The sequence below is a fragment of the Actinotalea alkalitolerans genome (assembly GCF_023369855.1).
GTDB lineage: Bacteria > Actinomycetota > Actinomycetes > Actinomycetales > Cellulomonadaceae > Actinotalea.
The window spans coordinates 1-57098 of sequence record NZ_JAMBPP010000016.1 but is presented as its reverse complement, the minus strand read 5'-3'; the positions used below and the strand labels follow the sequence as shown (position 1 = coordinate 57098).

The following is a 57098-nucleotide window of genomic DNA, read 5'->3' as shown; positions in this document are numbered from 1 at the left end:
AGCCGTCGTCGCTGAGACGGCACACCGATCGGCCGCCCGCGGCGACGTGCTCCGGCTCAGGGACGGGCGTGCTTGTCCAGGAAGGCGTAGACCTCGGACTCGTCGACCCCGGGGAAGGTGCCGCTCGGCAGCGGGGCCAGGATGTGCGCGTGCAGTGCCGCGCTGGGCCACGCGTGCGGGGCCCAGCGCGTCTCGAGGGTCTCGTCGGGGCGGCGGCAGCACGAGGGGGCGGGGCACTGGGAGGTCGTGCGGGTGGTCGTCTCGCGCCCGCGGAACCACTTGGCGGCGGAGAAGGGCACCCCGACGCTGATCGAGAACGCACCCCCTGAGCCGCTGCCCGTCTGGGTCGTGCACCAGTAGGTGCCGGTCGGGGTGTCGGTGTACTGGTGGTACTCGGTGGTGCGGTCGCGGCGCGAGAAGGCCATCCGGGCGGCCCACTGCCGGCAGACGAGCTGGCCCTCGATCGCTCCGGTGCCGTCGGTGGCGAAACCCACCCCGTCGTTCTCGTACCCCTTGTAGAGGGCCCCGTCGTCACCTGCCCGCAGGAAGTGCAGCCGGATGCCCAGGTGCGAGGTCAGCAGGTTCGTCATGCGCTGCGCCGCGGCCTCGTGGGTCACCCCGAAGGCGTCGCGGAAGTCCTCCACCGCGAGGTCCTTGGTCCGCTTGGCCTCGGTCAGGAACCTCACGGCGGCGGCCCGGGGCATCAGGCAGGCAGCGGCGAAGTAGTTGATCTCGATGCGCTGGCGCAGGAAGTCCGCGTAGCTGCGTGGACGCTCGTGCCCGAGCACGCGGTGCGCGATCGCCTGGAGCGCGAGGGATCGTAGGCCGTGCCCGCCCGGGATGGAGGCCGGCGGCAGGTAGATCCGGCCGTTGGCCAGGTCGGTCACGGTGCGTGTCGAGTGCGGCAGGTCGTCGACGTGGATGAGGGTGAACCCCAGGTGCTCGGCCATCCGGGCGACCCCGCGGTGGGTCAGCGCCCCGGAGGTGTACCCGGCGGTGCGCAGCGCGTCCTCGGCGGCGTCCTCGATCTCGGGGAGGTAGTTGTCGCGCTCCCGCATCCAGCGGCGCAGCGCGGTGTTGACCCGGCGTGCCTCCTCCGGCGTGGCGATCGCCGCGTCGGCCCGCCGGGCGAGCTCCCGGTGCAGGCCGACGAGGGCCTCGAGTGCCTCGAGGGAGAGCCCCTTGCCGGGCCGGACGGCGGGCAGTGCGATCGAGGCGTACAGGGCGGACCGTTGCGCCTGGTCCAGGGCGATCTCCAGCGCAGCCCGGTGGGAGGGTGGCTCGGGAGCGAGCAGGTCCGGCAGGCGTACCGAGAGTGCCCCGGCGATGGACTGCAGCAGGGTGAGCCGAGGCTCGCGGTGCCCGTTCTCGACCAGGGACAGCTGGCTCGCCGTGCTCCCGACCGCGGCACCGAGCTGCTCGAGGGTCATCGACCGTGCGGTGCGGAAGTGGCGGATCCGTCGTCCGAGGGTGAGCAGGTCCGACCCCGTGGCGGGTGCGTCGGGTGCGTCCTCGGCGAGGTCGATCACGGCGCGCGCGGCGGACGGGCTCGTCCCGGCGGAGGGCGTCATGCGTCGACGGTAGCGAGGATGTGACGGGCCGTAAACAACTGGCGTTCTTGCGCGCGTGAGCGGTTGAACGTGTGGTCGGAGCGGCGCAGGCTGGAAACAGCAGCGCCGATGGTCGCTCCGAGACCGCGGCACCAGCGAGGGGCGACCCATGACCGCCGTGCACGAGTCCCGGACCCATGTGAGCGACCACCTGTCGGACGAGGTCCCGGGCCGACCAGTGCCGCACCACGAGAGGTCGGGTGTCGCGACGGCGCCGACCGACCACCCGGCGCTGCGCACCTGGGTGGCCGCCATCGCCGAGCTGACCCGCCCCGACGACGTCGTGTGGTGCGACGGGACCCCGCAGGAGTACGACCGGCTGACCACGCTGCTGGTCGACCAGGGCACGTTCCTGCGGCTGGACCCGGTCAAGCGACCCCGCAGCTTCCTGGCCCGCTCGACCCCCGACGACGTCGCCCGGGTCGAGAGCCGGACGTTCATCTGCTCGACCCACGAGCACGACGCGGGCCCGACCAACAACTGGCGGGCTCCGGGAGCGATGCGGGCCGAGCTCGAGGAGGTCTTCGCCGGCTCGATGCGCGGCCGCACGATGTACGTCGTGCCCTTCTCGATGGGCCCGGTCGGCTCACCCCTGGCGCAGTACGGTGTCGAGATCACCGACTCGCCCTACGTCGTGGTCAGCATGCACGTCATGACGAGGGTCGGCACCGCCGTGCTCGACCAGCTCGGCACCGACGGTGAGTTCGTCCCGGCCGTGCACTCGGTGGGCATGCCCCTGGTCGACCGCCACGGTCACCGACGCCCCGACGTGCCGTGGCCCTGCAGCGCGACGAAGTACATCAGCCACTTCCCCGAGACCCGCGAGATCTGGTCCTACGGCTCGGGGTACGGCGGGAACGCGCTGCTGGGCAAGAAGTGCTTCGCCCTGCGCATCGCCTCGGTGATCGGCCGGGACGAGGGGTGGCTCGCCGAGCACATGCTGCTGCTGAGGCTCACCTCGCCGCAGGGACGGCGCTTCCACGTCGCGGCGGCCTTCCCCTCGGCCTGCGGCAAGACCAACCTCGCGATGCTCGACCCCACGGTGCCGGGCTGGACGGCCGAGACGCTGGGTGACGACATCGTGTGGATGCGACCGGGAGAGGGCGAGGACCCGCGTCTGCGCGCGATCAACCCCGAGGCGGGGTTCTTCGGCGTGGCCCCGGGGACCGGTGAGTCCACCAACCCCACCGCGGTCCGGATGGTCGCGAGCGACACCATCTTCACCAACGTCGCCCTGACCGACGACGGCGACGTCTGGTGGGAGGGCCTGACCGACACACCGCCCGCCCACCTCACCGACTGGCAGGGCAGGTCGTGGACCCCGGACAGCGGCCGACCGGCTGCGCACCCCAACTCACGGTTCACCGTCGCGGCCGAGCGTTGCCCGACCATCGCCGACACCTGGCAGGACCCCGGCGGTGTCCCGCTGGACGCGATCCTCTTCGGGGGGCGCAGGGCGACCAACGTGCCGCTCGTCGCCCAGGCCCGTTCCTGGGCGCACGGGGTCTTCCTCGGTGCGACCATCTCCTCCGAGCAGACAGCCGCTGCCGAGGGCACCGTCGGGCAGCTGCGCAGGGATCCCTTCGCGATGCTGCCGTTCTGCGGGTACGCGATGAACGACCACTGGGCGCACTGGCTGCGGATCGGTGAGCGTCTCGGCGACGCCGCCCCCGCGATCTTCTGCGTCAACTGGTTCCGCAAGGGCGCGGACGGTCGCTACCTGTGGCCGGGGTTCGGGGAGAACTCGCGTGTGCTCGACTGGGCGCTGCGTCGTGTCGAGGGCACCGCGCAGGCCGTCGAGACGCCCGTCGGGCTGGTCCCGGCCCCGGGAGCCCTCGACCTCGACGGCCTGGACCTGCCGGCCGCGGACCTCACCGAGCTCCTGAGGGTCGACACGGCGGCCTGGACGGCCGAGTGCGACCTGACCGAGGAGTGGTTCGGCGTCTTCGGCGACGGTCTGCCCGCCGAGATGTCCGAGCAGCTCGCCGGGCTGAGGCAGCGGCTCGCCTCGGCCCGGTCGGACGGCACGGCCTGACCCGCGGGCACGGACCCTCAGGGCCGGTCGGTCCCGCGGGTCGACCCCTGCGCTCCGGAGCCCTGGCGTGCACGGTGCGCCATGACCATCGGCATCACGAACCAGAGCAACACCAGGAACGTCAGCACCGAGCCTGACGCGACGAGCGCAGTGGTCCGGCCCACCACGACGTCGAAGACCAGCAGCACCACGCCCGAGACGACCATCGAGAAGAACACCAGCGCGAGCCGCATCAGGGCGTCCGCCCCGCTCACCAGCGTCGACTTCGCGTGCTGGCGGAAGAGCCACCGGTGCAGGCTCACCGGCGCGACCATCAGGCCGGTCGTGACAGCAGCCATGACCACCAGGATCAGGTAGATCTGGCGCTGGTCGGCGGTGAGGTCGGCGAAACGCGACTGGAAGGGGACCGTCAGCAGGAACCCGGTGAGGATCTGGATCCCGGTCTGGGTGACCCGCAGCTCCTGCAGGATCTCGGTCCAGTTGCGGTCCAGGCGCTCGAGCGGTGTCTCATGGCGCCCGTCAGCGCTCCCGGGTGGGACATCCGGCGGCGGGGGTGCGTCCGGCGGTGCGCCGTGACGGGGCGTGCTGCGTTCCACGGGGACATGGTGCGCCCCCGTCCGCGGCTGCGCGAACGGGGGCGGTGCGGTGCCGTCTCGCCTGCACAGGGCGTGGCATGACACCAGCGACCCGAGGGCCGGTCACTGCTCTCGCCGTGACTGAAGGGTGTGACACGAGGTTAGCCCGCCACGCCGCGTCGCGCAGCCGGATGGCGACGGAATTCGTTGTCCGGTATGTCACACCCGCGACCGGCTGGCGGTCGGGACGTGCTCGACCCCGTCCCGACGAGCGTGGCCGCGGCGGCACCGCGAGGATGGGGAGATGAGCACCCCGCACCGGTCCTCGACGGCCGGCACCAGGACGTCCGACGCCTCCGCCACCACGGCCGACCTCGTCCGTCAGGTCGTGGTGCTCGTGGGGGCTGCCCTCGCGGTCGTCGGGGCCTTCATCGGGTCCGGAGCCGCCGGCGGGCCGTCCCAGCCCGAGGTCGGTGACGGGGCGCTGGCGGCCGACGCGACACCTGTCGCGCCCGGCAGCCCCGCCTTCTCCATCTGGTCCGTGATCTACACGGGACTGGTCGCCTACGCGATCTGGCAGGCGCTGCCGGCTCGGCGCGCCGACCCGCGGCAGCGCAGCATCGGCTGGTGGGTGCTGGCGTCGATGGTGCTCAACGCGGCCTGGATCGGTGTGGTGCAGGCCGACCTCCTCCCGCTCAGCGTCGCGGTGATCGTCGCGCTCGTGGCCGTCCTGTCGCTGGTCCTGGTGCGGCTGCTCGCGCACCCGCCCCGCGGGCGGGTCGAGGCCGTCGTGGTGGACGGGACCCTCGGCCTGTACCTGGGGTGGGTGTGCGTGGCCACCGTCGCGAACGTGGCCGCGGTCCTCGCCGCTGCGGGCGTCACCGACCTCGGCCTGGGTCCCGACGCCTGGTCGGTCGTCGCCCTCGCTCTCGCCGCGGTCGTCGGCGTCGCGCTCGCGGTGTACAGCGGTGGCCGGCTCGCCATCGGCGCCGCGATCGTGTGGGGCCTGACCTGGGTCGCGGTCGCGCGGACCACGGGCGACCTGCTGTCCACCCCGGCCGCGGTCGCTGCAGGGGTCGGTGCGGCTGTCGTCGCGGTCGTGACCGTGACAGTCCGGCTCAGAGGTAGTTCGTCGGGTCGAACTCGTCGAGCGAGATGATCCGCAGGCGCGGCAACCGGACGTTGAAGGCCTGGACGTCGGACTCGAGGTCGAAGAGCTCCAGACCTCCCTCGACCAGGTGCTGCAGAGCGCTGCTGGTGAACTCCTTGAACGAGAGCATCCCGACGTTGCGGTCGGTCCCGAGCAGCGCTGCCAGCTGGGGTGCGAAGTCGCCGTCGTGGCTCGCGAGCAGCACGTCCCCGGCGCGATCGGCGAGCGCGTCCAGGGTGCGCTGGATGCCGATGTCCACGACCTTCTCGTAGGACTCCCCGGACAGCGGGATCGGCTGGAAGCCGATCGCCACGAGGGCCTGGACGAACGACATCGGCATGGTGCCGCTCGAGGCGTTGAGGAAGAAGAGCCCCTTGACCTGCTCGGCACCCCACACGGTCCGCGCGAAGTCGAGCACGCGCTCCCACCGCGGCCGCTGGTCAGGGGTGGGCCGGGCACCGAGGATCGACCCGCCCAGGGTCGCGTCGATGTTCTCTCCGTCGACGAGCAGGTACGTGGTGCGTGGCTGCACGGTCAGGGCTGTCGCGTCGGTGCTCACCCGCTGAGCCTAGGGGAGAGGGCTGTGGGAACCCCTCCCACGCCCCGAAGATCAGCCTTATGGTGGTCCGGGCTCGACGCAGCGGACGGCGGCGGCGCACCTGTGCTCATGGACGGGCGTGCCCTCCTGTGGACGGACCACGCGCCCGCCAGCCGAGCGCGCGAGGATTCTGGTCGACCGACGACGACACATCGTGGCACCGGGAAGGAGGGGGCATGGTCGGGCTGGACCGTGAGCGCTGGACCGCCGTGTCACTGACCGGTGGGCACGGCGCGATGCGACGCCTCGCGGTCGGGGTGAACCTCTGCGTCGGCGTGGTGGCAGCGGCTGCCCCTTACCTCAACCCTCGACCGCCCGGTGAGCAGCCCCTGTACGCCGGCACTGCCGCGGTGGTCGTCGCGGCGGCCCTGCTCCTGCTCACCGGTGAGCGGTGGCCCGCGTGGCTGGTCCTCCTGGTCGCCGTCGCGGTGCCGAACGGTGCGGTCCTCGTGCTGCTGTCCCAGACCTCCGAGGCGGGTCTGATCCCGGTCCTCCTGGTCGGCTCGAGCCTGACCGCCGCGTGCTACGGCACCCGCATGGTCGCGACGGGGAACGGCGTGGCCGTCGCCGTCGGTCTCGCCGCCGCGGCCACGGCGTCCCCCGACCCCCGCCTGGGGTGGGCGGTGTGGGTGGTGACGGTCGTGGTCTGCGCGCTGAGCAGCGCGAGCCTGCGGACGACCGTCGAGCGCAGCGACCGGATCATCCGCGGCCTGGGTGAGCGGGCCCGCCGAGACACCGTGACAGGGCTGCTCAACCGACGCGCCTTCGACGACGAGCTCGATCGGCTCTGGGCCGATCCGGAGGCGACGCCGCTCGCGGTGCTCTTCTGCGACCTCGACCACTTCAAGGCCGTCAACGACACCTACGGGCACGCGGCGGGGGACGACGTCCTCCGGGCCTTCGCGGAGGTCCTCCTCGCGCACGTGGGCCCGCGGGACGTCGTGGCGCGCACCGGGGGCGAGGAGTTCGGCGTGCTGCTGCCCGGGCGCGACGGCCCGACCGCGCAGGAGTGGGCGCAGCACGTCGTGACCCACCTCGGCCGGAGCGACGTGGCGTACGCCGACGGGACCCTGCGGTGCACCGTGAGCGCGGGGGCCGCGGTCCGCTCGTCGCGGCACCAGGTCCCCTCGGACCTGTGCCGTGACGCGGACCGCGCCCTCTACGCCGCCAAGGACTCCGGCCGGGACCGGGCGGTGCTGTCCGGTCACTGACCGCCCCGGTCGGGTGGCCGCAGGTGGTCAGGGGTAGAGACCCCGGGTGCGGTGGGCTCCGGCGACCCGCTGGACACTGAGCAGCAGCGCGCCGTCGCGCAGCGAGACCTTCTCGCGACGTGAGATCTCGGCCACCGCGGAGTACGCGTGCAGCATGCGCTCCTCGAGCCGCTGCTCGATCTCGACCTCGGTCCACCAGTACGCCTGCTGCGCCTGGACCCACTCGAAGTAGGAGACGATCACGCCGCCTGCGTTCGCCAGGATGTCGGGGACGACCACGGTGCCGCGCTCCGCGAGGGCAGCATCGGCCTTGGCCGTGGTCGGCCCGTTCGCCGCCTCGACCACCCAGCGGGCCTTGACGTCCGCCGCGTTCTGCGAGCTGATCACCCCTTCGACCGCGGCCGGGACCAGGACGTCGACGTCCAGGGTCAGCAGAGCCGCGTTGTCGATCGGGTCGCCCCCGTCGAAGTCGACCACCGACCCGGTGTCGCGGACGTGGTCCATCAGCCGCGGGACGTCGAGCCCGCCGCTGCGGTGCACACCCCCGTACTCGTCGCTGACCGCCTCGACCCTCGCGCCACCCTCGGCGAAGAAGACCGCGGCGTTCGACCCCACCTTGCCGAAGCCCTGGATGGCCACGCGCACGTCGGAGAGCTCGAGCCCGGCCTCGCCGATCGCGGCGCGTGAGGCGTGGACCACACCGCGCGAGGTGGCGGTCGCCCGGCCGAGCGATCCACCGACCTCGAGGGGCTTGCCCGTGACGACGCCGGGGATCGTGTAGCCCTTGTTGACCGAGTAGGTGTCCATGACCCACGCCATGGTCTGGGCGTCGGTGCCGATGTCGGGGGCCATGATGTCGCGCTCGGGGCCGATCATCGGCATGATCTCGCTGGTGTAGCGCCGGGTGACGCGCTCGAGCTCGCCCTGGGAGTAGAGGCGCGGATCGATCGCCACCCCGCCCTTCGCCCCTCCGTAGGGGAGCTCGACCACCGCGCACTTCCAGGTCATCCACATCGCCAGGGCACGGACCTCGTCGACGTCGACGCTCGGGTGGAAGCGGAGCCCGCCCTTGCCCGGGCCGCGGGACACGTTGTGCTGGACCCGGAACCCGTGGAACAGCTCGGTCCGGCCGTCGTCGCGCCGCAACGGGATCGCCACGTTGATCTCGCGCCGTGGGGTGGCCAGCATCGCGTGCATCCCGGCGTCGTAGCCCAGGCGCTCGATCGCGCCGGCGAGCTGGGTCTGCGCGGTCGCGAGCGGTCCCGCGTGCGTGGGCTGGGCCAGGTCGGCCGGGACGTTGTCCGGCAGCATCCGGCTCAGCGCGGAGCGCGAGGGGTCGTCGGTGGTGGTCTCAGGCATTGCGGGTCACGCCTCCTGGTCTGGTGCAGGCAGGGACCCGGCGGGTGCGCCATCGGTCCCAGGGCCACTCTCCCACCTCGGCGCGGCTGACGCCCGCAGCGGTCAGCCGGTGTACTCGAAGTGCCAGTACTCGGGGTTCGAGCCGTCCTGGCGCGCCCAGCCCGGGGCGATCCAGCCATAGGCCGGGCCGTTGGTGACGAGCCACTCGTAGCGCGGCGATCCGAAGGAGTAGGCCTGCCACTCCCAGACGTCGAAGGCGGTGCCCCATCCGTGGTTCGAGGTACCCGGCTCGGCGGCCACCGATCCGTAGTGCCGGCGCATCGCGACCTGGTCCTCGTAGGACCGGTAGGACATGTCGACGGCGATGTTCTCGCCGAACTGCGCCCGGAAGGCCTCGTTCATCCGCGTCAGTGCCGCTGCCGCGTCCGAGCGCAGCCACTGCGCGTTGCCCTGGGAGTCGACGCACCACGACAGGCGGCTCATCGAGGCAGCGGGGAGGCGTCCGTTGGAGCCGTCGCCCTGGTCCGAGGGCGTCGAGGTGTAGAACGTCACGCCGCTGCTGCTGGCAGGCTCGGCGGAGTCCGGGCCACCGCAGTCGGGGCCTGCGCCGCCCCCGCCCGTCGCCGGTGCGGCCGCACCGGCCGCGCGCGCGGCTCGCTGCTCCTCGGCCTGCTGGGCGAGCAGTGCCTCGTGGGCGGCGCGCTCCTCCTGGGCTGCGAGCCACTCGCCCTGCGCCTGGGTGACCAGGGCCGTGGCCTGGGACATCGCGTCCGAGGCCAGGTCGACCTCGCCGGGGTCGAGCGTGTCCTGGGGGTCGGCGAGCACCGCACGCAGCGCGTCGATGGTCTGCGCCAGGGCCAGGCGGACGTGGTCGTCGGCCACCTGGCCGGCAGAGCCGGCCAGCACGGCCTCGGCGTCCCCGAGCTGCTGCTGCGCGCTGTCGACCGCTGAGGCGCGGGTCTGCTCGAGCTCCTCCTGCGCGAGCCGTTCCTCCTGCGCGAGCCGAGCGGCCTGGGCCGCGGCCTCGGCCCGCGCAGCGGCCTTCTGGTCGGCCTCCTCGGCAGCGGCCAGCTGCTCGCGCTGGGTCTCGGCCTGGGCGGCGCGGACCTGGACCGCGGTCAGGCCGCCGGCGAGCAGCGCGAGGAAGGTCAGTACGCCGACCAGGCTCTGGCGGCGCGAGGGTCGTCCGCGCGGCCGGGTGCCCTCCCCGGTCCTGTCGCGTGGGTTCGTCGTCTCGTCCACCTCAGCAGTCTGCGGACACGGTGCCGCCCGTGTCTAACCCGGGCCGGCCACGTCAGGAGCCGAGGGCGTCGATCCGGGCGAGCTCGTCCTGGCTGAGCGAGAACCCCAGCACGTCGAGGTTGGACTCGATCCGGGCCGGCGTCACCGACTTGGGGATCACCACCACGCGGTGCTCCAGGTGCCAGCGCAGCACGACCTGCTGCGCGGTGACCCCGTGGGTGTCGGCGATCGTGGCGAGCAGCTCGGATCCCATGTCGGTCCGCTTGAACGGGCTGTAGCCCTCGAGGGCCACCCCGCGCTCGGCGTGCGCGGCGACCAGCTCGGCGTCGAAGTCCGCCGGGCTCCACGGGATCTGGTTGATCGCGGGTGCCTCACCCGTCGCCCGGACCAGCTCGTCGATCTGGTCCACGGAGTAGTTGCTCACACCGATGGCCCGTACGAGCCCCTCGTCGCGCAGCTCGCGGAAGGCCTGCCAGGTGCCCGGGGTCGCCTGCTTGTTCGGGGGCCAGTGCACGAGCCAGAGGTCCACGTGCCCCAGCCCCAGCAGCCGCAGGCTCTGCTCGAGGGTCTCGCGCTCCCGGCCCGCGGCGTCGGGCGGCAGCTTGGTCGTCACGAAGACCTCGTCGCGTGCCACGCCCGAGTCGGCGATGCCGCGGCCGACCTGGTCCTCGTTGCCGTACCCCGTCGCGGTGTCCACATGGCGGTAGCCCACCTCGAGGGCGTGGCGGACGGCGCGGTAGGCCTCGTCGCCCTCCGACTGCCAGGTACCCAGGCCGAGCAGCGGGACGGGTACGGCACCGGCGGGCGTCGCGAGGTCGAGGGTGGGGATCGGTGGTGTGGTCATCGCGCCAGTGTGCCCCGCGCTGCGCCGACCTTCATCCGCTGGGCGGGACGGCCCGCCCGAGGCCACCGTGAGGCGTGACGGGACCTGTGGCCCAGGCAGCGGGGCCGGGAGCGGGTCACGCTGGGGATCAGGGCTTCGCACCGGCCAGGGTGCACGGGGCCAGTGCAGGGAGGTGGCCACCATGAAGGTCCTCGTCGCTGTGGCCTCGCGCCACGGATCGACCCGGGAGATCGGTGAGGCGATCGGTGAGGTCATCGCCGGCGCCGGCTTCGTGGTCGACGTCCATGACCCCGACGACGTCGAGAGCCTCGAGGGCTACGACGCGGTGGTGCTCGGCTCCTCGGTGTACGTGGGCCGGTGGGCGGCCTCGGCCCGAGCGATGGTCGACCGGCTCGCGGCGGGGCTCAGCAGCCGTCCGGTGTGGCTGTTCTCCTCCGGGCCGGTGGGGGTGCCGGCCGTGCCCGCGGGCGACCCCGAGGAGGTCGGCCCTCTCATGACCCGGCTCGGTGCCCGCGGCCACCGCACCTTCGCCGGAGCGCTGGACCGTGGCGGGCTCGGCATGGCCGAGCGCGCGGTCGTCGCACTGGTCAAGGCCGAGCACGGGGACTTCCGACGCTGGGAGGACATCCAGGACTGGGCCCAGCAGATCGTCGAGGAGCTGTCGGCCGAGATCGAGCGGCGCAGACGCAGCGCGGTCCGCTGAGACCTGGTGTCACGCTTCCCCTGCTAGGTGGGGCACCTGTCAGCGGAGCACCAGTGCCACGGCCACGGTCAGGCGGCCGGGGAGATCGAGCACGTGCGGTCACCACGGCAACCTGCCACCGGCCTCACGCGGAGGCGCGGATGACGATCTCGGCACCGAAGATGCGGGGTTCGAGCGAGGTCGCCGTCCCGGTGATCTGCGCGAGCAGCAGCTCGCCGGCCACCCTGCTCATCTCGACCACCGGGTTGTTCATCGTGGTCAGCTGGGGTGAGGTCGACGCGGCGACCCCCAGGTTGTCGAAGCCGACGATCTTGAGGTCGTCGGGAACGGCCCTGCCGTGGGAGGCGAGAACGCCCAGCGCTCCCGCGGCCATGAGGTCGGAGGCCACGAAGAGCCCGTCGATCTCAGGATGGGCCTGGAGCAACCGCTCCGTGGCGGCGGCACCTCCGGCCGTGGTGAAGTCGCCCCGCACCATCGCGTCGTCGGGCAGGCCCGCGTCCTGGAGCGCCTGGCGCCACCCGGCGAGCCGGTCCACACCTGCCGCCATGTCGAGCAGGCCGGTGATCGTCCCGATGTGACGGCACCCCGCGGCGATGAGGTGCTCGGTCGCCCGGCGGCCACCGAGGTAGTTGTTGACATCGACGTACTGCACCGGCCGTGGCGCGGTCCAGGGGCGGCCGACGAAGACGCAGGGAAGGCGCGACTCAGCCAGCACCGAGTCCAACGTGTCGTCCCGGTGGTGGGAGACGATCACCGCACCGTCCACGTGACGGTTGCGCAGGTACCGGTTGGTGCGCTGGGCCTCTTCACCGCGTCGGGCGATGAGCAGCACCAGCTGGATCTCGGTGGCGGCGAAGGCGTCGCTCAGCCCCTGCAGGGTCCCGGCGAAGTAGGGGTCGGTGAGCACGCGCTCGTCTGGCTCGGGGACCACGAGGGCGACCGAGTCGGTGCGCCGGGTGACCAGGGTGCGGGCCGCCCGGTTGGGCGTGTACCCGAGCTCGGCGACGGCGACGTCGACCGCGGCCTGCGCCTCGGGACTGACCTTGAGGCCGCCGTTGATCGCCCGGGAGGCGGTCGAGCGGGACACCCCGGCTCGCTCGGCGACCTCTTCGAGGGTGGGGGCGTGGGGAAGGGGGCCGACGGCCGCCGCCATGGCGGTCGTCCGGACATCTGCCGTCATCGGCGGTTCCTTCCTCGGGACCCCGTCGGGGTCGGCACCTCAATCATCGTGCTCAGGGGGTCGCCTCCGGAAGCGGAGCCAGACACCCTGGATGTGAGAGCGATTCCACACCGGCGTCATCCTCACGTCCCGACGGGGGAGTGTCAACACCCTGCCCTGCGCGGGCAGCGGGAGTCGGCCGAGCCGCTCGCACGCCCGGCGTCAGTCCGTCAACCAGTCGGCGGCAGTGCGCTCCTCGGCCTCGATGGCGGCCCGGACCGCGCCCGCTGTCGCCTCCTCGATCGCCGCACCGAAGATCGGCACGGAGGCCTTGAGCTGGCCGTCGTACCGCTGGGTGCTGGTGCCGTCGCCGTTGCCGGCCAGCCGGAGGGTCCCGGTCATCCGGACCGGCGCGCCGGTGATCTCGACCACGACCGTCCCCCGGCGGACATCGCCCTCGGCGGCCTCCCACGCCTCGACCTGGCGGACCTCGAGGCTGCTGCCCACCACCGAACGGAACTGGGCAGGGATGCTCGTGGTCGGCATCTGGCGCCGCGTGGTGACGGTGAACGCGCCCTCGCTGGTTCCCACCACGTCCACGTGCTGGCTGGTGGCGCCCGAGGCGCGAACCTTGGCGGCGACGAAGTCCTCGTCGGCGAGCATCTGGGCGACCCTGTCGGGCCCGGCCTGGAAGTTGGCCTGTGCTGAGACGTGCACGTGGGTCTCCGTGGGTGGTGAGCGGGGCGTCCGTTACCCACCGAGGCTAACAACCCTTGCGTCGCGGTGGGTGCCGGTCCGCACCGGCTGCAGGATGGACGCTCGGCAGGACCTCGTGCTCGGCCGCCTAGGCTGGCGCGGTGTCCACCCTCAGTGACCTCGTCTCCCGGCACGCCGACCTCGGGCCTGCCGACATCGAGTGGCTGCACCTGCTGGTCGGCGACTGGCAGCTGATCTCCGACCTGGCCTTCGCGGACCTCGTGCTCTGGCTGCCGACCCGGTCGGGCGACTACGTGGCGGCGGCCCAGGCGCGGCCCAGCACCGGCGCCACCGTGCACTACGACGACATCGTGGGCAGCAGCGCGCCTGAGGGTCAGCGCCCCCAGCTCGAGCGGGCGCTGACCGAGGTACGGATCCAGCGCTCGCGCGAGCCTCGCTGGTTCGGCACGTACGCCGTGCGTGAGGAGGCGGTGCCGGTGGTGCACGCGGGCCGCGCGATCGCCGTGGTCGCCCGGCAGACGAACCTCGGCGGTGCGCGGACGCCCAGCCGGCTCGAGCTCAACTACGTCGAGGCGGCCGACGACCTCATCGCGATGATCTCGCGCGGTGAGTACCCGGCCGCGAACTCCCCGACAGGGCCCCGTCGGGGTGCACCGCGTGTCGGTGACGGCCTGATCCGGCTGAACTCCGAGGGGGAGGTCCTCTACGCGAGCCCGAACGCGCTGAGCTGCTTCCACCGGTTCGGGGTGCTGGGGTCGCTGGTCGGGCGCTCGCTGGCCGAGGTGACGACCGAGCTGCTCGAGGACCACGCACCGATGGACGAGTCCCTGCCGCTCGTGGTCATGGGACGCGCGCCGTGGCGCACCGACGTCGAGAGCCGTGGGGTGTGCCTGTCGCTGCGTGCGGTGCCGCTGACCGAGGCGGGCCAACGCATCGGTGCCGTGCTCCTGTGCCGCGACGTGTCGGAGCTGCGCCGTCGGGAGCGCGAGCTCATCACCAAGGACGCGACGATCCGCGAGATCCACCACCGGGTCAAGAACAACCTGCAGACGGTCGCCGCTCTCCTGCGCCTCCAGGCCCGCCGGATGAAGACCCCCGAGGGTCGCGAGGCCCTCGAGGAGGCGATGCGGCGGGTCACCACCATCTCGCTGGTGCACGAGACGCTCTCGCAGACACTGGACGAGACCGTCGACTTCGACGCCCTCGCCGACCGCAGCCTGCGCCTGACCGCCGACGTCGCCTCGGCGGGTGCCTCGGTGCACACGCTGCGGGTGGGGACCTTCGGGATGGTCCCGGCCGAGGACGCGACAGCGCTCGCCCTGGTGCTCACCGAGCTGGTGACCAACGCCGTCGAGCACGGCTTCGCGGGCGGGGCCGGGGGCACCGTGGAGATCACGGCGCAGCGTGAGGGCTCGCACCTGCGGATCATCGTCGCGGACGACGGCGTGGGTCTGCCCGGGACGCAGGGCCCGATGACAGGCCTGGGGACGCAGATCGTGCACACGCTGGTCTACAACGAGCTCCGCGGGACCATCGCCTGGGAGGCGCGTGAGGGCCGGGGGACCCAGGTCGTGCTGGACGTCGACCTGCGGGACCCACGGGCCGAGGGGGCGCTCACGCCGCTGTGACGTCCAGGGCGAGTGGTGCCAGGACGCCCGGACGTCGCACGCGACGAGAGCGGGCCCCCGGTGCGGCGACGGTGGGTCTGCTCGCTGGGGACCCGCTCTCGGCAGGTCGGACGTGTGGTGTGCTGGTCAGCCGGCGCGGCGGGCGCGGGCGGTGCGCCGCTTGAGGGCGCGGCGCTCGTCCTCGGACAGGCCGCCCCAGACGCCGGCGTCCTGGCCGGACTCGAGGGCCCACTTGAGGCACGTGTCGACGACCGGGCAGCGACGGCACACGGCCTTCGCCTCCTCGATCTGCAGGAGTGCCGGGCCCGTGTTGCCGATCGGGAAGAAGAGCTCAGGGTCTTCGTCCAGGCAGGAAGCGCGGTGGCGCCAATCCATCGGGTATCTCCTCAGCGCATGCGTAGCCCGCCCCCGGTCAGGAGGTGGGCTTCGGGTGGGGGTCGTGCAGGACGTCCTATGTCTGGATCAAGACTCACATGCGGCGCTGCGCTGCACAAGGGGTAACGGGAAGGTTTCGGGGTGATAACGACTGAGGCGTTGATCACAGCCCGTGACCCCTCGACGAGCGCGGCTAGGGTCGTCCCGTGACCTCTTCTCCGCGCGACGAGCAGCCGGCCGCATCCGGGGCGGAGGACCCGGGCCCGGGTCCTCGTCCTCCCGTCCTCGCGCTGGCCCTGGGGCTGGTCCTCGTCGAGGCGGCAGGTCTGGTCGGGTTCGCGCTCTGGTCGCTCGTGTCGGTGCTCACCCAGGGCACCGACACGCTCGGTGTCGCCCTCGCCCTGGTGCTCTTCTGCCTCGCCGTTGCCGCAGCCCTGGTCGCCGCGGCCCGCGCCGTGCACGGTGGTCGCCGCGCGGCGCGGGCACCGCTGGTCACCTGGCAGCTGCTCCAGGGCGCGACCGCGGTCTCGGTGCTGCGGGCGGCCGGTGCCCCGCTCGCCTGGGCCGCGCTGGTCGCGGCTGTGGTGGTGCTCGTGGCGCTGCTCTCTCCCCCCGTGGTCCGCTTCACCGCCGAGCGCTGATCAGAGGACCGCCGTCGTCGGTCCGGTCGCCGGTCGGTGCACCACCTGGACCGGCACCGCTCGCCCGCGGTGCACCACGGCGCCCCTGCCCGGACGGCCCGGGTGGACCGGGTCGGCCACGGCCCCCAGGTCGATCCCGGCGACGTCCTGGCTCCCGCGCTCGGCCGGTGCCAGCACGAGGAGCGACGCCTGTGTGCGCAGGGCGGCGAGCGCGCCCCGGTACGCCGTGCAGGCGCGTGCCGTCGTGGCGGTCGCGACCACGACGACCACTCCACGGGCCACGATCCCTGCGAGCGTCTCGTCGAGCGACGGGTCGGTCCGTGACCTCAGGTCGAGGTCGTCGACCAGGAGCGCGAGTCGGCCGGGCACCGGCACGAGACCCTCAAGCACGAGCGGGCCCGCGCCCACGGCGCCCGTGTGGACCGTCCACCCCGCGCACCGCAGACCGTCGCCGATCACCTCCAGGGCGGTGGTCCGACCCGACCCGTGCGGACCGACGACGAGCACGCCGGGGTGCACCGGGAGCAGGACCGGCTCGGCACGGTCACCGCCCAGCCCGACGGGCACCGCCGCGGGTGTCGTCCGTCCGACCGCTGCGGTGGCCGAGATCCGCAGGGCCGCGGCGAGCGTTCCCGGAGCCACCTCGAGCGGGACGGGGAGCAGCCGGACTGGCGGCACGGCCTCGCGCGCAGCGTGCGGGGTGCCTGCCGTGCAGGGGGGCAGCGCCACCTGGCTGCGAACGGCCTGCCCGGCCACCAGGTGCACGGCGCGGCCCGGTGAGCGACGCCCACCGCTGAGCGCGCGCGGCACACCCAGCAGCGCGTCGTCGTGGTCGTCGGCCACCCCGAGCACGATCCTGGCGGCAGCGTGGGGCAGCAGCCGCGTCAGGTCGGCCGGCAGGCCTGCCACCGCCACGGCGAGGCCGAGCCGACCGGCGTCCCGCACCACCTGGAGCAGCAGCTCGGCGCCGGCCCCTCGGTCGTTCTGCTCGAGGGCCCGCAGGAGCGCGCCGACGTCGTCGACCACCAGGAGGGTGGGCACGTCGACGTCGGTCCTGGTGGCCAGCAGGGCGAGCAGCCGCCCGACCCGGCGCAGGTCCTGCGTGCCGACCACGGTCCCCAGGCACGGATGGTCGTGCTCGGCGGGTTCGACCAGCCCTGCGCCGCCGACCGCGTGGACGTGACGTCCGCGGGACAGTGCGGCGACCAGCAGGGTGCGCAGGGCCGTCGTCCGGCCCGACCTCGATCGCCCAGCGATCAGGAGCGGGCCGTCGTCGGGGCACCACCACGACGCGCCGGTGCGCTGCTGGTCGGGGTGGTCCGCCATCCCCCACAGCAGTGCCTCGCGCGGAGGGGGATCGGTGGTGATCAGGTCCGTGAGCTCGTCGGCGGCGACCGCGTCCGGGAGCGGGGGCAGCCAGGGTGGGCGCGGGGGTGGCAGCGACATCGCGCGCGCGGCGTGGACCGCGAGCCCCACCAGGTCCTTGCTGTGGTCGCGGTCCACTGGTCCGACCGGGCGCTGCGTACCTGTCCGGGTGTGCACCTCCCACGGCACGGCACGGCGGACCTGCCCCGTACCGGGTCGCCGAGGGGCAGGCGGCGCCGCCGCGTACGCCGACTGGAGGTGCTCGACGACCCCGGGCCCTCGTCGCAGCAGCGCCCTGCCGGGTCGTTCGGGCGGTAGGGCAGCAGCGTCCGTGACGTCCAGGACGTCGACCGAGTCGGCCGACTCCGTGACGCGCAGGCAGAGCCGCAGGGCCAGGTTCGCGCGCATCTGGGCGTTGACCGCACCCGCGGGCCGCTGGGTCGCGAGCACGAGGTGGATGCCCGACGACCGGCCCTGGGCGGCGATGCGGACCAGCCCCGGCACGAAGTCGGGGAGGTCCTCGGTCAGGGCCCGGAACTCGTCGACCACGACGAGCAGCCGCGGTGGCACCGCTGTCCGCCCCAGGGAACGGAGGCTCTCGAGGTCGCCGACCCCTGCGGCGGACAGCAGCCGCTCACGGTGGTGGAGCTCGGCGCGCAGGCCCGCCAGGGCGCGGCCGGACTCGTCCTGGTCGAGGTCGGTGACCTCACCCACGACGTGGGGAAGGTCCCGGCACGCACCGAAGCTCGTCCCGCCCTTGTAGTCCACGAGCATCACGGCCAGCGCGGTCGGGGGATGCCGCAGCGCGAGGCCGAGCACGAGGGTCTGCAGCAGCTCGGACTTGCCGGCACCGGTGGTGCCCGCGACGAGTGCGTGCGGGCCGTCCCGGACGAGGTCGATCTCCAGGGTCGAGCCGTCGGCGGCGACGCCGATCGGGGTCGCCAGCGTCCCCTCCTGGGGCGAGCCGGCCTCCGGGGCTGACGCGGTGCGAGCGGTCCATGCCCGCATGACGTCGTCCGCGGTCCGCAGGTCGACCAGGTCTGCCAGAGCCACCCGGTCGGGGGGCTCACCTCCCGCGACCGCGCGCAGGTCGGCGGTGACCCTCGCGTCGAGGGCGGCGATGCGGCGGACGAAGCGCTCCGTCCAGGACCTCGGCGCGCCGACCACCGCGAGCGGTGCACGCGCTGCGCCCGGTCCGTGCAGCGTGCACCCCCCGGCGGCATCGACCTCGATCACCCAGCGACACCAGCCTGGCAGGCGCGAGTCGTCCTCCTCGAGCAGCAGCACGGCGCCGGTGGTGCTCGCCGGCCTGGCCAGCCACCACCGGTCCAGCTCGGTCCGCCAGGCACCTGCACCGTCGCAGACCACGAGACCGGATCCCTGTGAGCGGTCCAGGACGGCGCGTGCCTCGTGGACCTCGCGGGCCACCCGGGGTGCGGCGGGCCCGAGGCGGAGGTCGAGCCACCTGAACCAGTCCCAGTCGGCCCCGGCTCCCGGTCCGTGCAGCAGCGTCAACCTGCGCGGCCCACGGGGGCGATGTGCAGCGGGGGTCTGGGGGTCTGGCGTGCGACGCGTATCGCTCGGGGGCGAGGTGCCGTCCCGGTCGGGCTCGGCCCGGCGCCTCGCGGTCATCAGGGCGTCGCACAGCAGCGCGTCGGCGAGCAGCGCGCGGGTCACCGCCAGCCGGGCCGTGCGCGGGCCCACCACTCCCACGGCCTCCAGGCCCAGCAGCCCTCGCGCCGGGGTGTCGGTCCCCGGACCGGGGACGGCGCCCCGCACGAGCGCCGCGGCCCGCACGTCGAGGAGGGCAGGGTCGCTCACCCCGGGCGGCGCGGTCCGGCGCCGGGCCGCCCGTCCGGCGCCGGCGGCGACGAGGGCCGGTGCGAGCACGGTGATCGGCCCGAGCGCTCCGAGCAGGAGGAAGAGCGGGTTGCGTGTGACCAGGGCGATGAGAGCCGCGCCGACCGCCGGTGTCAGCCACGCGGCCACGGGTGGGGTCGTTCGACCCGGCGGCCGCACCCCGGCAGAGGCTGAGTCGTGGTCGGGTGGCGTCGCCCGGTCCGCACCGGCCGTGGTGGTCGCGCAGGGCCCGCGTCGCAGGACCAGCTCGTGCTCACCCAGCCGTATCACCTGCTCGCTGCCGAGCGCCCGCCAACCTCGCCCGACCTGCCGACCTCGCCCACCCCAGCCCACGACCACGGTCCCGTTCGTCGAGCCCAGGTCACGGACCTGCCATCGACCTGCGGACCGGCCCCGGCGCGGAGGTCGCGCTCGGACCTGGAGATGCCGACGGGAGACGGCCCCGTCGGTCAGGGTGAGGGCCCCGGGGGTCTCGGGCGCCTCCGGGCGATGACGCTCGTCGTCCGGTGCGCCCGGGCCGTGCGACCGGTTCGTGGTACGGGCGGTCCGAGAGGGCTCCCGGCCGACCCGCACCGTCCGGTCCCGGCCGGGGACCGCGACCGTGCCCGTGCCGGGCCCGCGGGTCACCGCGACGTGCCAGGGTGCGTCGACGGCGAGGACCGCCCCGTCGACCCACCCCCGGCCACCGACACGCAGGACGCAGCCGTGCTCCCACGGCGGGCTGCCGGCGACCTGCTCGTGGGGGACCGGGCTGCCGTCCACGGTCAGCACGGCGTCGGTCAGCTCGTCACGGCCGGTCAGCCGAGCGAGGGCCGGACGGCACTCCGCGAGGGTCGCGCCGTCGGGCACCTCCAGGTCTCCACCGGGTTCGAGGGTCAGGCGCACCCGCCCAGCCTGGCGTCGTCCCTGACGGACGACGGCGCCGGACCCGGGGGGCGTGGGGAGCGTCCCACGTCCACAGGTCCGGCGCCGACGGGGTGATGACCGTGCGCGAGCGGCGTAGCTACTCGACCGCGAGCGCAGCCACCGGTGAGGTCCGGGCGGCGCTACGGCCGGGTACCACCGAGGCCAGGAGCCCGGCCAGCAGTGCCACGACCAGGACCAGTGCGAGGTCACGCCACGGGACGGTCAGCCCGACCGAGCTCACCTCACCCAGCACGGTCTGCGCCCCGGCCCACCCGTAGGCGACCCCCAGCACCGACCCGACCACGGCACCGACGCCGGCGATGAGCATCCCCTCGATCGCGAGCGTCCCGCGGAGCTGGCGGCGCGAGAGCCCGATCGCCCGCAGCGTCGCGGACTCGCGACGCCGTTCGAGGACCGACAGGGAGAGCGTGTTCGCGACACCGATGAGCGCGATCACGACCGCGACCCCGAGCAGCCCGACCACCACCGCGAGCAAGGTGTTGATCACCCGCTGGTAGAAGGCCCGCTCGACCGCGGCCCCCTGCACCGCGACCGCGACGTCGGCCCCGCTCGCGAGCTGCTGGATCTCGGCGACCACGCGCTCGACGTCGTCCAGGTGGGCGAGCCGCACCCACACGCTGGTCACCGCGGCGCTCGGGTCGAGCTGCTCGAGCACCTCCGGCAGCACGACGGCCGAGTAGGCGGCCAGGTCGGTGACCACCGCGGTGAGGGTGAGGCTGGTCCCGTCGTCGGAGAGCATCGTCACCTCGGACCCGGTGGTGATGCCGCTCCACCGCGCCACGGCAGCCGGGACCACGACGCTCGAGGCGTCCAGGCCGGCCAGCTGCTCGGGGCTGCGGAGCACCTCGGCGGCCGCGGCGGGATCGACGGCGTCGACCCCGATCTCCTCCGTGCCGTTGACCATGACGACCGTCGAGGTCAGCTCTGCGACGGCGGCGATCCCCGCGGTGCCCCTGATCCCGGAGAGCACATCGGCCGGCATCGCAGGTGCCCCCGCAGACCGGTTGGCCGTGATCACCTCGACGTCGACGGGGAACTCGTCGTTGAGGGCCTCGTCGAGCGAGGCGCGGGTGCTCGCCGCCCCGGTGGACATCATCGCCACCAGGGTCACGCCGATCAGCAGCGCGGCACTGGTGGCCGCAGTGCGACGGGGGTTGCGGACGGTGTTCGCCGCGGCCAGGGTCGCCGCCACACCGCCGCGGCTGAGCAGCCTGCCGAACCGGCCGACCAGGCGTGGGACCCAGAACACCGACCCGAGAAGGACGCCGACGAAGGACGCGGCGCCCCCCAGCACCCCGACGGCCAGCCCGAGCATGAGGTCGACCCGTGGGCCGATGACCACGCCGAGCGCGAGCCCCGCGAACCCACCGACCATCAGCAGGCCCGACAGCACCGCGCGGACCCGTCCCGAGCGGTGGGTGACCCGGGGCGCCTCCGCGGGACGCAGGGCGGCGAGCGGCGCGACCCGCGTCGCGGCACGTGCAGGTGCCAGTGCTGCCAGCACCGTCATGGTGACCCCCACGGCGACCGGGACGAGCACCGAGACGGCGGTCAGGTTCACGCCGTCCGGCACCGGCACGTCGGTGTCCATCCGCGTGAGGATCCCCAGGACGCCCTGCACCACGAGGGTCCCCAGCGCCGTGCCCACGACCGAGGCGGCCACACCGAGCAGCAGCGCCTCGGTCACGACCGAGCGCCGCAGCTGGGCACGGTCGGCGCCGACGCACCGCAGCAGCGCGAGGGTCCGGGTGCGCTGAGCGACGAGCACCTGGAAGGTGTTCGCGATCACGAGCGCGGCCACGAGGAGGGCGATCGCGGCGAAGCCGAGCACGATCGCGGTGAAGACCTGCGCGCTGTTGGTCAGACCGGCGACGGTCTCCGCCGCCTGCTCGTCGACCGTCCGGACCGCGATGTCGCCGTCGAGCGCGGTGCGCAGGGACTCCCGTACCTCGGTCACCGGGACGCCGTCCTGGACGGCCACCAGAACGAGGTGGTGCACGTCGGTGGTGGCCTCGGGCTCCAGGAAGCGGAGCCACCGGGCCAGGTCGGTGCGGTCCACCACGGCCGGCCCGCCACCCATCAACGCGGTCCCCGTGTCGTCGAGCACGCCCACGAGCTCGAGCTCGTCCTCGAGGGTGTCCGGGACGACGTTCTCGGGGTCCTCTGGATCCTCCCGGTAGGTGGTCTGCGTGGCCGGCACCTGGTCCGCGAGGGACAGTCCAAGCCGCTCGACGACGTCCGCGGGCATGGCGATCTGCCCCGGGCCGTCCGGCAGCCTGCCGTCCAGGACGGTCGAACCCTCCAGGCGCGGGTCCTGGGCCGGTGTGGTCACCTCGAGGTAGGTGATCCCGCCCCCGTTGGGCACCTCGACCCATCCGGTCAGCGGGGCGTGGACGGCCTCCACCCCCGGGACGGACCCGACCACGGCGAGGTCCTTGCCGGTCATCGGGGCCTGCGAGAGCACGAGGTCGGCCTGTGCGTAGGAGCGGCTCACCGCGTCGTAGGTGGTCCGGGTCATGGCGTCGCCGGCGAGAAGCGTCGCGGCGACGAAGGCGGTGCTGATGACGATCGCGATGCCTGCGGCGGTCAGACGTCCCAGGCTCCGGCGCATCTGGGCCAGGGTCAGTCGCAGCATCAGCGCACCACCGCGGGGAGGTCGTCGAGGGAGCGCAGCGCGTCCAGCCCGGCCAGCACGGACTCGGGGGTCGGGTCGGTGATGTCGCCGGCGATGCGGCCGTCGGCGATCAGCACGACCCGGTCGGCGTACGCGGCGGCCGAGGGGTCGTGGGTGACCATGATGATCGTGCGTCCCAGCTCGCGGACCGAGCGCCGCAGGAAGCTGAGCACCTGTGCCCCTGAGCGGGAGTCGAGGTTCCCGGTGGGCTCGTCGGCGAAGACGACGTCGGGCCGGGCGATCAGCGCCCGGGCGACGGCGACCCGCTGCTGCTGCCCGCCGGACAGCTCGCTGGGCCGGTGGGTGAGCCGGTCGGCGAGCCCCAGGGTCGTGGTGAGCGTGTCGAACCACTCGCGGTCGACCTTCGCACCGGCGAGCTCGAGCGGCAGGGTGATGTTCTGCTCGGCGGTGAACATCGGCAGCAGGTTGAAGGACTGGAAGACGAAGCCGATGCGTTCGCGGCGGAGCCGGGTCAGCGCGCGGTCGTCCATGCCGGTGATCTCGGTGCTGCCGAGAACCGCCTGGCCCGACGTCGCGGAGTCCAGGCCCGCGAGCAGATGCATCAGGGTGGACTTGCCCGAGCCCGAGGGGCCCATGATCGCGGTGAACTCCCCGGCCGCGAAGTCGACGTCGACCCCGGCGAGGGCGTGCACGGCCGCTTCGCCGCTGCCGTACGTCTTGGTCAGGCCGCGGGCCCGGACGGCAGCGGTGGTGGTGCTGGGTGGGCTGGTCGTGGTGTCCACAGGTGTTCTCCCGTTGAGTCGTCGATCGTGACTGCGACGCTACGGACGGCGGCACCGGACGGGCATCGAGCCCCGGCATGGTCCGGTGCGGCCCGCGGTCATCCCGTGGTGGGACCCGGTGTCCTCCCGACCGGGCGCACGTCACCGTCTCGAACGATCGGGTGCGTCCTGCGCACAGATCTGTTCGAGAAGGGTGGCTGCGGCTCGGTCGGGTCGGTCACGCCCCGGGGCGCACCAGGCCGCCCTCGTAGGCGGTGACGACGGCCTGGACCCGGTCACGCGCACCGAGCTTGGACAGGATGCGACCCACGTGGGTCTTGACCGTCGCCTCGGCGACGAACAGGTCGGACCCGATCTCGGTGTTGGAGCGGCCGCGTGCCATGAGCACGAGCACCTCGCGCTCGCGGTCGGTCAGCTCGGCCAGACCCGGGTGGACGTGCTGCGCGTCGGCGTCGGGCAGGGCGGTGACGAGGTGCTCGAGGAGGCGTCGGGTCGACGACGGTGCGATGACGGCGTCCCCGGCGTGCACCGTGCGGATCGCCGCGAGCATCTCCTCGGGGGGTGCGTCCTTGAGCAGGAAGCCGCTCGCACCGGCCTTGATCGCGGCGAGCACGTACTCGTCGAGGTCGAAGGTGGTCAGGACGATCACCCGCGGTGCACGGCGGGCCGGGTCGCTCGCCGTGCCACCGGCCTGTGCGGTGAGCCGTGCGGTCGCAGCCAGGCCGTCGAGATGGGGCATCCGGACGTCCATCATGACGACGTCGACCTCGACGGCTGCGAGCCGCCGCAGCGCCTCGTGGCCGTCTCCCGCCTCGACCAGCACCTCGAGGTCGGGCTGGGAGTCGATGACCATCCGGAACCCGGCACGGACGAGCTGCTGGTCGTCGACCAGCGCGACCCGGATCGGAGTGCCGACGCTGCCGGTGGGTGCGGGGTCTGACGTCACGGTCGCTCCTCGAGCAGGGGGATGGGGATCTCGGCACGGACCCGGTAGCCACCGCCGGGTCGCGGGCCTGCGGTCAGCGTCCCGCCGAGCATGGCAGCACGCTCACGCATGCCGAGCACTCCCTGGCCGGCGCCGTCGGTCCCCGCGGCGGCCCCGCGGCCGTCGTCGCTGACCTCGAGGACCAGGCTCGCGGCGGCCCACTGGAGCAGCACCGTGGCGGTGGGGCTCGGTCCGGCGTGCTTGAGCACGTTGGTGAGCGACTCCTGGCAGATGCGGTAGACGGTCAGCCCGGTGCCTGGCGGGAGCGTGCGTGCGGTGCCCATCCGTACCAGCGAGACCCGCACCCCGCTGGACCGCACCTGCTCGACCAGGTTCTCGATGTCCCCGACCGCGGGCTGGGGGGTCAGCTCGACCACCGCCGGCGGGGTGACCGCTCGGGGACCGCCACGGCGGTTCGTGGGACCGGTGGGCACGGGCCGGCCGTCCGGCCCGTGCCCCTGCGGGGCGTCGTCGGTGCGGAGCACCCCGAGCAGCCGGCGCATGTCGGCCAGGGCTGCACGACCGGTCTCGCCGATCGTGGTCAGCGACCGTGTCGCGGCCCCGGGGTCGGCGGCTGCCGCGTACCGGCCACCGTCGGCCTGGGCGATCATCACCGAGAGCGAGTGGGCGACGATGTCGTGCATCTCCCGGGCGATGCGTGCTCGCTCGGCAGCGGTGGCGATCTGTGCCTGCTGGTCACGCTCGATCTCGAGCCGGCGCGCCCGGTCGACCAGCGAGTCGATCAGCTCACGGCGCGAGCGCCGCACCAGCGCGAAGGCGAAGACGCTGACCGAGAGCAGGGTCGCACTGATCGTGGCGAAGGCCCCGGCACCGAGATCGCTCCCGGACAGGGTCGCGAACGCCGCGCCCAGCAGGAGGGAGCCGGCCAGACTCCCGGTGATCGCGACCCGGTAGGCCCACACGGGACCGTGCACGGTGACCGAGTACAGGGCCACCAGGACGAGGAAGTCGGCGGGGACGATGAGGACGAAGCCGATCAGGAGGTGCAGCAGGGCGAGGGAGAACACCGCTGCGGCCGAGGCGGCGGGCCGCACCCTGCGCCACGCGATCGGGATGACCATCGCGAGACTGAACAGCGCGGACACCGAGAACACCTGGTGGTTGCTGACCACTCCGTACTCGCCGGTCGCGAAGGGCACGGCGACGAGTCCGGCCAGCACGGCCCAGGTGACGTCGACCGGGAACCGGTGGGTGTCGTCCCACGCTCCGACCCGCTGCCACCACCGCATCGACCCAGCCTAGGTGGGCTGCGACCGTCCCGGATCGGCCCGGCGGGGGACCTGGGGGCAGGCGAGGTACCCCCGCGGGGGGACGCCGGTGCGACGTCGGCGGCGGCCTCCACCCACCCGGGCCCCGCGTGACCTAGCATGGGCGCATGACCCAGGTTCTCTTGGCAGAAGATGACCCGGCCATTGCCGAGCCGTTGGCCCGAGCCCTTGGTCGCGAAGGCTACGAAGTGATCGTGCAAGGCACCGGTCAAGGGGCGATCGACAACGCGGCGCGCGCCGACATGGTCATCCTCGACCTCGGCCTGCCCGACATGGACGGCCTGGACGTGGCGCGATGGATCCGCAACAACGGCCTCACCACCCCCGTGCTGGTGCTGACCGCCCGGGCCGACGAGGTCGACCTGGTGGTCGGGCTCGACGCGGGCGCCGACGACTACGTCACCAAGCCCTTCCGCCTCGCCGAGCTGCTCGCGCGGGTCCGTGCGCTGCTGCGCCGCTCGCACGCCGACGGCATGGAGGAGGACGAGATCTCCGCGCAGAACGTCCGGATGGACCTCGCCGCGCACCGGGCCTTCCAGGGCGAGCGTGAGCTGCACCTGACGGCCAAGGAGTTCGACCTGCTGCGTGTCCTGGTCCGGGACGCGGGCTCCGTGGTGGGTCGCGAGGCCCTGATGCGCGAGGTGTGGGACTCGGACCCGAACGGCTCGACCAAGACCCTGGACATGCACGTCTCGTGGCTGCGTCGCAAGCTCGGCGACGACGCCAACGCGCCCCGGTACATCTCCACGGTGCGTGGGATGGGCTTCCGGTTCGAGACGGGCGCCCCGTGACGCGCTCCGCGGTCCGCTGACCGGGTCGCCCTGAGATGCGTCGTCGCGTCCTTCAGGCGACCATCGCCGCCGTGACCGTCGCGGTCGTGCTGCTGGGCTTCCCCCTCGCGTTCTTCGCCGCCCAGCTGGTCCGCGAGGGCGAGTACCGGGACCTGCAGGCCCGTGCGGCAGCTCTGTCACGCTCGGTCGAGAGCCGTCTCGCCCTCGACCGCGAGCTGACCGAGGACATGCTCACGCCCTACGTGGGTGGCACCCGCGACCTCCCGGCCTACGTCTCGGTGGTCGGGCCGGACGGGACCCGGATCCGCGCGGGTGAGCCGATCGAGGGCCGGGCCTATCCCGCCGTGGTGCACACGGACACCGGCGCGGTGGTGATCCTGTCGATGTCCTGGTGGGACGTGTTCTGGCGCACCGCCCGGGCAGTGGCGCTGGTGGTCGGTGCGTCGACGGTCGCCTTCGCCGCGGGCATCTCGATGGCCCTGTGGCAGGCCCGGCGGCTGGCCGCGCCGTTGGTCTACCTGGCGGCGAGCGCCGAGCAGCTCGGGTCCGGGCAGGTCCGGCCGCGTCTGGAGCCCTCGGGGGTCGAGGAGATCGACCTGGTCGCTGCCGAGCTCGCGCGCAGCGCCGACCGGATGGCCGGGCGGCTCGCGGCCGAGCGTCAGTTCGCCGCTGACGCCTCCCACCAGCTCCGCACCCCCCTCACGGCGCTGTCGATGCGGCTCGAGGAGATCGCCGCAGCCACCGAGAAGGAGGAGGTGCGCGACGAGGCCCGTATCTCGCTCGAGCAGGTCGAGCGTCTCGTCTCGGTGGTCGACGACCTCCTCACCCGGTCACGGCGCGCGCAGGGCGGGACCACCGAGGCCGTGCACCTGATCGACGTGGTCCATCAGCAGGAGGAGGAGTGGGGTCCGTCCTACGCCTCGGCCCGGCGCAGACTGGTGGTCGAGGTCCCCGACGGCGTCGCTGTCCTGGCCACGCCGGGCGCCCTGGCCCAGGCGTTGGCCACCCTGATCGAGAACTCCCTCAAGCACGGCAGCGGGACCACGACCGTGCGGTCGCGTGCCTCGGGATCCGGGGGCGCTGTGGTGATCGAGGTGACCGACGAGGGTGCGGGGGTCCCGGACGAGATCGCTCCGCGGATCTTCGAGCGCGAGGTGACCTCGGGGGCGGGGACCGGTCTGGGCCTGGCGCTCGCGCGCGACCTCGTCGCGGCGGACGGCGGACGGCTCGAGCTCGCGCAGCGCCGACCGCCGGTCTTCGCGATCTTCCTGGCCGGTGTGCCCAAGACCCTGGACCCCGACGTCGTGCTGCCGCGCGGTGCGCTGGTGTCGCTGCGCAAGGGCCGTCGGCACCGTCGGTTTGTGCGTTGAACGGGCGGTCGAGGACGGATCGAGGGGCAAGGGTCGGCAGCTCGCCTGTCAGGCCCCGCGCGGCGCTGTGACGGTCGCGTCCTGGGCCGCCGCAGGTGACCCCTCAGCCGTGGAGGGGGCGCGCAGGGCGTGGGGACCATCGCCGGTGAAGACCAGGCGTCGATAGGCCACGTAGCGGAAGGCGGTGCCCAGGACCAGTCCGACACCGTTGGCGGCGATGTTGTCGGCCAGGGGCGAGGTCAGACCCAGCACGTAGTGGGAGACGGCCAGGCAGGCGACCGCGATGCCCATGCCCCCGACGTTGACGACCGCGAAGCCCAGCAGCTCACGGGAGGGCGCCGCGGTCCGCCGCGCGGCGAAGGTCCAGTAGCGGTTGCCCACCCAGGCCACCAGGGTGGCGACGACCACCGAGAGCACCTTGGCGGTGAGCGGGCGGTCACCGAGCAGCTGCCCGGGGCCGAAGCGGAGCAGGTTGAACACGCCGACGTCCACCACGTAGGCCACCGCGCCGACGGACCCGAAACGGGTCAGCTCCCCGAGTCGTGAGGTGACCCATGACCTGAGGCGGTGCATGGCGGCAGCGTATCTGGACGTCGGCAGGACGGCAGGCGGGGCGTTGTTAGGCTCGGCGGTCGTGACAGCACCTGTGGTGGCAGTGGTGGGCGGCGGCCAGCTCGCGCGGATGATGACCTCCGCATCGACGGCACTGGGGATCGACCTGCGGGTCCTGGTCGAGTCGCCGACGGCGTCGGCGGCCCGGGTGGTGGTCGACGCGCCGGTGGGGATGCCCAGGGAGCCGTCGGCGCTCCCGCAGCTCGTGGCCGGCCCCCCGGTGGCCGACGTGCTGACCTTCGAGCACGAGCACGTGCCCGCCGACGTCCTGGCCCAGGTCGAGGCTGCGGGGACACCCGTCCGTCCGGCTGCAGCGGCCCTGCTGCACGCCCAGGACAAGATCGTCATGCGGCGGCGGCTCACCGAGCTGGGGGTCCCGTGCCCCCGGTGGGCCGAGCTCCCCGACACAGGTGCCCTGACGGCCTTCCTGGCCACCTCGGGTGGTCAGGCGGTGGTCAAGACCGCCCGGGGTGGCTACGACGGCAAGGGCGTCCGGGTGGTGCGCGAGGCGAGCGAGGTCGCCGAGTGGTTCGCGGCCGCCCGGATCGGTGGGCCGGCCCTGCTCGTCGAGGAGAAGGTGCCCTTCGTGCGTGAGCTCGCGGTGCTGCTCGCCCGCCGGCCCTCGGGCGAGGTACGGGCCTGGCCCGTGGTCGAGACGGTGCAGGTCGACGGCGTGTGCTCCGAGGTGCTGGCCCCGGCGCCCGGCCTGCACCCCGAGGTCGAGCAGTCGGCCCTCGCGGCGGCGATCCGCATCGCCGAGGGGCTGGACGTGACGGGTGTCCTCGCGGTGGAGATGTTCGAGGTGGCCGGGGCCGACGGTGAGCCCGGCAGCATCGTGGTCAACGAGCTCGCGATGAGGCCGCACAACTCGGGGCACTGGACGATCGACGGTGCGGTGACCAGCCAGTTCGAGCAGCACCTGCGGGCCGTGCTCGACCTGCCGCTGGGCGACCCCGCCCCCCGCGCGCCGTGGTCGGTCATGGCCAACGTGCTGGGCAGCTCCCTGGACCGGCTGACCGACGCGCTCGTCGGGGTGACCGCGGCCGACCCCGGGGCTCGTGTCCACCTCTACGGCAAGGAGATCCGCCCGGGTCGCAAGCTCGGCCACGTCACGGTCTACGGCGACGACCTCGACGACGTGCGGGCACGGGCACGGGCGGCTGCGGCGCTCCTGCGCGGCGAGTGAGCTCGTGCCCCACCACGGTGGTGACCGCGCGACCCGCACCTGCGAGGCTGTGCCCGACCCGGGCCGTGCCCGACGACGACGGATGAGGAGAGTCCCGTGAGCGATCAGCCGCTGGTCGGCGTGGTGATGGGGTCCGACTCGGACTGGCCGGTCATGCAGGCCGCGTCCGAGGCCCTGGCGGAGTTCGACGTCCCGTGCGAGGTCGACGTCGTCTCGGCGCACCGGATGCCGCAGGAGATGGTCGACTACGGACGGCTCGCGGCAGACCGCGGTCTGCGGGTCCTGATCGCCGGGGCGGGTGGGGCGGCTCATCTGCCCGGCATGCTCGCGGCCGTCACGCCGCTGCCGGTGATCGGCGTGCCGGTCCCGCTCGCGCACCTGGACGGCATGGACTCGCTGCTGTCGATCGTGCAGATGCCGGCGGGTGTCCCGGTGGCGACCGTCTCGGTGGGGGGTGCCCGGAACGCGGGACTGCTGGCGGTCCGCATCCTCGCTGCGGGTGGCGACGCCGACTCGCTGGACCTGCGCGCACGGATGGTGACGTTCCAGGCCTCCCTGCGGGACCAGGCCCAGGCCAAGGGCGAGAGGCTGCGCGCCCGGTACGGTTCCGGTCGCCCGAGCCAGGGGACCGGGTTCGGTCCCTGAGGGCGTCGCGTCGTCCGGGTTCATCCTGGGCGGTGGGTGACCTCGAGGAGCTCACCCACCGTGCAGCCGAGTGCGTCGCAGACGGCGGTCAGCGTCGTGAAGCGGACAGCACGCGCTCGGTCGTTCTTGAGCACCGAGAGGTTCACCACCGAGATGCCGGCCCGGTCGGCGAGCTCGGTGAGGGTCATCCCACGGTCGGTGAGCAGCCGGTCCAGGTGGCACACGACCCGGTGGTCGGTCTCGCCGCGATCGGTGGACGGTGTCACACCAGCCCGTCCATCTCACGGGTCATCTGCTCGCCCGCGCGGAAGGCGACCGCGACGGCTGCGACCACGGCAGCGACGAGCACCGGTTCGACCGAGTAGAGCAGACCGGTCGAGAACTGGCCCTGGCCGGCCAGGCCGACCCGGTCCAGGACGAGGAGCCCGGCAAGCTGGGGCAGCAGCGGGGCGAGGAACCCGGCCACGGCGATGGCGCCTGCGGCGACCAGCAGGTGCCGGGAGGTGCCGCCGGCGAACGGTCGGCCCGAGGCGATCGCCAGCAGCACCCGGCGCAGCGTGAGGCCACCGACGAGCAGACCGAGACCTGCGACCAGCCAGTCACCGCGACCCAGGACCTGCTCCAGGACGGTGGAGTCCCAGGCCGCGAGGGTCAGCACACCGTCGGTGCCGCCGGTCGGCCCGGCGACACCCTCCGCGCCGACAGGGCGCGCGCCCGCGAACCACCCGCCGGCCACCTCGACCCCGGGGACGACCACCCGGGAGTTGCCCCACCCGCCACCCGAGTCCGGGGCGCCCAGGAGGGCGACCGGGACCTTGACCCATCCCCGTGCCTGGGTGGCGCCGTTCGCGACGTAGAGCACACCCCAGATCGTCGAGATCACCCCCAGGGCCCGGAGGAAGGAGCTCAGGGCGGCGATTCGACGTGCGGTTCGCGGTGCCGGTGAGAGGTCCCGATGTTCCGACGCCATCACATGCTCTCCTCGCCATAACGACCATCGATATGTCGCCGAACCTAGCGCGCGCTGCCTTCGTTGACCAGACCTGTCCCGTGCGCGCTGCGTGGCGCTTGCGAGCGAGGACCCGGGACGAACCCGGGAGGCGCTCGCGACGATTCGAACGTAAGGTCACGGAATGGTGACGACGAGCTCGTCGCGGGTTCCTGCGCCGCGACCGACCGCCCGCCCGGAGCCCTCGACCGGCGCTGCGCCGGTCGGGCAGGGTGTCCGCGCACCTCGGCTGTACTCGATGGACGGGCTGCGCTTCCTCGCCGCCTGGGGCGTGCTGCTCTACCACTTCACCACCAGGTGGAGCTCGGCCTGGGGCACCGACCCGGGTGAGGTGTTCCCGGCCTTCGGGCAGGTCGCGATGTACTTCGCCCTCGCCCCCGAGCTGTTCTTCCTGATCAGCGGCTTCGTCATCCTCTGGACGGCGTGGGGGCGCAGCGTCCCGGCGGTGGTTGCCTCACGGCTCGCCCGCCTCTACCCGACGTACTGGGCCGCCCTCGCGCTGACCAGCTTCCTGCTCCTGGTCGTGTGGCCCGAGGGCAAGCGGATCAGCCTCACCGAGGTCGCGGTCAACGTGACCCTGCTGCAGGAGGCCTTCGGCGTCCGGCATGTCGACGGCGTCTACTGGACGCTGTGGACCGAGCTGCGGTTCTACCTGCTCATCGTGCTCTTCGTCGCGATCGGCATCACCCGCCGCAGGGTCCTGGTCTTCGCCGCGGCGTGGCCCGTGGTAGCCCTGCTCGTCCAGGTCGCCGGGTGGCAGACCGCCGAGATGCTGCTCATCTCGCGCTACGCGCCGCTGTTCGCCGGCGGCATGCTGCTCTACCTGATCCACCGTGACGGGCACCGGCTGGTGCCGTGGCTCCTGGTGGGCGGGAACCTGGTGCTCGCGATCTACCACGTCGTCCCGGCCCAGATGGCCTCGCTCGGCCGCAACACAGCCTTCGACCCGTCCCCGGTGCTTCTCGGGCTCGTCGTGGTCGCCTGCTTCGTGACCGTGGCGGCCCTGTCGATGACCCGGCTCTCACGGGTCAGCTGGCCGGCACTGACCGCGATGGGTGCGCTGACCTACCCGCTGTACCTGATCCACGAGTTCTGGGGCTGGTGGGTCATCCACCTGCTGCACGACGTGCTCCCGGTGTGGTTGACCCTCGCCGCGGCCTGCCTCGCGTCGTTCGCGCTCGCGTGGCTCATCCACCACGGTGTCGAGAAGCGGGTCAACCTGCCCGCGCGGCGGTGGCTCGAGAGGCGCCTGACGCAGGCCTTCGGTCGACGCGACCGCTCGAGGGCCGAGGAGGTCACGCCCCGGGAGGCCCGCCGACCGGTCCCGGTGGGAGCGAGCCCTCCCTGATCGCGGCGAAGAACCCCGGGGTCTGCTCGGGGTCGAGCAGCACGGTCGAGCCGACGTTCCCCGGTCGGTGGTCGAGGCTCGCGATGGGTGGTGTCCCGGTGATGCCGCCCGGTCCCGAGGCCCGCCGGAAGGCGAGCCCGAGCCGGCCGAGGTCGAGCACGTTCGTCCCCTCGCTGACCACCAGGGCGTCGGTCCCTGCCCGGACGAGCGAGACCTGGCGGGAGGGGTTCACCAGCACGACGGGGTCGGCGACCTCGCTGGCGAGCGACCCGATGAGCTGCTGCTGGCGCTGGGCGCGCCCGATGTCACCGTAGGGGTCGGCGTAGCGCATGCGGGCGAAGGCCAGGGCCATCGTGCCGTCGGTGACCTGGCAGCCAGCGGTCCAGACCAGACCGCTCAACGGCTCGTTCACGTCGTAGTCGAGGCACAGCTCGACCCCGCCGACCGCGTCCACGACTCCCTCGACCCCACCGAAGCCGACCTCGACGTAGTGGTCGATCGTCATGCCGCTCAGGCCCTCGACGGTCTGCACGAGCAGGGGGGCGCCGCCCCAGGAGAACGCCGAGTTCAGCTTGCTGGCGTCGTGGCCGGGGATCTCGGTGTAGGTGTCACGGGGGAGGCTGATCAGTGCTGGGGGGCCCGAGGGGGGGACGTGCAGCAGCATGATCGTGTCGGTGCGCGCCCCCAGCGTCTCGGGGTCCTCGATCGCGCCGTCCTCGCGCGAGTCCGACCCGGCGAGCAGATAGGTGGTTCCCGGTGTGCCGCCCGCCCCGCTCAGCGCGTCGACGTGCTCGATCCGTCCGTTCGCCCACCACGCCAGGCCCAGCGGCCAGGCGAGCAGGAGCACCAGCAGCACCGCGAGCACCTGCCCGGCACGCCGTAGCGGCCGACGTCGTGCGCCCGCCGCGGGAGCGGGCAGGGGCGCAGCGGCGGGTCGGTGTGTGGCAGCGGGCCGCTGCGCTGCGGCGGCCCGAGGCGCCGCAGCGACCGGTGGGGCTGCCGGTGGTACCCGACGGGCCGGTGGGGCTGCCGGGGCACTGCCGACCACGGTCGGCGGGGGTTCCTGGGCTCCACCCGGGGTCGGTCGCGACCGACCACCGGTGCTGGGAGCGAAGCTCGGCGGACGGGTGTTCGGCGCCTGCGGGGCCGGCCGTGCCGTCCCGTTGTCGCGTGCTCGGCTCGAGACACGTCGGGGCGGCTGCCCCTGGGGTCCCTTCCCCTGCCCCTTGCGGTCCCGCCCCGGCGCCCGGGACTCGTCGTCGGCCACCGCGATCAGCCGCAGACGGCGGTGTCGTCCGGGGTGAACGGATCGACCCCGGGCTCCTTCGTCTCGACCTGTTCGGGGTCGGTGACGGGTGCGTCGGTCGAGACGTCCTCGGTCGAGCCCGCGCCGTCCGTGCCGGTCCCGGTGTCCGTGGTCGGGTCCTCGGCGGTCGGCGGCTCGACCGGGGTCACGAGCGGCTGGTCGGACGCGACCTTCGCCCAGACGTCGTCGGCCTCGGAGGTCCACACCACCCGGTTGGGGTCGGAGGGCGCCGGGGCGAAGGGAACGGTCATGAAGGTGATGCTGCCACTGGAGACCTCGCGGAGGCTGAAGGCGAGGCCGGTCATGTCGGGGATCGAGGAGAGCCCGCTGCTGACCGTCAGCGAACGGGTGACCGCGTTGAGGAACCGGACGAGCTCGGGGACGTCGGTCAGCAGGTTCTTGGACAGCACCGAGGACGCCGTCGCGGCGAGCAGCCGCTGCTGGCGTCCGATGCGGGCGGTGTCGGAGCCGTCGAGGCCCTCACCCGAGCGTGCGCGGGCGTAGGACAGCGCCTGCCCGCCGTCCAGGACCTGGTTTCCGGCCTGGAGGTGGAGGTTGTTCGCCTTGGGGGAGTAGATCTCCTCAGGGATGCAGATCGGCACCCCGCCCAGGGCGTCGACCATGTTGATGAACCCGGCCATGTTGATCACCACGAAGTGGTCGATCCGCACACCGGTGTTCTGCTCGACGGTCCGCTGGGTGCAGGCGGCCGCGTCGGAGATCTCGCCCGACATCCCGCCGATCGAGTACGCCGAGTTGAACATCGCGGTGCCCTGGGCTCGCGAGCTCGTGCCGTCCGACCGGAGGCACTCGGGGATCTGGACCAGGGAGTCGCGGGGGATGGACACCAGGTCGACCCGCTGCCGGTCGGCCGAGACGTGGACGACGATGGTGGTGTCCGAGCGCTGGCCCTCCTCGCCGTCGGCGACCGCCTCCTCGCTGCCCTCGCGCGAGTCGGTGCCCAGGACCAGGATGTTGACCGGGGCGCCGCTGTTGGGGTCGTCAGGGTCCGGGGTTGCCAGGACCTCGGGCCGGTCGTCGCCGAGAAGGTGGTCGATGTCCGCGGAGAGGATGTTGTTCTGCAGCCGGACGTAGGCCGTGGCCGCCCCGGTGACCCCGAAGGACATGACACCCACGACGAGCAGCGCACCGAGTCGCAGCAGGTGGTGGCGGTGCGGGTTACGGGCGTGCCGGACGGCGCGCGGGCGCGTGGCGGCAGCGTGTCGGGCGGTCACAGGTCAGGATCATAGGGCGGGCGCGTCCCTTGATCGGCGGACCTCAGGGGTGGGCGTGGTGGAGGAGTCGTGCAGATCAGGGTCGTCCCAGGCCCGTGTAGGTCCATCCGGCCGCACGCCAGCGCACCGGGTCCAGGGCGTTGCGACCGTCGATGACCTGCCGATGGGCCACCACGGTGCCGAGCTGCGCGGCGCGCTCGCGCACCGTCTGGTGGACGAAGTTGGAGCCGATGAAACGGGCACCACCCGTGACGAGCAGACGCACGGGAGTCTCGAGGTGGTGGGTGAGGTGCCACCCTAGCGAGCGGCGCGGCCCACCCGCGAGAACTTGGTAGCCGCCGCTGTAGGCTGTCGCGGGCCCTGGCCACTGGGGCTGACGGGTGCGCATGGCGTGCACCAGCGCCCTGCGCCGATCGGCGCCGACATCATCGAGCGGGAGTGGAGCCGACATCATCGAGCGGGAGTGGACATGATGCGCGAGCTCGAGCTGGAAGCCGTACGGACCGTGCAAGCCCACCTTGCTCGATCGCCGCTGCCGCAGGTTGCCCGGGCTCTGTCCCACTGGGGTGAGCACGGGCTCGGATGGTACGGACTCGCCGCAGTCGGCGCGGCCGTCGACCGTGACCGCCGCCGCGCCTGGATGCACGTCGGTGTGAGCGCGTTCGCAGCGCACGCTGCGGCCGTGGTGGTCAAGCGCGTCGTCCGGCGTTCTCGCCCGGATGAGGATCGCGTCCAGGTGCTCGTCGGCACACCATCGGCGCTGAGCTTCCCCAGCGCCCACGCGACGTCGACAGCGGCGGCTGCTGCCGCACTGGTGCCCCTCGTCGGGTGGGGGCCCGCGTCGGGTGTGCTCGGCGTCATGGGCCTGTCCCGCGTCCTGCTCGGAGTCCACTTCCCGTTCGACGTGCTGGCTGGCTGCGCGCTCGGTGCGACGGTCGAGCGCCTCGCACGGGTGGTGGTTGCCCGATGAAGCTCCGATCGCTGGTTCGGGCACTGCGACCGCGCCAGTGGCTCAAGAACGTCCTAGTGTTCGCTGCGCCGCTGGCCGCCGGGAGCCTGCTAGAGGGCGACTCCCTCCTCACCAGTCTCGCGGCCTTCGGGCTGTTCTGCCTCGCGTCGTCGGCGATCTATCTCGTCAACGACGTCCTCGACCGGCACGAGGACGCCCAGCACCCCGTCAAGCGGAACCGCCCCATCGCGTCCGGCGCGCTGACCGTGGAGGTCGCGGTCGGCGTCGCCGTGCTGCTCGCCGGCGTCGTCCTCGCCCTGTCACCGCTCGTCGGCGGATGGGGCTTCGCGGGAGTGGTCGCGACGTACCTTGCGGTTCATCTGGCGTACTGCGTGCGGCTCAAGCACGTCCCGGTCATCGATCTCGCTGCGGTGTCGTCTGGCTTCCTTCTGCGCGCGGCGGCGGGAGGCGTGGCGGTCGGCCTTGTGCTCTCCCCGTGGTTCATGCTGGTGGCGTCGTTCGGCTCGCTGTTCATGGTGGCAGGCAAGCGCTTCTCCGAGGTTCGCCTCATGGGCGAGGGCAACGCGACAAGCCGACGTAGCCTCGAGGAGTACTCGGCCTCGTACCTGCGCTTCGTCTGGGGTATCGCCGCGACCTCTGCCATCGTGTTCTACGCGTTGTGGGCCGTGTCGCTCGAGCGTGACCTCCCGCTCATCGCGCAGATCTCGATCGCCCCGTTCGCGCTCGCGATCCTGCGGTACGCCGTCGATATCGACAACGGGACGGCAGGCGAGCCCGAGAGCGTGGTGCTGGGTGACCGTGTGCTCCAGGCGCTGGGGCTCCTGTGGGTGCTGCTCTTCGGCGCGAGCGCGCTGCTCGGATGACGACGAGCACCGCGCGTCACGCCTCGGCGTGGTGGGTCGCTGTCGCGGCGGTCACGTCCGGAGCCCTGACCTACGCCCTGCTCATCGTTGTCGCACGCGCCGTGGGGCCGGCCCACTACGCGTCGTTCAACGGGTTCTGGGCGGCGGTCGTCGTGACATCGATCGGGGCGTTCCTCCCACTCGAGCAGGTCCTGGCTCGCCGCGAGGCCTCCGCGGCAGGCCGCGGCGGCGGGGCTGCCCCCGCGGTGACGCGCACGGGGGCCCAGCTTGCCCTCGTGGCCGTCGTGGTCGTCGCGGGGCTCGAGATGGTGAAGGGCAGGAGCCTGGCCGACGTCGGCGTGCTGGCAGGCATCTTCGCCGTCGCGTGCGCGGGCTTCGCGATGCAGTTCCCGGCACGAGGCCTGCTCGCCGGGAACGGAGACCTGAGGTCGTACGCCGCAGTGCTGATGGCCGACAACCTGCTGCGTACCGCCGGGGCCGCTGTGCTCGCGGTCACGGGCGCTGCGGACTGGCGCGCCTACGCCGCAGTGGTCGCCGGATCGGCGCTCGGGGCGGGTCTGCTCGCCCGGTTCCTCGCCCGCATGGTGCGGGGACCGCTGCTCAGCACGGCCGAGGGCGTGGGACTGAGGCGTGAGGTGTGGACTCTCGTGGTCGCGCTGTCCGCGATGCAGGCGGTCCTCAACAGCGGCAACGTCGTGGTCTCCCTGCCCGCGAGCCAGAAGGATGCCGCGCTCGCCGGCGGCATCGCTGCGGCCCTGGCGCTCGTCCGTGTCCCGGTGTTCGTCCAGCAGTTCGCCCAGGCGGCCTACCTGGCTCGGGTCACCGCGGCCGTGGCCCGCCGAGACCTGGCGCGGGTCCGCTCCCTGCTAGGTGTGCTAACGGCGGCGACCATCGGCCTGGCCGTGGCCACGGTCGGCGGTGCGCTGACCCTCGGGCCCTGGGCGGTGAGGATGGCGTTCGGTCCCGACTACCGGATCGATCGCGGTGCCTTCACGCTGCTCGCTGCCGCACTCGGGACATTCCTCATCGCGGCCGTGGCGAACGACGTGACGGTGGCGACCCGAGGGCACCGGCGTGCCGTCGTCGCCTGGGCCATGGGCGTGACGGCGAGCGTCCTGGTGGTCTTGGTGGTTCCCGACCTCGTCGTCCGGACGGCCGCACCGCTGCTCGTGGGGTCCGTCGTTGCGGCTGCGGTGCTGCTTCCGCCGCTCTTTCAACTCACCCGGCAGGTGGAGCTGTGATGACCGCGATCGTCTACGTGGTGGTTGCTCTTGCCGTGTCCACGGCACTCGGATGGGCCGTCCTGGCGCCGCTGCCGGAGGAACGGCTTCGTACGCTCGTCCCCGCCTTCCCGCTCGTCGGGGTGGCCTTCCTCGCGGCGGTGAGCTCGTGGACCTCGTTCGTCGTGGCCGCTGCTGGCTCCCTCATGGTCGCGGCCGTTGTCGCAGGCGTCGTCGCCGTGGTCGCGATCCGGCGCGGCGCGCGGCCGTGGCGGATTGGTCGTGGCCCGGTGCGTGCTGCGATCGGGCTGCTCGCGGGCGGCGCCGTCGTCGGGGCCGTTGCCCTGCTCCCGTCGCTGTGGGCAGGCGATGCCCGACCGATCTCCCCGAACCCGAGCCACGACGTCTTCTACTACGTCACCCAGGCCGAGTACCTGATCGACCATGACATCACCCCGGTACCCGCATTCGCACCTGAAGGACCGTCTCTCGATGCGATGACACCGGCCGAACAGCCGATCCGCTCCTCCCTCACCTTCCCAGTCCGCATCGGGCAGCCCCTCGTCCACGCGGCCCTGAGCGTCGCGTCCGGGACCAGCCCGAGGGATCAGGCCATGGCCGCGATGGCCGTGTGGATCTCGCTCATGGTGCCGGCCGGCTATGTCGCGGGGCGCCTCCTCGGGTTCGGTCGCTGTGGCGGTGCGGCGGCAGGGATCCTGACGGGGAGCTCGGCCCTGCTGGTCCAGCAGGCCTACCAGCAGAACGCGGACTCGTTGCTGGGCGTCTGTCTCGGTGTGCTGGCTGTGGCAGTCGCCGCGGCAAGCTTGAAGGAACGTGACCTGGCGTGGCCGGCGGTCGTGCTACTCGCAGGCGTAGTCGCGGTCTACACAGAGTTGCTGCTCTTCGTCGCCCCTGCAGTCGCGGGCGTCGTGCTTCTCCAACGTTGGCCGCAGATCAGGGCGGACATTCTCCGCATGGCGGGCATCGTGGTCGGAGCACTGGTGCTCGCCGGGCCGGGAGCTGTGCGAGGCGTCGCGTCACTCGTGCTGAACGATCGTTCCGGTGATGCGATCGGCTCGCCGTTGTTCAGCGAGGGCTGGTGGCCTGCTGCCGCGCGCGTGGTCGGCGCTACCTCGCTCATCGCACCCGCGGGCGCGTCGCGGACCGGTGTCGTGCTCGTCGTCGTCGCCGTCGCGGGTCTGCTCCTCGCCCTCCTGACCGCGCCTTGGCGACGCATGTGGTGGCCGATGCTCGCTGTCGGTGGCGTGTACCTGGCGATGGCGACCATCGGTCACCACGGCTACACGCAGCTGCGCACAGCGGTGCTCTTCACCCCGTTCGTCACCCTTGCGGTCGTCGACGGCTGGCGTGGGCTGGTCGACCGGCTCGGGGTGCTCGCCGCCCGACGTCCCCGCTTCCGTGGCGTGCGCACCGTCCTGGTGGTATGCCTGGCGATGACCGTTGTGGTGTTTCCGCTGGTGAACCTGCGAGCAGCGCCCCACGGGCTCGACCGTGCCTACGCGCTGTCCCGTCACGTCGACGACGACTTCGCGGAGGCAGCCTCCTGGATCTCCGACCTCCGCGGTGGTGACGGGGAGGACGTCACCGTGGTCGTCCCGGACTTCTTCAGCCAGCTGTGGCTCTCGGAGGCCCTGCGCGACCACAGGCTCACGTCCTACGTCAGCCTGTGGCTCGACTATCTCGGCACCAGCAGGCATTGGGCGGGCGAGCTCGATCGCTTCGTGCTCATCGGACCTGGCGCCGTGGTCGACGCAGACGAGGGGACGGTGGTCCATCGCAACGACCGGTTCACGCTGATCGACATGTCCCGTGGCCCCGTCGTCGTGATCGCCCCGACGGGAATGGCCGCGGAGTGGTCGCACCATGCGAGCCCAGGCGGGGGCATCGCAGGCGCTGACCTCGCGACGATGACGGTGCTGCGTTCCGAGTCGGCGTCGACGACGGTCTACGTCGAGGTAGCAGGGTTGCCTCCCGATGCGGTGGTCGCTGTCGTCCCGCTCGGAGCGACGGCCGTGCCACACCTGTCGGACTCGGCGGGTGGTGTGCCCCTGATGCTGACAGAGCGAGTGTCGACCGTCATCGTGGACACCGGGTCCGACGGTGTGGGTGGAGGACCAGGCTTCGAGCTGGAGGGGGTGCGTGGCGGTGGATGAGCGTCCGATCGATGTTCTGCAGGTGCTGAACTACTACTCGCCGTACGTCTCGGGTGTGACCGAGTACGCCCGGATGGTGGCCGAAGGGCTCGCGAGCCGCGGTCATCGGGTGGTGGTCGTCGCCGGCCACCACGACCCGGCCACACCTGCGCGCGAGATCCTCAACGGGGTCGAGGTCGTCCGAACCGGTGTGGTCGCCCGGATCGGCAAGGGGATCATCAGCCCGTCGTTCGTCCCGACAGCCGTGCGGCTCGCCCAGAGAGCGCGGATGACGTTGCTCAACGCACCGATGCTCGAGGCCGGTGCGATCGCGCTGGCGGTACCTCGCGAGCATCTGGTGACGCTCTACCAGTGCGACGTCTCGATGCCCCCAGGCGCGTTCAATGCCTTTCAGTCCGCTGTCCTTGACGCCTCGCACCGTACTGCCCTGCGACGCTCTGCGCGGATCGCGGTGACCACGGCCGACTACGCCGAGCACAGCCGTCTGCACGGCGCCATGCGCGGGCGCTTCACACCGGTCTCGGCCCCCGCGCTCGACCGTGGGCCGGGTGCGGCGTCGTTTCGCGACGGGGACGGCCTGCATGTCGGCTTCCTCGGGAGGATCGTCGAGGAGAAGGGGCTGGAGTACCTCGTCCAGGGCTTCCGTGAGCTCGGGCCGGACGCCCGGCTCCTGATCGGCGGCGACTTCGCGCAGGTCGCGGGCGGAAGCGTGGTCGATCGTGTTCGTGCGGCCATCGACGGAGATCCGCGCGTGCGTCTTCTCGGATTCCTCACGGACGAGCACCTCGCCGACTTCTATGCGTCGCTTGACGTGTTCGCTCTTCCCTCGATCAACTCCTTCGAGGCCTTCGGGATCGTCCAGGTCGAGGCGATGCTGCGTGGCGTGCGTGTGGTGGCATCGGACCTGCCAGGTGTCCGGATTCCGGTGCAGCGCTCAGGGCACGGCCGCATCGTTCCACCGCGTGACGCGGCGGCGATCACTCGCGCACTGCGTGAGCTCACCGTCGAGGGTGCGGCGGCAGGGGTCGACTCCTTTGCCCGCGAGGAGTGCACGCCAGACATCGTGGTTGCTCGTTTCGAAGAGATCCTGGGCTCGCTTGGCGCGGCGCCCCATGGGGTCTGGCCTCATGCGGGACGTAGACGTCAGACACGGTCAGGTGCTCGTTGACTCTCCACCGGTGGTGACGAGGCCTGTGGGGGCTCGCGTCCCTCACACGTTCGGATGCCCATGAAACACCTGCCGCACCGCGCGATCTGTTCCGACCGGCATGGTGGTCCTCGTGAGCATGCTGGGAATCGTCTCCTCGTCCCCGTCACGAACGAGGACGACGAGTCGGCGTGGGGACGTGTTCGGTGACCCGTCCACTCCCGTCGTCGCCGGGTCCGTCGCCACGCCGAGGGGTGGGCGTGGTGGAGGAATCGTGCAGATCAGGGCCGACCCAGGCCCGTGTAGGTCCATCCGGCTGCACGCCAGCGCACCGGGTCCAGGGCGTTGCGACCGTCGATGACCTGCCGATGGGCCACCACGGTGCCGAGCTGCTCGGGGTCGAGCGTGACGTACTCCTCCCACTCGGTCAGCAGCACCACGACATCGGCCCGGTCGGCGGCCTCGAGCGGGTCCGCCGCGAGGTTGAGGTCAGGACGCACCCGCCGCACGTTCTCCAGCGCGGCCGGGTCGGTGATGGTGACGTGCGCACCCGCCCCGGCGATCGTCGAGGCGACCTCCAGGGCCGGGGAGTCACGGACGTCGTCGCTGTGCGGCTTGAACGCCGCACCGAGGACCGTGACACGGGCACCCGAGAGGTCGCCGCCGCACGCCGTCCGGGCGAGCTCGACCACGTGGGTGCGCCGCCTCAGGTTGATCGCGTCGACCTCGCGCAGGAAGGTCAGCGCCTGGTCCACCCCGAGCTCCCCGGCCCTGGCCATGAAGGCGCGGATGTCCTTGGGCAGGCAACCACCCCCGAAGCCGACGCCGGCCCGCAGGAACTTGGGGCCGATGCGCTCGTCGTGACCGATCGCCTCGGCGAGCTGGGTGACGTCCGCGCCCGTGGCCTCGCACAGCTCGGCCATCGCGTTGATGAAGGAGATCTTGGTCGCGAGGAACGAGTTCGCCGCGACCTTGACGAGCTCGGCGGTCGCGTAGTCGGTGGTGATGAGCGGGGTGTGGCGTTCGAGCTGGCTCGCGTAGACCGTGTCCAGGACGACCCGCGCGGCCTGCCCGCGATCTCCCGGGCCGAGACCGTAGACAATGCGGTCCGGCGCCACGGTGTCCTGGATGGCGAACCCCTCGCGCAGGAACTCGGGGTTCCACACCAGGCTCGCCCCCGAGCCGGGTGCGTCGGCGTCGATCCGTGCGGCGATCTCCGCGGCGGTGCCCACCGGCACGGTGGACTTGCCGACCACGACCACAGGACCGTCGGCGTGCACCGCGAGGTGGGGGAGCAGGGCCTCCACGGCCGCGTGGACGTAGGTCAGGTCCGCGGCGTTCCGCCCGGCCTGCTGCGGTGTGCCCACGCAGATGAAGTGCACCTGCGAGCCGTGCACCTCGGCGATGTCCGTGGTGAACCGCAGCCGGCCGCTCGCGATGGCCCGCTGGAGCAGGTCGTCGAAGCCGGGCTCGTGGAACGGTGCCTTGCCGGCGGCGAGCTGGGCGACCTTGTCGGGGTCGACGTCGACCCCGACGACCTCGTGCCCGAGGTCCGCCATGCACGCCGCGTGCACCGCCCCGAGGTACCCGCATCCGATCACCGAGAGCTGCGTCATCTGGACGTCCTTGTCTGAGGTGGGGTCGGCCGGTCAGCGGCCGAGCTGGGCGTACTTCGCCTCGGTGGCGTCCTTCTGGGGTCGCCACCACGCCTCGTTGGCGCGGTACCACTCGATGGTCGCGGCCAGCCCGTCGCGGAAGGCGGTGAAGTGCGGCTCCCAGCCGAGCTCGGTGCGAAGCCGGGAGGAGTCGATCGCGTAGCGCATGTCGTGCCCGGGCCGGTCGCTCACGTGGTCGTAGGCGTCCCGGGGCAGGCCGCTGAGCTCGAGGATCAGCTCGACCACCGCCTTGTTGTTCTCCTCGCCGTCCGCGCCGATGAGGTACGTCTCGCCGATCGCGCCGCGCTCGATGATGGCCCAGACGGCCGAGTTGTGGTCCTCGACGTGGATCCAGTCGCGGACGTTCTCGCCCGTCCCGTAGAGCTTGGGGCGCACACCGTCGATCACGTTGGTGATCTGGCGCGGGATGAACTTCTCGACGTGCTGGAACGGGCCGTAGTTGTTGGAGCAGTTCGACAGCGTCGCCTGCACCCCGAAGGACCGGACCCATGCGCGCACGAGCAGGTCGCTCGCGGCCTTGGTCGATGAGTACGGGCTCGAGGGGTTGTAGGGGGTCTCGGCGGTGAACTTCGCGGGGTCGTCCAGCTCGAGGTCGCCGTAGACCTCGTCGGTCGAGATGTGGTGGTAGCGCGTCCCGTGCCGGCGCACCGCCTCGAGCAGGGTGTAGGTGCCGATCACGTTGGTCTGGACGAAGGGCCACGGGTTCGACAGCGAGTTGTCGTTGTGCGACTCGGCCGCGAAGTGGACCACGACGTCGGCGTCGGCCACGAGGCGGTCGACCAGCTCGGCGTCGGCGACGTCGCCCTCCACGAAGGTGACCTTCTCGGCCACGGGAGCGAGGCTGGCGCGGTCACCGGCGTAGGTCAGGGCGTCCAGCACGGTGACCTCGACGTCGGGTCGCTCGCGCACCGTCTGGTGGACGAAGTTGGAGCCGATGAAGCCGGCACCACCGGTGACGAGCAGACGCACGGGAACCTCCAGGGGGAGTGATCAGGTCAGCGAGCAGCCTAGCCCGACGGACCCCGGGTCGACGGCCTTGCGGAGGTGTGATATCAGGATGCTTCGGACATCAGGCGCGGCGTTCCTTGACCTGAGGTCACAACGTGCCGACACTCGCGATGACTCTCCGTCTCGCGTCAGGACCCCACATGCTCTCCCGTTCAGCACTCTCGCTCGCGCTCGCGCTGGCCACCGCCGTGACCTCGGCGGTCGCCACCCCTACCGTGTTGTCCGCGCCCACGGGGGTGACGGGTGAGAACACCGCGGCAACGTCGGCCCCCGCGCCGGTCGAGCCGACCGAGCCTGCCGAGCAGCAGGAGCAGCCCGAGGCCGACCTGCCTGCGGGGATGACCCTCGAGGAGATCGCGGTCGTCGTCCCTGCGGTCGAGCCCACGGGCGAGGTGATCCAGCCCACGGACCTCCCGCTCGCGCAGGCCGACGACGCGGTGATCGTCACCGACCAGCTGGTCGGTGACGGGCGGGTCGAGAGCGAGGTCGTTGAGACCGACGGGTTCCAGACGCTCGGTGTGACCTGGCCGCAGGACGCCTCGGTCGACGGGCTCGACGTCCAGGTCAGGACCCGCGCCGAGGACGGGTGGGGCGACTGGGTGGTCCTCGAGGTCGGGGACGACGGCCCTGACGCGGGTACCCCCGACGCGGAGAACGCCGCCGCGCGCGGTGGCACCGACCCGCTCTGGGTCGGCGAGGCCGACGCTGTGCAGGTGTCGTTCGCGGCGTCCGAGCAGGGCGGTCCCGAGGGCATCGAGCTCGCCCTGATCTCCTCCGACGCTGTGGCGACCGACGCCGTGGTGGGCTCGGTCGCCGACGAGGGCCTCGTGGTCCAGAACGCCTCCTACCTGACCTCGGGGTCGGTGGGCACCGCGGCGGTCGAGACCGTGAGCACGGCGGGTGCCCCGCGGGTGATCAGCCGCGCCCAGTGGGGCGCCCCCGCGCAGGTGTGCAAGCCTGCCGTCGCGAGCAAGCTCGTCGCTGCGGTCGTCCACCACACGGCCGGGTCCAACAACTACGCCACCCAGGCCCAGGCCATGCAGCAGCTGCGCAACGACGCGGCCTATCACATCAACGGACGAGGCTGGTGCGACCTCGGCTACAACTTCGTCGTCGACAAGTGGGGAAACATCTACGAGGGCCGTGCGGGCAGCATGACCCAGCCCGTCGTGGGTGTTCACGCCGGCGGGTTCAACACCGGCACGCTCGGGGTCTCGATGCTCGGCACCTACGGGAGCCTGCCACCCATCGTCACCCAGCAGGCCGTGGCCGAGATCATCGGATGGCGCCTGGGCGCATACGGCGTCGATCCGCGGGGCAGCTTCAACTTCTACACCTCGGGCGGGCAGAACTCGCGGTTCGCGAACCAGAACGTCTGGCTGCCGCGCGTCCTCGGGCATCGTGAGGTCGCCTTCACGGCGTGCCCCGGCGACGGCGGCATGGCCGCGCTGCCCGGCATACGCAACGCGGCCTGGGCCGCTCCGAGCCCCGGGCGCGCCAAGGAGGCCGCAGCGGTCGTCAATGCCCTCTACGCAGACCTCCTCGGTCGCAAGCCCGACTCGGGCGGCCTGAACACGTGGGCCGGTCTGTACGTCTCGGGTGCGGGCTCGTCGGCGCTCGTGGCGGGCGTGACGAGCAGCGAGGAGTACCACCGGCGGAAGATCGCCGAGGCGTACCGGACCGTCCTCGGGCGTACGACAGACGAGCAGGGGGTGCGGAGCTGGCTCGCCGCGATCTCCGCGGGCACCGTCAAGATCGACGAGATCGCCAATCATCTTGTGGCCAGCGAGGAGTTCTTCCTGCAGAGCGGTGGCACGAATGGTGGGCTGGTCCGTCGGATGTACACCTCGTTGCTCGGCCGCACGGGATCGAGCGCAGAGATCAACTACTGGACCGCCCGCGTACCCTCCCTCGGTCGTGGTGGGGTGATCAGCCAGGTCACCGGCTCCCGAGAGGCGGCGCAGCGCAAGGTCCAGCTCAACTACCGGCACTTCCTCGCGCGCTACCCGGACATCTCGGGTCAGAACCTGTGGACAGACGTCCTGCTCGTCCAAGGCGAGGCGGCCGTGCGCTCCAACATCGTCAGCAGCGAGGAGTACCGCCTGCGTGCGATCGCACGCTTCCCGTGAGAGCGGTCAGCTGTCCACTTCGCCGCGGAACTCGGCAGGTACGAAGAGATACCCCTGCGAGCGCCCGTCGGCCCTGATCATGAAACGCCCGCCGATGGGCAGTCGGGCGACCTCTTGACCTGAGCCGGTGGCGACGGAGGCATGGATCGTGTACTCACCCTCGCCCAGATGGATCGCCGGGAGTCGGAACGCGTACCGGATGCTCCCGTCGAGCGGTGGCAAGGGGGTACCGAGCAAACGGGTGTTCGTTCCGTAGACCACCACGCCGAGCGGGTTGTCGATCCCGATCCCCAGGATCCAGTCCTCGAGGCGTTCACCGGCGTCGACGACGACCTCGATCGTCAGACTGTCAGTCGGCGCGATGGTGGGCTGCTCCGCGGGGTCGTCGTCCGCGATGACACGCACTCCGGCGATGCTCACGTTGGGCCGCTTGGGCCTGTCCGTCCCGCTGGGGTCCGTCGCTTGCTCGACCTCCTTCTGACGGGTGGTCTCGAAGTCCGCCCGCAGCACCCTCAAGGCGTCACGGGGCACGTCGTCGGCGAGGACCCGGCCGTGCTCGAGGACTATCGCTCGGTCGCAGAGGTCAGCGACCTGGTCGAGCGAGTGAGTCACCAGGACGATGGTGCGTCCCTCCTGCTGGAACCCGCGGATGCGGTCCATGCACTTGCGCTGGAAAGGCTCGTCCCCGACGGCCAGGACCTCGTCGACGAGGAGGATGTCGGGGTCGACGTGCACCGCGACCGCGAAGGCGAGGCGCACATACATCCCAGAGGAGTAGAACTTCACCTGGGTGTCGATGAACTGCTCGATCCCGGAGAAGTCGACGATGGCGTCGAAGTACTTGTCAGTCTGTCGGCGGGTCAGGCCGAGGATCGAGGCGTTGAGGTAGACGTTCTCCCTCCCGGTGAGATCCGGGTGGAAGCCCGCCCCGAGCTCGAGCAGCGCGGCGAGACGCCCCCGGAGCTGGACCGAGCCGCTCGTCGGCTGGAGGATCCCGCCGATCATCTTGAGCAACGTGCTCTTGCCCGAGCCGTTGGCCCCGATGAGCCCGACGGTGCTGCCGGACTCGATCGTCGCATCGACGTTCCGCAGCGCCCAGAAGTCCTCCTTGTGGAGGTTGGAGCGGCCGAAGTTGACGAGTCGCTCTTTGAGCGACTTCTCCTTGCGAATGACGAAACGCTTGGACACGTCGTGGATCTCGATGACGGAGGGCGACATCACAGCTCCTGGGCGAAGTTGCTCTGGAGGCGTGCGAAGGTCCGCTGACTGAGCCAGAGGAGACACACCGAGACGCCGAGGGTGATGGCGAGGGACCTGCCCATGTGCTCCGGGACGAGCTGTCCGTCTCCGGCCACCCAGAAGACGTTCTGGAACCCGATGATCACCTGGGTCATGGGGTTGAGCAGGTAGAGCTGCTCGAACAGCGTCCCGGCCACCCTGTCATGGACCAAAGCCCACGAGTAGACGATCGGCGAGGCCCAGAACAGCACCATCAACAGGATCTCGACCAGGTACTGGATGTCGCGCAGGTACACGTTGACGGCCGCCAGGAACATCCCCACCGCTGTGGCGAAGATGATGAGGACCCCCAGCGCGAGGGGGAAGTACAGCCATCGTCCGCCGAGCGGGAAGCCTCCGACGACCGCAGTCGCGCCGACGAGGATGCTGAGCTGGATCGTGAAGTTGAAGAGGGAGGAGCCGAGCACGCTCAGCGGGAAGACCTCCCGTGGCAGGTACACCTTCTTGATCAGGCCGGCGTTGGCGACGATCGACCCGGTGCTGCCGATGACGATGTCACTGAACAGCTGCCAGGCGGTCAACCCGGTGAAGATGAAGATGGCGAACTGGGGGATGCCGCCGGGGTTCCGGGGTGAGGCCTCGGCCCCGAGGAACTTGCCGATGGCGATGTAGTACACCAGCAGCATCGCGAGGGGCTTCGCCAGGCTCCAGAAGAATCCGAGGGTGCTGTCCTTGTACTTGGCCCTGATCTCCCGTCGGACCAGGAGCCCCAGCAGCTCACGGTGGGCGTAGATGTCCCGGATGGACAGCAGGGTGCCACGTGCGAAGCCCGGCCGCGGGCCCGCCAGTCGCAGCGGCTCGTCCTCGAGACGTGCGGCTCTCGTCTCACTGGTCGTCGTCATGGCTCCCTACGTCCTGATCGCGTGCAGGTGGTGGCCTGCAACGGGCAGGTGCAGCCTACATATCGGACGTACATGCCGTTGCACTGCGGGGTCCGGTGCGCAGGCCCGGCCCTGTGCTCCAATGGTCGTGTGATCGAGAGCACGCACGACAACTGGTCCCTGCGAGGCCGCGGCGAGTCGGTTGCCGTCGCCGACGCCATCCACGCCATGCTGAGGGCCGTCCTCGTCCTCGTCCTCGCGGTGACGGGCGCGGCGCTGCTCCCGCCCGCGTCGGCACGTGCCGCAGACGGAGACCTGACGATCACCGGTCGGGGGTGGGGCCACGGCCGCGGGATGGGCCAGTACGGGGCCCTGGGGTACGCCATCGACCACGGCTGGGACTCCGCTCGCATCCTTGACCACTATTACGGCGGGACGACGGCCGGCTCGGTCGCCAACTCGGTGATCACGGTCGAGCTGCTGGCGATGAACGGCAAGGCGCTCGTGGTCACGGCACCCAAGCTCCAGGTCAACGGCACCGACGTCGGCGCTGCGGCGGTGCGCCTGACTCTGCAGGGGTCCACTCTCCGGGTCGAGAAGGGTTCCGGCTGCACAGCGACGTCCTGGACGCCCATGACCGGCAGCTTCAGTGCGGGGTCGACCCGGGTCGCCACCACGGCCGCCGCGACCTCCCTCGACAACCTGTTGGGCATCTGCCAGGACGCCGGCGTCCGCGCGTACCGCGGCTCGCTCGAGGTGATCAACCACAACGGCACCCAGATGACTCTCAACCGGGTGCGGGTCGAGTCCTACCTGCGCGGTGTCGTACCTCGGGAGAGCCCGGCGAGCTGGGCCTCGGCCGGCGGCGGCCGCGGGATGCAGGCACTCATGGCACAGTCTGTGGCGGCCCGCTCGTACGCGCTCTCGGGCAGCAGGCCCGCAACGGGTGCGACAACGTGCGACACCACCACCTGCCAGGTGTACAGCGGGGCCGGCCTGCGCACCGGCGCGGGTTGGACCGCGCTCGAGGACAGCAGGACCGACGAGGCGATCCGCGCCACGGCCGGGCTCGTCCGGATGCGCTCGGGCGCGCCGGCCCGCACGGAGTTCAGCTCGTCCTCGGGTGGCTACACGGCTGGAGGGACCTTCCCGGCCGTCGTCGATGACGGGGACCGAACGGCCAGCAACCCCAACTCGACGTGGTCGCTCACGATGCCGCTGTCGACGGTCGCCTCACGGCTGGGCACGGGGACGATCCGGAGCATCGCCGTCACCGCTCGCAACGGTCTCGGCGCCGACGGCGGACGCGCCACCGAGGTCCGGGTGGTCACGGCCGACGGTGCGAGCAGGACGTTCACCGGAAGTGCCGTGCGCGCGGCACTCGGCCTCAAGAGCGACTGGTTCGTCCTCTCCGGGGTGAGCGACGCCGAGGCCCAGGCAGTCATTCGTGCGCTGTACCAGGACATCCTCGGCCGCGCTCCTGACCCGGCCGGGATCGCGACCTGGAGCGCTTCGGTCCAGCAGACGGGCGATGCGCGGGTGGTCGCACGCGGCATCGTCATGTCGACCGAGCGGCTGCACACCTTCATCCGGGCCGAGTACCGGTCGGCGCTCAAGCGCGCCCCTGAGGCTGGGGGCTTGTCCCACTGGACCGGGTACATGCAGGCGGGGACGACCGTCCCTGAGCTTCAGGTGTACATCTACGCCTCGGACGAGGCGCTGCTCAACCTCGGGCAGGGGGACCTGGGTCGGTGGGTCGACGGCGTGTACCAGGGGATCCTCGGACGCAGCGCGAGCGCGACCGAGCGCGCCTACTGGGTCGACGTCGCGCGCCGTCAGGATCGACCGACAGTCGTGCGGTCGATCGCGATGTCCGATGAGGCAGGTCTGCGACGCTTGAACAGCTACTACCAGCGGATGCTCGGGCGTGCGCCCGACGCATCCGGGATCGGCACCTTCTTGCCGATGATGCGTGGGAACGGCGACTTCCTGCTCCCGATCGAGATCGGCGGCAGCCCTGAGTACTGGATGCGCGCACAGCGGCGCTGAGCCACGTGGCACGGCCGGCCCGAGGTCGACCTCAGTCGGTCGCTGGGCCCTCCGTGCTCAGGAAGGCCCACACCTCGGCGGCGTAGTCCGCCCAGGTGCGACGCGGCCGCCGTCGTGCCTCCAGGACCAGGCTCGCGTACAGCTCGCGGTCCTCGAGGAGCTGGGCGATGCCGTCGGCTATCGCATGGTCGTCCCGCGGGTCCACGAGCACTGCACCGCCGTCGGCAGCGACCTCCGCCATGCTGCCGAAGGCCGAGGTCACTGCGGGCGTTCCCACAGCGATCGACTCGGCGACCGGCAGGCCGTAGCCCTCATTGCTCGACGGGAACACTGTGCAGTGCGCCACCGTGTAGGCCGCCCACAGCAGGTCCTCGTCCAGGTCTGAGACACTGTCCAGGGGCAGCCCGGCACGTTGGAGGTCGTCCAGCGCCACCCGGAAGCTCTCCGAACGCCAGCCGTCCGCGCCGACGAACGTCAACGAGAAGCGGTGCCCCTTGCGCCACAGGAGCTGGGCAGCGTGCAGGACGGCCTCGTGGTTCTTGCGAGGTTCGTGCGTGCCCACGACCAGGACCAGCGGCATGTCGGCGATGGTGAACCGCTCACGGGCTTCGACCAATGCTTCTGCCGACGGCGTCACGCCTTCAGTCGGCAGCGGGATCCCGGTGATCTCCGGTCCGCGCAGGCCGGTCGCGCCCACCATCGTCCTCCAGCCGCGGTACTCGGCTGCCGCACTGCGCGAGATGGCGGCGATCCGGTCCATGTGGCGCACGGCCGCGAGATTGCCGACGAAGTGACTCGGGGTGCCCGGATGAGTCGTCTCGGCGGAGGTCAGCGGTACGCAGTCGAAGCCGACGACGCCTGTTCGGCACCGGGAGTACTCAGCGAGGCCCTGCAGGCGTGGCGTGAGCTGGGGACCGACGGCGAGCTCGGGCAGGAGGTAGCGCCCGCGATACGGAACGACGACCGTGACGCGGTGCCCTGGCGGCGGGGGGGCGGGTGCGAGCCCGTCGGTGAGCAGGTGGTTACGCTCGTCCGCGGTGAGGTCGATCAGCGCCGTCTGGTCGTCACGCCATCCCACCAGGCGGATGTCGTGGTGTGCAGCCCACTCCCTGGCGAGCTGCCGGGAAACGCGCTGGATCCCGGTGGACCGAGGCATCCGAGCAGTCTGGTAGACGTCCACGATCGTCTGCCCGGTGGCGATCTCGACCCGAGCAAGCTCGTCCTGATCCATGGTGGTGATCGCGTGGGCGAGCAGCAGGGCGGGGCCGTCCAGCCGAACGGCACGGGTGATCTCGATCGTCGTGGCGATGTCGGGCAGGCGAGCGGAGAGGACGGCCAGGGCGAGCCAGACGCGGTCCGCGCACGCATTGGTCAAGGTGGCTGCGACAGTGTCAGGCAGGCTCGCGGACGGCACACCAGCAGTGGTGACGTCCAGCGCTTCCAGGAGCGTCGCGCACCGTTCGAGGAAGGCCTCCCGTGCCGCCTGCGGCAGGGCGCGCACAACATCGCGGGGTGTCTGGGTCGTGCCGGTCGTCATGACTCGTCCCCCTCTGAACCGATGAGCTGTTCCCACAGCTCATCGGCATAGTCCGCCCAGGTACGAATCGGCCTCTCACGGGCCTCGCTGGACAGCCGTGTCCACAGGGCGTCGTCGACGAGCATGGATCGCATCGCAGCGACGAGCTCGTCGTCGTTGCGTGGGTCGATCAGCAGGCAGCCGCCGGCCTCGGCGATCTCGCGTGTGCTGCCGTAGTTCGTCGTGATGACGGGTGTGCCGCAGGCGAGGGATTCGGCGACCGGGAGGCCGTACCCCTCGTGGAGTGAGGCGAAGACCGAGAACCGTGACCGACGGTAGCTGTCCCAGAGCTCCTGGTCGTGCACGCCGCGACGGAAGGTCAGCGGACGGCCGGCGCCGATCAAGGCCTCTCCGCGTGCCTCGAGCCGCTCTGCGTTCCACCCTGCACGCCCGATGAGCTGGACCTCGAAGTCGAGGCCCTCACGCCACAGGATCTCGGCCGCGTGCAGCACCGCGAGGTGGTTCTTGTGCTGCTCCTGGCTGCCGACGCACAGGACTATCGGGCGCTCGGTGAGGGTCTGCTCGGGCGCGGTGGCGTGCGGGGCCTCGCCCGGCAGGAACGCCTCGGTGACGACGGCGGCCGGCAGACCCTGGCTAGGCAGCGCCTCGGCGAACCCACGGAACTCCTGGGCCGCTGAGACGCTGATGCCTGAGATCCGGGCTGCATGCTTGATCACCGACAGGTACTGCACGTAGTTGTCGGGCTCGGAGTAGGGCCGGACGTCAGCGCTGACCACCGGGATCGCGTCATAGCCGACGGCGGTGACCTCGTTCCCCGAGTACTCAGCGAGACCCTGGAGGGCCGGGTAGAGCTGGGGCAGAGGTACCTCGATGAGGACCACGTTGCTGCGCCACGGCACGACCAGCCGCGGCGGGCCGCTTGTTGTCGAGCTGCGCGCGACGTGCAGCTGCTGGTTCCAGCGCAGGACCCGGTCCGTCTCGACGTCGTCCAGACCGCGCATGATCCCGCCGGAGTCCGTCCACGCCACCGGGTGGACGTCGTGGCGAATGTCCCACCGAGGCAGGGTCTCGCGCACCACCCGCTGGATTCCGGTGTGATGCTCGACGCGTGCGCAGTAGTCCACGCTCGGGACGACGGCGCCGACCAGGACGTCCATCTCGCAGGTGAACGACTCGATGCTTCGCGGCGACACCTGGCAGCGACCGAGGAGCCAGATCGCGGCGTCTGCGGGAGGGTAGAGCTCGATCGTCCGCCTGGCCTCCTGGACCTCCGCGGCTGTCGGAAACGCACCTGCCACCGCTGTCCAGGTCAGCCACGCTCCGGCCGGATCGGCGGTCGCCTGCACCCGCCGGACCATGAGGTCGAGCAGTCTCCCGGCATCGTGAGCACCATGATCGATCGGCTCGGGGAGCTCGTCCAGGTAGACCTCGGCAGCGGCCCGGCAACGTTGTGCGAGGGCGCGTGCGACGCGCTTGTGACCTCCAGGTGACATCGGCACCTAGGCACCTCGGCCGAAGAGCCGGCGTCCCGCGCGCAACGGTGCGGTGATCCGCCAGGAGAGGGTTGCCCGGGTTGCGACGAGGTCGTGGCTCAGCTCGGCGACCTGGCGGCGCAAGCCCTCGACCTCGACCGACGAGGAGGAGCTCAGCACGTGCGACCACCGCGCTATCGCCTCGGTCCGCCAGCGGATCAGCTCATCCGTCGCGGTGTCGCGAGCCTCGGTGAGCTCGTCGATCGTGCGCTTGGCGGCAAGGGTGTCCTGGCGCGCGTAGAGGTCGAGCGGGCAGGCCGGGTAGGACAGCCGGGGACCGAGGTGGGCCTTGTGCTCGTCGGCGACGTAGTAGCGCGAGAGCCCGTCGAACATGCAGAACGTGTAGCCGGCGGCCAGGAGCGCAGGCTCCCAGGAGTCGTGGGTCTGGGCTGTCCCCAGCGGCACCGTCGACTCGACGACGAGGATCCACGGCCGCCAGTGAGTGAGGTCGAGGCTCTGCAGCACCGCCCGCTCGGAGCCTTCGGTGTCCACCGTGATGAAGTGGATCTCCTTGCCCGCAAGGCCCGCGTCATCGAGGATCGCGTCGAGGCGGCGGGCGCGCACGGTCGTGGCGTGGTGAGGGTGGCCGGCCGCGTCGTGGCGTTCGGTGATCTCGGCGTCAAGGGTCGAGAGCCCGGTCTCAGGAAACTCGTTGAGCACGACGTTCTCGACGTCCTCGTTCGTGACTGCCGCCTGGACGAAGGTGTCGCGGGGCCGCGCCCTACGGTGCAGGGCGGCGAACGACGCCACGGGGTCGATGGTGACCCCGCTCCAGCCACGGTCGTAGAACGCGCGGGTGATCGACAGGTCCGTCGGATGGTTGGCGCCGACCTCGACGTACCGCCCGTTCGGGATGTCTCGCAGCGCCCGCCAGAGGACGACGTCCTCGCCGTGCTGGGCATAGGACACGAAGAGGGCTTCAGGCACCACGGCATCATAGGGCAGCGCGACCGGCAGCACGGTCGCGCTGCCCGGTCGCGGCAGGTGCCCGGGGCCGCACCTACCGGGCTACGCTGGTCCGCGACACTCCCCGCCGAACTCTTGAGGAACCATGGCGCGCGCACTCATCACGGGTATCACCGGCCAGGATGGCCTGTATCTCTCCGAGCTGCTTCTGGCGAAGGGGTACGAGGTCTACGGCCTGATTCGTGGGCAGAACAACCCCAAGCTGGATCTTGTGCGTGCGACGGTGCCGGACGTCAAGCTGTTGACGGGGGACCTGACGGACCTCTCGAGCCTGTTGCGCGCGTTGAACGTGGCCCAGCCCGATGAGGTCTACAACCTGGGTGCCATCTCGTTCGTCGCGTACTCGTGGGAGAACGCGATGCTGACGACTGACGTGACGGGTAAGGGTGTGCTGAACATCCTGGAGGCAGTGCGGCTGTACTCGGGGGATGACCCCTCCCGCGTGCGCTTCTACCAGGCGTCGAGCTCGGAGATGTTCGGCAAGGTCCAGGAGGTCCCGCAGAGGGAGTCGACGTTGCTGTGGCCGCGGTCGCCCTACGGGGTGGCGAAGGTGTTCGGGCACTACATGACGATCAACTACCGCGAGTCCTACGGGATGCACGCCTCCTCGGGGATCTTGTTCAACCACGAGTCCCCTCGCCGTGGGCCGGAGTTCGTGACCCGTAAGGTCACCCAGGCGGTGGCACGGATCAAGCTGGGTCTGCAGGACCAGATCGTGATGGGCAACCTCGATGCCAAGCGGGACTGGGGTTTCGCAGGTGACTACGTCGAGGCGATGTGGCGGATGCTTCAGCAGGACACCGCGGACGACTACGTGGTGGCCACAGGAGAGACCCACTCGATCGGTGAGCTGCTCGATGTGGCGTTCGCGGCGGTGGGCATCGAGGACTGGGCCCCGTACGTGAGCCAGGACGCGCGGTTCATGCGCCCGGCCGAGGTCGAGCTGCTCATCGGTGACCCGTCCAAGGCTCGCGAGGTCCTGGGATGGGAGCCCAAGGTCGGGTTCACCGAGCTGGTGACGATGATGGTGGAGAACGACCTCGCCGAGCAGCGCACCCAGGTGGGGCGCTAGCGCGTGGGGCGGGTGCTGATCACCGGGATCACCGGCCAGGACGGCGGCTACCTCGCCGAACAGCTCGCCACGGCTGGGATGCAGGTGCATGGCCTGGTACGCCCCCACGACACCGCCGTGTCCACGTTGCGCGAACGGGTTCCGTCGGTCGTCGTGCACGAGGCGGACCTGGCCGACCACGCCCGGCTGCGCCAGGTGGTCGACGACGTTGAGCCCGACCAGCTCTACAACCTTGCCGGCATCAGCTCGGTGGCCTACTCCTGGGAGCATCCCGTGCTGACCGCCGAGCTCAGCGGCGTCGCGGTCGCTGTGCTGCTCGATGCCGCGTGGCAGCTCCAGGAGCGCACCGGGCACCCCGTTGCCTGCGTCCAGGCCTCGAGTGCGGAGATCTTCGGCAGTGCCGCGCAGGGACACCTTGACGAGCAGACGCCTGTGCGTCCGATCAACCCCTATGGCGTGGCCAAGGCCTACGCCCACCACATGGCCGGGGTCTACCGGACCCGTGGCCTGCACGTGGCCAGCTGCATCCTGTTCAACCACGAGTCCCCGCGTCGTCCTACGACGTTCGTCACCCGGAAGATCACCGCCGGTGCCGCCAGGATCGGGCTGGAGGGTTCCGGCGTCCTGCGCCTGGGTAACCTCGACGCCCGACGTGACTGGGGTTGGGCGCCGGACTACGTCGACGCCATGGTCCGAGCCGCGTCCCGGGACGTGGCCGCCGACTACGTCATCGCCACGGGCGAGGCCCACTCGGTGGCCGAGTTCGCCGAGGCGGCCCTGCGCCGCGCCGGTGTGGGGGACCAGTGGCGCGATCACGTGGTCACCGACCCGACCTTCGTGCGGCCCACCGACGCCGCCGTCCAGGTGGGCGACGCCTCACGCGCGCACTCCGACCTCGGCTGGTCCCCGACGGTCGGCTTCACAGACATCGTGCACCGCATGGTCGACCACGACACGGCACTCCTGCAGGGGGATGACGACTGATGAGCAGGGAACCACGCACTCCAACTGTCCGGCCCGGGGTGGTGTCTGTCGTCCTGGTCAACTACCGCGGTGCAGAGGACACGATCACCTGCCTGAGGTCCTTCGCGGACCTGGACTGGCCACGCGAGCGGCTCGAGGTCATCGTGGTCGACAACGACTCGGGGGACGGCAGCGCGGAGCGGATCCGGGCTGAGGTGCCTGAGACCATCATCGTCGAGTCGGGCGCGAACACGGGCTTCGCCGGGGGCTGCAACCTCGGGGTCGCGCACGCCACGGGCGAGGTGATCGGCTTCATCAACAACGATGCTCGGCCCGGTCCCGGCTGGGTGCGGGCCGGCGGCGGGGGCCCCGGCGGCGGCCGCACCCTCGCCCCTGTGGCGGGCAAGGGGCTTGGCTGGGGCGGGGAGCTGGGCGACTACGGCGACGGGGCGAGGGCCTGGGTCGTGCTGGGGGTCAAGC

At 71.9% G+C, this 57098-nt stretch carries 49 protein-coding genes (1 of these 49 running past the window's edge); 22 read left to right on the top strand and 27 right to left on the bottom strand.

Features of this window, described 5'->3' with window-relative positions; all coding sequences use genetic code 11:
- Positions 1-15, top strand: the 3' end of a protein-coding gene (locus tag M1R94_RS17285; RefSeq protein ID WP_249382972.1) for a putative bifunctional diguanylate cyclase/phosphodiesterase. 2886 nt of this gene lie to the left of the window's left edge; the window shows 15 of its 2901 coding nt (coding positions 2887-2901); the start codon falls outside the window, past its left edge; it ends in the stop codon at positions 13-15.
- 41 nt (positions 16-56) lie between these two features.
- Here the strand turns inward: M1R94_RS17285 and M1R94_RS17280 are convergent, their stop codons facing one another.
- Positions 57-1571, bottom strand: a complete 1515-nt coding sequence (locus tag M1R94_RS17280; protein ID WP_249382971.1) for a helix-turn-helix domain-containing protein — start codon at positions 1569-1571, stop codon at positions 57-59.
- 148 nt (positions 1572-1719) lie between these two features.
- Between M1R94_RS17280 and M1R94_RS17275 the strand changes: the two genes are divergently transcribed.
- Positions 1720-3645: a phosphoenolpyruvate carboxykinase (GTP) gene (locus M1R94_RS17275; RefSeq protein ID WP_249382970.1), complete on the top strand. Its 1926-nt coding sequence runs from the start codon at positions 1720-1722 to the stop codon at positions 3643-3645.
- A gap of 17 nt (positions 3646-3662) precedes the next feature.
- Here M1R94_RS17275 and M1R94_RS17270 read toward each other — a convergent pair whose 3' ends face one another.
- The gene (locus tag M1R94_RS17270; protein WP_249382969.1) at positions 3663-4241 is read right to left on the bottom strand and encodes a DUF6328 family protein; all 579 of its coding nucleotides are present in this window, start codon (positions 4239-4241) and stop codon (positions 3663-3665) included.
- A gap of 283 nt (positions 4242-4524) precedes the next feature.
- Between M1R94_RS17270 and M1R94_RS17265 the strand changes: the two genes are divergently transcribed.
- Positions 4525-5379, top strand: coding sequence for a tryptophan-rich sensory protein (locus tag M1R94_RS17265; RefSeq protein WP_249382968.1), 855 nt, complete (start codon positions 4525-4527; stop codon positions 5377-5379).
- Here the strand turns inward: M1R94_RS17265 and M1R94_RS17260 are convergent.
- Positions 5339-5929, bottom strand: coding sequence for an NYN domain-containing protein (locus M1R94_RS17260; protein WP_249382967.1), 591 nt, complete (start codon positions 5927-5929; stop codon positions 5339-5341). The genes M1R94_RS17265 and M1R94_RS17260 overlap by 41 nt on opposite strands.
- A 215-nt stretch (positions 5930-6144) precedes the next feature.
- On the opposite strand from M1R94_RS17260, the gene M1R94_RS17255 reads away from it, so the two are divergent.
- On the top strand, positions 6145-7179 hold the full coding sequence (locus M1R94_RS17255; RefSeq protein WP_249382966.1) for a GGDEF domain-containing protein: 1035 nt from the start codon (positions 6145-6147) through the stop codon (positions 7177-7179).
- Positions 7180-7206: 27 nt separating this feature from the next.
- Here the strand turns inward: M1R94_RS17255 and M1R94_RS17250 are convergent, their stop codons facing one another.
- The 3 genes from M1R94_RS17250 to M1R94_RS17240 form a co-directional block, all read right to left on the bottom strand.
- Positions 7207-8490, bottom strand: a complete 1284-nt coding sequence (locus M1R94_RS17250) for a Glu/Leu/Phe/Val family dehydrogenase (protein ID WP_249383006.1) — start codon at positions 8488-8490, stop codon at positions 7207-7209.
- 150 nt (positions 8491-8640) lie between these two features.
- The gene (locus M1R94_RS20850) at positions 8641-9780 is read right to left on the bottom strand and encodes a M15 family metallopeptidase (RefSeq protein WP_249382965.1); all 1140 of its coding nucleotides are present in this window, start codon (positions 9778-9780) and stop codon (positions 8641-8643) included.
- Positions 9781-9832: 52 nt separating this feature from the next.
- The gene (locus M1R94_RS17240) at positions 9833-10624 is read right to left on the bottom strand and encodes an aldo/keto reductase (protein ID WP_249382964.1); all 792 of its coding nucleotides are present in this window, start codon (positions 10622-10624) and stop codon (positions 9833-9835) included.
- A 181-nt stretch (positions 10625-10805) separates the two neighbouring features.
- Between M1R94_RS17240 and M1R94_RS17235 the strand changes: the two genes are divergently transcribed.
- Complete coding sequence (locus tag M1R94_RS17235; protein WP_249382963.1) at positions 10806-11327, top strand: flavodoxin domain-containing protein; 522 nt, start codon at positions 10806-10808, stop codon at positions 11325-11327.
- 124 nt (positions 11328-11451) lie between these two features.
- On the opposite strand, the gene M1R94_RS17230 is transcribed toward M1R94_RS17235, so the two are convergent.
- Positions 11452-12507: a LacI family DNA-binding transcriptional regulator gene (locus M1R94_RS17230; protein WP_249382962.1), complete on the bottom strand. Its 1056-nt coding sequence runs from the start codon at positions 12505-12507 to the stop codon at positions 11452-11454.
- A gap of 201 nt (positions 12508-12708) precedes the next feature.
- The gene (locus M1R94_RS17225) at positions 12709-13203 is read right to left on the bottom strand and encodes a DUF2505 domain-containing protein (RefSeq protein WP_249382961.1); all 495 of its coding nucleotides are present in this window, start codon (positions 13201-13203) and stop codon (positions 12709-12711) included.
- A 140-nt stretch (positions 13204-13343) separates the two neighbouring features.
- Between M1R94_RS17225 and M1R94_RS17220 the strand changes: the two genes are divergently transcribed.
- Positions 13344-14831 (top strand): sensor histidine kinase, encoded by a 1488-nt coding sequence (locus M1R94_RS17220; protein ID WP_249382960.1) that lies wholly within the window; start codon positions 13344-13346, stop codon positions 14829-14831.
- A 126-nt stretch (positions 14832-14957) separates the two neighbouring features.
- Here the strand turns inward: M1R94_RS17220 and M1R94_RS17215 are convergent, their stop codons facing one another.
- On the bottom strand, positions 14958-15206 hold the full coding sequence (locus M1R94_RS17215; protein WP_249382959.1) for a WhiB family transcriptional regulator: 249 nt from the start codon (positions 15204-15206) through the stop codon (positions 14958-14960).
- 206 nt (positions 15207-15412) lie between these two features.
- On the opposite strand from M1R94_RS17215, the gene M1R94_RS17210 reads away from it, so the two are divergent.
- Complete coding sequence (locus tag M1R94_RS17210) at positions 15413-15847, top strand: hypothetical protein (protein WP_249382958.1); 435 nt, start codon at positions 15413-15415, stop codon at positions 15845-15847.
- Here the strand turns inward: M1R94_RS17210 and M1R94_RS17205 are convergent, their stop codons facing one another.
- The 5 genes from M1R94_RS17205 to M1R94_RS17185 all read right to left on the bottom strand — a co-directional run bounded on the left by M1R94_RS17205 (position 15848) and on the right by M1R94_RS17185 (position 25651).
- A complete protein-coding gene (locus M1R94_RS17205; protein WP_249382957.1) occupies positions 15848-19957 on the bottom strand; it encodes an FtsK/SpoIIIE domain-containing protein in 4110 nt (1369 codons plus the stop codon). It lies immediately after the preceding gene.
- A gap of 118 nt (positions 19958-20075) precedes the next feature.
- On the bottom strand, positions 20076-22634 hold the full coding sequence (locus tag M1R94_RS17200; protein WP_249382956.1) for an ABC transporter permease: 2559 nt from the start codon (positions 22632-22634) through the stop codon (positions 20076-20078).
- Complete coding sequence (locus M1R94_RS17195; protein ID WP_249382955.1) at positions 22634-23416, bottom strand: ABC transporter ATP-binding protein; 783 nt, start codon at positions 23414-23416, stop codon at positions 22634-22636. Before M1R94_RS17195 ends, M1R94_RS17200 begins: the two co-directional genes overlap by 1 nt.
- 217 nt (positions 23417-23633) lie before the next feature.
- Positions 23634-24362, bottom strand: a complete 729-nt coding sequence (locus M1R94_RS17190; RefSeq protein ID WP_249382954.1) for a response regulator — start codon at positions 24360-24362, stop codon at positions 23634-23636.
- Positions 24359-25651, bottom strand: a complete 1293-nt coding sequence (locus M1R94_RS17185; RefSeq protein WP_249382953.1) for a sensor histidine kinase — start codon at positions 25649-25651, stop codon at positions 24359-24361. Before M1R94_RS17185 ends, M1R94_RS17190 begins: the two co-directional genes overlap by 4 nt.
- 146 nt (positions 25652-25797) lie before the next feature.
- Here M1R94_RS17185 and M1R94_RS17180 point away from each other — a divergent pair, with 146 nt between their 5' ends.
- Both M1R94_RS17180 and M1R94_RS17175 read left to right on the top strand, forming a co-directional pair.
- Positions 25798-26481, top strand: coding sequence for a response regulator transcription factor (locus M1R94_RS17180; protein WP_249382952.1), 684 nt, complete (start codon positions 25798-25800; stop codon positions 26479-26481).
- 35 nt (positions 26482-26516) lie between these two features.
- A complete protein-coding gene (locus tag M1R94_RS17175; protein WP_249382951.1) occupies positions 26517-27851 on the top strand; it encodes an ATP-binding protein in 1335 nt (444 codons plus the stop codon).
- 48 nt (positions 27852-27899) lie between these two features.
- Here the strand turns inward: M1R94_RS17175 and M1R94_RS17170 are convergent, their stop codons facing one another.
- Positions 27900-28424 (bottom strand): GtrA family protein, encoded by a 525-nt coding sequence (locus M1R94_RS17170; RefSeq protein WP_249382950.1) that lies wholly within the window; start codon positions 28422-28424, stop codon positions 27900-27902.
- A 61-nt stretch (positions 28425-28485) separates the two neighbouring features.
- Here M1R94_RS17170 and M1R94_RS17165 point away from each other — a divergent pair, with 61 nt between their 5' ends.
- Both M1R94_RS17165 and purE read left to right on the top strand, forming a co-directional pair.
- Positions 28486-29649, top strand: a complete 1164-nt coding sequence (locus M1R94_RS17165; RefSeq protein WP_249383005.1) for a 5-(carboxyamino)imidazole ribonucleotide synthase — start codon at positions 28486-28488, stop codon at positions 29647-29649.
- A 126-nt stretch (positions 29650-29775) separates the two neighbouring features.
- The gene (purE, locus tag M1R94_RS17160) at positions 29776-30294 is read left to right on the top strand and encodes a 5-(carboxyamino)imidazole ribonucleotide mutase (RefSeq protein ID WP_249383004.1); all 519 of its coding nucleotides are present in this window, start codon (positions 29776-29778) and stop codon (positions 30292-30294) included.
- A 20-nt stretch (positions 30295-30314) separates the two neighbouring features.
- Here purE and M1R94_RS17155 read toward each other — a convergent pair whose 3' ends face one another.
- Together M1R94_RS17155 and M1R94_RS17150 are read right to left on the bottom strand one after the other, a co-directional pair.
- Complete coding sequence (locus M1R94_RS17155) at positions 30315-30560, bottom strand: helix-turn-helix domain-containing protein (protein ID WP_249382949.1); 246 nt, start codon at positions 30558-30560, stop codon at positions 30315-30317.
- Positions 30557-31264, bottom strand: coding sequence for a hypothetical protein (locus tag M1R94_RS17150; protein ID WP_249382948.1), 708 nt, complete (start codon positions 31262-31264; stop codon positions 30557-30559). The genes M1R94_RS17155 and M1R94_RS17150 overlap by 4 nt, the downstream gene beginning before the upstream one ends.
- 163 nt (positions 31265-31427) lie before the next feature.
- On the opposite strand from M1R94_RS17150, the gene M1R94_RS17145 reads away from it, so the two are divergent.
- On the top strand, positions 31428-32651 hold the full coding sequence (locus M1R94_RS17145) for an acyltransferase family protein (protein ID WP_249382947.1): 1224 nt from the start codon (positions 31428-31430) through the stop codon (positions 32649-32651).
- Here the strand turns inward: M1R94_RS17145 and M1R94_RS17140 are convergent.
- The 3 genes from M1R94_RS17140 to M1R94_RS17130 all read right to left on the bottom strand — a co-directional run bounded on the left by M1R94_RS17140 (position 32599) and on the right by M1R94_RS17130 (position 35766).
- Positions 32599-33507: an LCP family protein gene (locus tag M1R94_RS17140; RefSeq protein ID WP_249383003.1), complete on the bottom strand. Its 909-nt coding sequence runs from the start codon at positions 33505-33507 to the stop codon at positions 32599-32601. The two genes, M1R94_RS17145 and M1R94_RS17140, sit on opposite strands and share 53 nt — an antisense overlap.
- Before the next feature lie 416 nt (positions 33508-33923).
- Complete coding sequence (locus M1R94_RS17135; protein ID WP_249382946.1) at positions 33924-35192, bottom strand: LCP family protein; 1269 nt, start codon at positions 35190-35192, stop codon at positions 33924-33926.
- A 76-nt stretch (positions 35193-35268) separates the two neighbouring features.
- Complete coding sequence (locus tag M1R94_RS17130) at positions 35269-35766, bottom strand: hypothetical protein (RefSeq protein WP_249382945.1); 498 nt, start codon at positions 35764-35766, stop codon at positions 35269-35271.
- On the opposite strand from M1R94_RS17130, the gene M1R94_RS17125 reads away from it, so the two are divergent.
- From M1R94_RS17125 to M1R94_RS17105, 5 genes are read left to right on the top strand one after another with little or no spacing between them, the layout of a single operon-like run.
- Entirely contained in the window at positions 35662-36162 is a 501-nt protein-coding gene (locus M1R94_RS17125) for a phosphatase PAP2 family protein (RefSeq protein WP_308199928.1), read from the top strand. The genes M1R94_RS17130 and M1R94_RS17125 overlap by 105 nt on opposite strands.
- The gene (locus M1R94_RS17120; protein WP_249382943.1) at positions 36159-37025 is read left to right on the top strand and encodes a decaprenyl-phosphate phosphoribosyltransferase; all 867 of its coding nucleotides are present in this window, start codon (positions 36159-36161) and stop codon (positions 37023-37025) included. The genes M1R94_RS17125 and M1R94_RS17120 overlap by 4 nt, the downstream gene beginning before the upstream one ends.
- On the top strand, positions 37022-38266 hold the full coding sequence (locus M1R94_RS17115; RefSeq protein ID WP_249382942.1) for a hypothetical protein: 1245 nt from the start codon (positions 37022-37024) through the stop codon (positions 38264-38266). Before M1R94_RS17120 ends, M1R94_RS17115 begins: the two co-directional genes overlap by 4 nt.
- Complete coding sequence (locus M1R94_RS17110) at positions 38266-40419, top strand: hypothetical protein (protein WP_249382941.1); 2154 nt, start codon at positions 38266-38268, stop codon at positions 40417-40419. The genes M1R94_RS17115 and M1R94_RS17110 overlap by 1 nt, the downstream gene beginning before the upstream one ends.
- A complete protein-coding gene (locus tag M1R94_RS17105) occupies positions 40412-41587 on the top strand; it encodes a glycosyltransferase family 4 protein (RefSeq protein WP_249382940.1) in 1176 nt (391 codons plus the stop codon). The genes M1R94_RS17110 and M1R94_RS17105 overlap by 8 nt, the downstream gene beginning before the upstream one ends.
- A gap of 260 nt (positions 41588-41847) precedes the next feature.
- On the opposite strand, the gene M1R94_RS17100 is transcribed toward M1R94_RS17105, so the two are convergent.
- Together M1R94_RS17100 and rfbB are read right to left on the bottom strand one after the other, a co-directional pair.
- Positions 41848-43182, bottom strand: coding sequence for a UDP-glucose dehydrogenase family protein (locus M1R94_RS17100; RefSeq protein WP_249382939.1), 1335 nt, complete (start codon positions 43180-43182; stop codon positions 41848-41850).
- Positions 43183-43215: 33 nt separating this feature from the next.
- A complete protein-coding gene (rfbB, locus tag M1R94_RS17095) occupies positions 43216-44211 on the bottom strand; it encodes a dTDP-glucose 4,6-dehydratase (RefSeq protein WP_249382938.1) in 996 nt (331 codons plus the stop codon).
- A gap of 179 nt (positions 44212-44390) precedes the next feature.
- On the opposite strand from rfbB, the gene M1R94_RS17090 reads away from it, so the two are divergent.
- On the top strand, positions 44391-46379 hold the full coding sequence (locus tag M1R94_RS17090; RefSeq protein WP_249382937.1) for a DUF4214 domain-containing protein: 1989 nt from the start codon (positions 44391-44393) through the stop codon (positions 46377-46379).
- A 6-nt stretch (positions 46380-46385) separates the two neighbouring features.
- Here M1R94_RS17090 and M1R94_RS17085 read toward each other — a convergent pair whose 3' ends face one another.
- Together M1R94_RS17085 and M1R94_RS17080 are read right to left on the bottom strand one after the other, a co-directional pair.
- Positions 46386-47597: an ABC transporter ATP-binding protein gene (locus M1R94_RS17085; protein WP_249382936.1), complete on the bottom strand. Its 1212-nt coding sequence runs from the start codon at positions 47595-47597 to the stop codon at positions 46386-46388.
- Positions 47597-48520 (bottom strand): ABC transporter permease, encoded by a 924-nt coding sequence (locus M1R94_RS17080; RefSeq protein WP_249382935.1) that lies wholly within the window; start codon positions 48518-48520, stop codon positions 47597-47599. The genes M1R94_RS17085 and M1R94_RS17080 overlap by 1 nt, the downstream gene beginning before the upstream one ends.
- A 129-nt stretch (positions 48521-48649) precedes the next feature.
- On the opposite strand from M1R94_RS17080, the gene M1R94_RS17075 reads away from it, so the two are divergent.
- Positions 48650-50548 carry a DUF4214 domain-containing protein gene (locus M1R94_RS17075; RefSeq protein ID WP_249382934.1) on the top strand — a complete coding sequence of 633 codons (1899 nt, stop codon included), beginning with the start codon at positions 48650-48652 and terminating at the stop codon, positions 50546-50548.
- Positions 50549-50579: 31 nt separating this feature from the next.
- Here M1R94_RS17075 and M1R94_RS17070 read toward each other — a convergent pair whose 3' ends face one another.
- From M1R94_RS17070 to M1R94_RS17060, 3 genes are read right to left on the bottom strand one after another with little or no spacing between them, the layout of a single operon-like run.
- Positions 50580-52085, bottom strand: coding sequence for a glycosyltransferase (locus M1R94_RS17070; RefSeq protein WP_249382933.1), 1506 nt, complete (start codon positions 52083-52085; stop codon positions 50580-50582).
- Positions 52082-53578, bottom strand: a complete 1497-nt coding sequence (locus M1R94_RS17065) for a glycosyltransferase (RefSeq protein ID WP_249382932.1) — start codon at positions 53576-53578, stop codon at positions 52082-52084. The genes M1R94_RS17070 and M1R94_RS17065 overlap by 4 nt, the downstream gene beginning before the upstream one ends.
- A 6-nt stretch (positions 53579-53584) precedes the next feature.
- Positions 53585-54544, bottom strand: coding sequence for an FkbM family methyltransferase (locus M1R94_RS17060; protein WP_249382931.1), 960 nt, complete (start codon positions 54542-54544; stop codon positions 53585-53587).
- Positions 54545-54668: 124 nt separating this feature from the next.
- Here M1R94_RS17060 and M1R94_RS17055 point away from each other — a divergent pair, with 124 nt between their 5' ends.
- The 3 genes from M1R94_RS17055 to M1R94_RS17045 all read left to right on the top strand — a co-directional run.
- Complete coding sequence (locus M1R94_RS17055; RefSeq protein WP_249382930.1) at positions 54669-55655, top strand: GDP-mannose 4,6-dehydratase; 987 nt, start codon at positions 54669-54671, stop codon at positions 55653-55655.
- A gap of 3 nt (positions 55656-55658) precedes the next feature.
- Positions 55659-56639: a GDP-mannose 4,6-dehydratase gene (locus M1R94_RS17050; protein ID WP_249382929.1), complete on the top strand. Its 981-nt coding sequence runs from the start codon at positions 55659-55661 to the stop codon at positions 56637-56639.
- A partial coding sequence (locus M1R94_RS17045) for a glycosyltransferase family 2 protein (protein WP_249382928.1) occupies positions 56639-57098 on the top strand: 460 nt, incomplete at its 3' end. The genes M1R94_RS17050 and M1R94_RS17045, both read left to right, overlap by 1 nt.

Coding starts and splice junctions, on each gene's coding strand:
- M1R94_RS17280 (WP_249382971.1), bottom strand. CDS start 1,571: ATGACGCCCTCCGCCGGGACGAGCCCGTCCGCCGCGCGCGCCGTGATC.
- M1R94_RS17275 (WP_249382970.1), top strand. CDS start 1,720: ATGACCGCCGTGCACGAGTCCCGGACCCATGTGAGCGACCACCTGTCG.
- M1R94_RS17265 (WP_249382968.1), top strand. CDS start 4,525: ATGAGCACCCCGCACCGGTCCTCGACGGCCGGCACCAGGACGTCCGAC.
- M1R94_RS17255 (WP_249382966.1), top strand. CDS start 6,145: ATGGTCGGGCTGGACCGTGAGCGCTGGACCGCCGTGTCACTGACCGGT.
- M1R94_RS17250 (WP_249383006.1), bottom strand. CDS start 8,490: ATGCTGCCGGACAACGTCCCGGCCGACCTGGCCCAGCCCACGCACGCG.
- M1R94_RS17240 (WP_249382964.1), bottom strand. CDS start 10,624: ATGACCACACCACCGATCCCCACCCTCGACCTCGCGACGCCCGCCGGT.
- M1R94_RS17235 (WP_249382963.1), top strand. CDS start 10,806: ATGAAGGTCCTCGTCGCTGTGGCCTCGCGCCACGGATCGACCCGGGAG.
- M1R94_RS17230 (WP_249382962.1), bottom strand. CDS start 12,507: ATGACGGCAGATGTCCGGACGACCGCCATGGCGGCGGCCGTCGGCCCC.
- M1R94_RS17215 (WP_249382959.1), bottom strand. CDS start 15,206: ATGGATTGGCGCCACCGCGCTTCCTGCCTGGACGAAGACCCTGAGCTC.
- M1R94_RS17200 (WP_249382956.1), bottom strand. CDS start 22,634: ATGCTGCGACTGACCCTGGCCCAGATGCGCCGGAGCCTGGGACGTCTG.
- M1R94_RS17185 (WP_249382953.1), bottom strand. CDS start 25,651: ATGCGGTGGTGGCAGCGGGTCGGAGCGTGGGACGACACCCACCGGTTC.
- M1R94_RS17180 (WP_249382952.1), top strand. CDS start 25,798: ATGACCCAGGTTCTCTTGGCAGAAGATGACCCGGCCATTGCCGAGCCG.
- M1R94_RS17175 (WP_249382951.1), top strand. CDS start 26,517: ATGCGTCGTCGCGTCCTTCAGGCGACCATCGCCGCCGTGACCGTCGCG.
- M1R94_RS17170 (WP_249382950.1), bottom strand. CDS start 28,424: ATGCACCGCCTCAGGTCATGGGTCACCTCACGACTCGGGGAGCTGACC.
- purE (WP_249383004.1), top strand. CDS start 29,776: ATGGGGTCCGACTCGGACTGGCCGGTCATGCAGGCCGCGTCCGAGGCC.
- M1R94_RS17150 (WP_249382948.1), bottom strand. CDS start 31,264: ATGGCGTCGGAACATCGGGACCTCTCACCGGCACCGCGAACCGCACGT.
- M1R94_RS17145 (WP_249382947.1), top strand. CDS start 31,428: ATGGTGACGACGAGCTCGTCGCGGGTTCCTGCGCCGCGACCGACCGCC.
- M1R94_RS17125 (WP_308199928.1), top strand. CDS start 35,662: ATGATGCGCGAGCTCGAGCTGGAAGCCGTACGGACCGTGCAAGCCCAC.
- M1R94_RS17120 (WP_249382943.1), top strand. CDS start 36,159: ATGAAGCTCCGATCGCTGGTTCGGGCACTGCGACCGCGCCAGTGGCTC.
- M1R94_RS17115 (WP_249382942.1), top strand. CDS start 37,022: ATGACGACGAGCACCGCGCGTCACGCCTCGGCGTGGTGGGTCGCTGTC.
- M1R94_RS17110 (WP_249382941.1), top strand. CDS start 38,266: ATGACCGCGATCGTCTACGTGGTGGTTGCTCTTGCCGTGTCCACGGCA.
- M1R94_RS17100 (WP_249382939.1), bottom strand. CDS start 43,182: ATGACGCAGCTCTCGGTGATCGGATGCGGGTACCTCGGGGCGGTGCAC.
- M1R94_RS17090 (WP_249382937.1), top strand. CDS start 44,391: ATGCTCTCCCGTTCAGCACTCTCGCTCGCGCTCGCGCTGGCCACCGCC.
- M1R94_RS17085 (WP_249382936.1), bottom strand. CDS start 47,597: ATGTCGCCCTCCGTCATCGAGATCCACGACGTGTCCAAGCGTTTCGTC.
- M1R94_RS17080 (WP_249382935.1), bottom strand. CDS start 48,520: ATGACGACGACCAGTGAGACGAGAGCCGCACGTCTCGAGGACGAGCCG.
- M1R94_RS17070 (WP_249382933.1), bottom strand. CDS start 52,085: ATGACGACCGGCACGACCCAGACACCCCGCGATGTTGTGCGCGCCCTG.
- M1R94_RS17065 (WP_249382932.1), bottom strand. CDS start 53,578: ATGTCACCTGGAGGTCACAAGCGCGTCGCACGCGCCCTCGCACAACGT.
- M1R94_RS17055 (WP_249382930.1), top strand. CDS start 54,669: ATGGCGCGCGCACTCATCACGGGTATCACCGGCCAGGATGGCCTGTAT.